The sequence below is a fragment of the Pseudomonas fluorescens genome (assembly GCF_000802965.1).
GTDB lineage: Bacteria > Pseudomonadota > Gammaproteobacteria > Pseudomonadales > Pseudomonadaceae > Aquipseudomonas > Aquipseudomonas fluorescens_A.
Genome location: NZ_JSAK01000018.1, coordinates 1 through 57671, shown reverse-complemented (window position 1 = coordinate 57671; position 57671 = coordinate 1). Strand labels below are relative to the sequence as shown.

General features: G+C 59.1%; 52 protein-coding genes (1 of these 52 running past the window's edge). 32 read left to right on the top strand and 20 right to left on the bottom strand.

All coding sequences use genetic code 11. The features are described from left to right. Both yejK and NL64_RS15715 read left to right on the top strand, forming a co-directional pair. On the top strand, positions 1–442 hold the end of the coding sequence (yejK, locus tag NL64_RS15720; RefSeq protein ID WP_034148994.1) for a nucleoid-associated protein YejK. 563 nt of this gene lie to the left of the window's left edge; 442 of the gene's 1005 nt are visible here — the last part of the coding sequence; its start codon lies beyond the left edge, outside the window; its stop codon occupies positions 440–442. Further along, positions 442–792, top strand: a complete 351-nt coding sequence (locus NL64_RS15715; protein ID WP_034148993.1) for a glutaredoxin family protein — start codon at positions 442–444, stop codon at positions 790–792. Before yejK ends, NL64_RS15715 begins: the two co-directional genes overlap by 1 nt. A gap of 123 nt (positions 793–915) precedes the next feature. Here NL64_RS15715 and NL64_RS15710 read toward each other — a convergent pair whose 3' ends face one another. The 4 genes from NL64_RS15710 to NL64_RS15695 form a co-directional block, all read right to left on the bottom strand. After that, a complete protein-coding gene (locus NL64_RS15710; RefSeq protein ID WP_034148992.1) occupies positions 916–1854 on the bottom strand; it encodes a glutathione S-transferase family protein in 939 nt (312 codons plus the stop codon). An 88-nt stretch (positions 1855–1942) separates the two neighbouring features. Then, a complete protein-coding gene (locus NL64_RS15705; protein WP_034148991.1) occupies positions 1943–2236 on the bottom strand; it encodes a GIY-YIG nuclease family protein in 294 nt (97 codons plus the stop codon). A 40-nt stretch (positions 2237–2276) separates the two neighbouring features. Further along, positions 2277–2747: a nuclear transport factor 2 family protein gene (locus NL64_RS15700; protein ID WP_034148990.1), complete on the bottom strand. Its 471-nt coding sequence runs from the start codon at positions 2745–2747 to the stop codon at positions 2277–2279. Positions 2748–2867: 120 nt separating this feature from the next. Further along, complete coding sequence (locus tag NL64_RS15695; RefSeq protein ID WP_034148989.1) at positions 2868–3494, bottom strand: response regulator transcription factor; 627 nt, start codon at positions 3492–3494, stop codon at positions 2868–2870. A 340-nt stretch (positions 3495–3834) separates the two neighbouring features. On the opposite strand from NL64_RS15695, the gene NL64_RS15690 reads away from it, so the two are divergent. The 7 genes from NL64_RS15690 to NL64_RS15660 all read left to right on the top strand — a co-directional run bounded on the left by NL64_RS15690 (position 3835) and on the right by NL64_RS15660 (position 11235). Continuing rightward, positions 3835–4551 carry a fimbria/pilus chaperone family protein gene (locus NL64_RS15690; RefSeq protein WP_034148988.1) on the top strand — a complete coding sequence of 239 codons (717 nt, stop codon included), beginning with the start codon at positions 3835–3837 and terminating at the stop codon, positions 4549–4551. Between the two features lie 139 nt (positions 4552–4690). Next, positions 4691–7174 (top strand): fimbria/pilus outer membrane usher protein, encoded by a 2484-nt coding sequence (locus NL64_RS15685; RefSeq protein WP_034148987.1) that lies wholly within the window; start codon positions 4691–4693, stop codon positions 7172–7174. 10 nt (positions 7175–7184) lie between these two features. Next, positions 7185–8327 (top strand): DUF1120 domain-containing protein, encoded by a 1143-nt coding sequence (locus tag NL64_RS15680; protein ID WP_034148986.1) that lies wholly within the window; start codon positions 7185–7187, stop codon positions 8325–8327. An 80-nt stretch (positions 8328–8407) separates the two neighbouring features. Then, positions 8408–9025: a DUF1120 domain-containing protein gene (locus tag NL64_RS15675; RefSeq protein WP_034148985.1), complete on the top strand. Its 618-nt coding sequence runs from the start codon at positions 8408–8410 to the stop codon at positions 9023–9025. Positions 9026–9135: 110 nt separating this feature from the next. Continuing rightward, entirely contained in the window at positions 9136–9759 is a 624-nt protein-coding gene (locus tag NL64_RS15670; RefSeq protein ID WP_034148984.1) for a DUF1120 domain-containing protein, read from the top strand. Between the two features lie 120 nt (positions 9760–9879). Beyond that, the gene (locus tag NL64_RS15665; RefSeq protein WP_034148983.1) at positions 9880–10500 is read left to right on the top strand and encodes a DUF1120 domain-containing protein; all 621 of its coding nucleotides are present in this window, start codon (positions 9880–9882) and stop codon (positions 10498–10500) included. 117 nt (positions 10501–10617) lie between these two features. After that, the gene (locus NL64_RS15660) at positions 10618–11235 is read left to right on the top strand and encodes a DUF1120 domain-containing protein (RefSeq protein ID WP_034148982.1); all 618 of its coding nucleotides are present in this window, start codon (positions 10618–10620) and stop codon (positions 11233–11235) included. A gap of 136 nt (positions 11236–11371) precedes the next feature. Here NL64_RS15660 and NL64_RS15655 read toward each other — a convergent pair whose 3' ends face one another. From NL64_RS15655 to NL64_RS15630, 6 genes are all read right to left on the bottom strand, one after another. Beyond that, positions 11372–12679 carry a CynX/NimT family MFS transporter gene (locus tag NL64_RS15655; protein WP_034148981.1) on the bottom strand — a complete coding sequence of 436 codons (1308 nt, stop codon included), beginning with the start codon at positions 12677–12679 and terminating at the stop codon, positions 11372–11374. After that, complete coding sequence (locus NL64_RS15650; RefSeq protein ID WP_034148980.1) at positions 12669–13328, bottom strand: FadR/GntR family transcriptional regulator; 660 nt, start codon at positions 13326–13328, stop codon at positions 12669–12671. Before NL64_RS15650 ends, NL64_RS15655 begins: the two co-directional genes overlap by 11 nt. Positions 13329–13583: 255 nt before the next feature. Then, positions 13584–14348: an amino acid ABC transporter ATP-binding protein gene (locus NL64_RS15645; protein WP_003171943.1), complete on the bottom strand. Its 765-nt coding sequence runs from the start codon at positions 14346–14348 to the stop codon at positions 13584–13586. Between the two features lie 10 nt (positions 14349–14358). After that, on the bottom strand, positions 14359–15456 hold the full coding sequence (locus tag NL64_RS15640; RefSeq protein ID WP_034148979.1) for an amino acid ABC transporter permease: 1098 nt from the start codon (positions 15454–15456) through the stop codon (positions 14359–14361). Between the two features lie 10 nt (positions 15457–15466). Continuing rightward, complete coding sequence (locus tag NL64_RS15635) at positions 15467–16648, bottom strand: amino acid ABC transporter permease (protein ID WP_034148978.1); 1182 nt, start codon at positions 16646–16648, stop codon at positions 15467–15469. A gap of 65 nt (positions 16649–16713) precedes the next feature. Next, positions 16714–17745, bottom strand: a complete 1032-nt coding sequence (locus tag NL64_RS15630; RefSeq protein ID WP_034148977.1) for an amino acid ABC transporter substrate-binding protein — start codon at positions 17743–17745, stop codon at positions 16714–16716. Between the two features lie 467 nt (positions 17746–18212). Between NL64_RS15630 and NL64_RS15625 the strand changes: the two genes are divergently transcribed. The 5 genes from NL64_RS15625 to NL64_RS15605 all read left to right on the top strand — a co-directional run bounded on the left by NL64_RS15625 (position 18213) and on the right by NL64_RS15605 (position 23537). After that, the gene (locus NL64_RS15625; RefSeq protein WP_034148976.1) at positions 18213–18869 is read left to right on the top strand and encodes an alpha/beta hydrolase; all 657 of its coding nucleotides are present in this window, start codon (positions 18213–18215) and stop codon (positions 18867–18869) included. 110 nt (positions 18870–18979) lie between these two features. Continuing rightward, positions 18980–20467 (top strand): ATP-dependent RNA helicase RhlB, encoded by a 1488-nt coding sequence (rhlB, locus tag NL64_RS15620; protein WP_034148975.1) that lies wholly within the window; start codon positions 18980–18982, stop codon positions 20465–20467. A gap of 125 nt (positions 20468–20592) precedes the next feature. After that, a complete protein-coding gene (locus tag NL64_RS15615; protein ID WP_034148974.1) occupies positions 20593–21540 on the top strand; it encodes an ornithine cyclodeaminase family protein in 948 nt (315 codons plus the stop codon). A gap of 120 nt (positions 21541–21660) precedes the next feature. Beyond that, entirely contained in the window at positions 21661–22788 is a 1128-nt protein-coding gene (locus tag NL64_RS15610) for an NAD(P)/FAD-dependent oxidoreductase (protein WP_034148973.1), read from the top strand. 107 nt (positions 22789–22895) lie between these two features. Next, positions 22896–23537 (top strand): helix-turn-helix transcriptional regulator, encoded by a 642-nt coding sequence (locus tag NL64_RS15605; RefSeq protein WP_034148972.1) that lies wholly within the window; start codon positions 22896–22898, stop codon positions 23535–23537. 92 nt (positions 23538–23629) lie between these two features. Here NL64_RS15605 and NL64_RS15600 read toward each other — a convergent pair whose 3' ends face one another. From NL64_RS15600 to NL64_RS15570, 6 genes are all read right to left on the bottom strand, one after another. Further along, complete coding sequence (locus NL64_RS15600; RefSeq protein WP_034148971.1) at positions 23630–24406, bottom strand: ABC transporter substrate-binding protein; 777 nt, start codon at positions 24404–24406, stop codon at positions 23630–23632. Positions 24407–24712: 306 nt separating this feature from the next. Further along, entirely contained in the window at positions 24713–25165 is a 453-nt protein-coding gene (gene moaE / locus NL64_RS15590) for a molybdopterin synthase catalytic subunit MoaE (RefSeq protein ID WP_034148969.1), read from the bottom strand. Between the two features lie 3 nt (positions 25166–25168). Next, a complete protein-coding gene (locus tag NL64_RS15585; protein WP_034148968.1) occupies positions 25169–25411 on the bottom strand; it encodes a MoaD/ThiS family protein in 243 nt (80 codons plus the stop codon). Then, the gene (gene moaC, locus NL64_RS15580) at positions 25408–25881 is read right to left on the bottom strand and encodes a cyclic pyranopterin monophosphate synthase MoaC (protein WP_034148967.1); all 474 of its coding nucleotides are present in this window, start codon (positions 25879–25881) and stop codon (positions 25408–25410) included. The genes NL64_RS15585 and moaC overlap by 4 nt, the downstream gene beginning before the upstream one ends. Before the next feature lie 223 nt (positions 25882–26104). Beyond that, positions 26105–27499 (bottom strand): PhoH family protein, encoded by a 1395-nt coding sequence (locus NL64_RS15575; RefSeq protein ID WP_034148966.1) that lies wholly within the window; start codon positions 27497–27499, stop codon positions 26105–26107. Positions 27500–27859: 360 nt separating this feature from the next. Beyond that, a complete protein-coding gene (locus NL64_RS15570; protein WP_034148965.1) occupies positions 27860–28984 on the bottom strand; it encodes a polysaccharide deacetylase family protein in 1125 nt (374 codons plus the stop codon). A gap of 310 nt (positions 28985–29294) precedes the next feature. Here NL64_RS15570 and yaaA point away from each other — a divergent pair, with 310 nt between their 5' ends. The 17 genes from yaaA to NL64_RS30150 all read left to right on the top strand — a co-directional run bounded on the left by yaaA (position 29295) and on the right by NL64_RS30150 (position 51131). Further along, the gene (gene yaaA / locus NL64_RS15565) at positions 29295–30074 is read left to right on the top strand and encodes a peroxide stress protein YaaA (RefSeq protein ID WP_034148964.1); all 780 of its coding nucleotides are present in this window, start codon (positions 29295–29297) and stop codon (positions 30072–30074) included. Positions 30075–30884: 810 nt separating this feature from the next. Further along, complete coding sequence (locus tag NL64_RS15560; RefSeq protein WP_034148963.1) at positions 30885–32201, top strand: nucleotide sugar dehydrogenase; 1317 nt, start codon at positions 30885–30887, stop codon at positions 32199–32201. 229 nt (positions 32202–32430) lie between these two features. After that, complete coding sequence (gene alg8, locus NL64_RS15555) at positions 32431–33912, top strand: mannuronan synthase (protein WP_056854499.1); 1482 nt, start codon at positions 32431–32433, stop codon at positions 33910–33912. A 36-nt stretch (positions 33913–33948) separates the two neighbouring features. Beyond that, positions 33949–35118 (top strand): alginate biosynthesis protein Alg44, encoded by a 1170-nt coding sequence (locus NL64_RS15550; protein ID WP_034148961.1) that lies wholly within the window; start codon positions 33949–33951, stop codon positions 35116–35118. Positions 35119–35127: 9 nt separating this feature from the next. Beyond that, positions 35128–36639 carry an alginate biosynthesis TPR repeat lipoprotein AlgK gene (gene algK / locus NL64_RS15545; RefSeq protein ID WP_172668676.1) on the top strand — a complete coding sequence of 504 codons (1512 nt, stop codon included), beginning with the start codon at positions 35128–35130 and terminating at the stop codon, positions 36637–36639. Beyond that, complete coding sequence (locus NL64_RS15540) at positions 36636–38126, top strand: alginate export family protein (protein WP_034148959.1); 1491 nt, start codon at positions 36636–36638, stop codon at positions 38124–38126. The genes algK and NL64_RS15540 overlap by 4 nt, the downstream gene beginning before the upstream one ends. Positions 38127–38152: 26 nt before the next feature. Continuing rightward, the gene (algG, locus tag NL64_RS15535; protein ID WP_034148958.1) at positions 38153–39739 is read left to right on the top strand and encodes a mannuronan 5-epimerase AlgG; all 1587 of its coding nucleotides are present in this window, start codon (positions 38153–38155) and stop codon (positions 39737–39739) included. A gap of 10 nt (positions 39740–39749) precedes the next feature. After that, entirely contained in the window at positions 39750–41201 is a 1452-nt protein-coding gene (locus tag NL64_RS15530) for an alginate O-acetyltransferase (RefSeq protein ID WP_034148957.1), read from the top strand. A gap of 8 nt (positions 41202–41209) precedes the next feature. Then, on the top strand, positions 41210–42322 hold the full coding sequence (locus NL64_RS15525; protein WP_034148956.1) for a mannuronate-specific alginate lyase: 1113 nt from the start codon (positions 41210–41212) through the stop codon (positions 42320–42322). A 207-nt stretch (positions 42323–42529) separates the two neighbouring features. Further along, entirely contained in the window at positions 42530–44095 is a 1566-nt protein-coding gene (locus tag NL64_RS15520) for an MBOAT family O-acyltransferase (RefSeq protein WP_034148955.1), read from the top strand. A gap of 11 nt (positions 44096–44106) precedes the next feature. After that, complete coding sequence (locus tag NL64_RS15515; protein ID WP_034148954.1) at positions 44107–45282, top strand: alginate O-acetyltransferase; 1176 nt, start codon at positions 44107–44109, stop codon at positions 45280–45282. 17 nt (positions 45283–45299) lie between these two features. Further along, positions 45300–45956, top strand: coding sequence for an alginate O-acetyltransferase AlgF (locus NL64_RS15510; protein WP_034148953.1), 657 nt, complete (start codon positions 45300–45302; stop codon positions 45954–45956). A 208-nt stretch (positions 45957–46164) separates the two neighbouring features. Then, positions 46165–47616, top strand: coding sequence for a mannose-1-phosphate guanylyltransferase/mannose-6-phosphate isomerase (locus NL64_RS15505; protein ID WP_034148952.1), 1452 nt, complete (start codon positions 46165–46167; stop codon positions 47614–47616). A gap of 285 nt (positions 47617–47901) precedes the next feature. After that, positions 47902–48366, top strand: coding sequence for a hypothetical protein (locus NL64_RS15500; RefSeq protein WP_034148951.1), 465 nt, complete (start codon positions 47902–47904; stop codon positions 48364–48366). A gap of 33 nt (positions 48367–48399) precedes the next feature. Next, complete coding sequence (locus NL64_RS15495) at positions 48400–49224, top strand: SDR family oxidoreductase (RefSeq protein WP_034148950.1); 825 nt, start codon at positions 48400–48402, stop codon at positions 49222–49224. Between the two features lie 119 nt (positions 49225–49343). After that, positions 49344–49733, top strand: a complete 390-nt coding sequence (locus tag NL64_RS15490) for a DUF4440 domain-containing protein (RefSeq protein WP_034148949.1) — start codon at positions 49344–49346, stop codon at positions 49731–49733. Positions 49734–50192: 459 nt separating this feature from the next. Further along, complete coding sequence (locus tag NL64_RS30150) at positions 50193–51131, top strand: sel1 repeat family protein (RefSeq protein ID WP_155292761.1); 939 nt, start codon at positions 50193–50195, stop codon at positions 51129–51131. A 201-nt stretch (positions 51132–51332) separates the two neighbouring features. Here the strand turns inward: NL64_RS30150 and NL64_RS15480 are convergent, their stop codons facing one another. From NL64_RS15480 to NL64_RS15465, 4 genes are all read right to left on the bottom strand, one after another. Then, positions 51333–52196, bottom strand: a complete 864-nt coding sequence (locus NL64_RS15480) for an efflux RND transporter periplasmic adaptor subunit (RefSeq protein ID WP_034148948.1) — start codon at positions 52194–52196, stop codon at positions 51333–51335. A 10-nt stretch (positions 52197–52206) separates the two neighbouring features. Continuing rightward, positions 52207–52407: a DUF1656 domain-containing protein gene (locus NL64_RS15475; RefSeq protein ID WP_007896379.1), complete on the bottom strand. Its 201-nt coding sequence runs from the start codon at positions 52405–52407 to the stop codon at positions 52207–52209. Beyond that, a complete protein-coding gene (locus NL64_RS15470) occupies positions 52397–54589 on the bottom strand; it encodes an FUSC family protein (RefSeq protein WP_034149228.1) in 2193 nt (730 codons plus the stop codon). The genes NL64_RS15475 and NL64_RS15470 overlap by 11 nt, the downstream gene beginning before the upstream one ends. A gap of 178 nt (positions 54590–54767) precedes the next feature. Further along, a complete protein-coding gene (locus NL64_RS15465; protein ID WP_034148947.1) occupies positions 54768–56267 on the bottom strand; it encodes an efflux transporter outer membrane subunit in 1500 nt (499 codons plus the stop codon). Between the two features lie 268 nt (positions 56268–56535). On the opposite strand from NL64_RS15465, the gene NL64_RS15460 reads away from it, so the two are divergent. Further along, on the top strand, positions 56536–57504 hold the full coding sequence (locus NL64_RS15460) for a LysR family transcriptional regulator (protein WP_034148946.1): 969 nt from the start codon (positions 56536–56538) through the stop codon (positions 57502–57504). The last annotated feature ends 167 nt before the right edge of the window (positions 57505–57671 follow it).

Below are 57671 nucleotides of genomic sequence, written 5' to 3'. Positions count from 1 at the left end.
CATCGGCTGCCAGGAAGGGGTCGACGGGCCGGGCGAAACCCGCACCTTGCTCAAGGCTTTCAGTGATTTCGTCGAAAGCGAAGACCTGCCGGAAGACTCCGCCCGCGAGAAGACCAAGACCCTGGTGGATTACGCCAGCAGCCAGGCCAAGCTCGGCGAACCCATGGGCCTGGAAGAACTGTCGGAACTGATCGACGAAGAACGCCCGAAAGCTTTCTACGATCATATCCGCAACAAGGACTACGGCCTGTCGCCGGAAATTCCGGCCGATAAACGTACCTTGAACCAGTTCCGCCGCTTCACCGGTCGCGCTGAAGGTTTGTCGATCAGTTTTGAAGCACACCTGCTGGGCTCGAAGATCGAATACGACGAAGAGGCCGGTACGCTGGTCATCAAGGGCCTGCCAACCTCGCTCACCGATCAGCTCAAGCGACGCAACTGATGCTCGGCAGCGCATTGAAGAAATTCCTGCTGATCCTGCTGGTGGTTGTGGCCTACCAGAACTGGGGCAAGATCGAGCGGGTGTTTAATCCTTCACAAGTGGTGTCGGAGCAGACCCAGGCCGAAGCCAACGTTGTGCTTTACGTCACCGAATGGTGTGGCTACTGCAAGCTGACCCGGCGTTTTCTCGACCAGAAAGGCATTCCGTATCAGGAGTTTGATATCGAAAAAGATGCGCAGGCGCGCAAGGCCTATCAGGCGTTGGGCGGAGGCGGGATTCCGATCATCGATGTGAACGGAACGCTGATTCGCGGGTATGACCCGGATGCGATTCTGGCGGCGTTGAAGTAATTCAATTCACACCATCCATGTGGCGAGGGAGCTTGCTCCCGCTGGGTCGCGAAGCGGCCCCAAAAAGAGGGACTGCTACGCAGTCCAGCGGGAGCAAGCTCCCTCGCCACAACTTGCTTTGTATCAGCAAGCTTCGATACGGAATCCGAAGCGTGGAAAGTGCACATGCACCACACCGCCTCGCTCGTCCTCGCGGCGCACAATCAATTCCTCGCGCCCCGCAAACAACAACTCCCCCGCCACCGGATCGACGCCATAATCGGTCGCCGCAATGATCACCTGCTGACCCGCCTTGAACCCATTCGGGTCTTCAAACACTTCATCGGGCAACGCCGCCGGCGTGGCGTTGTGTGCAACCTCCAGCGCTTCTTCGGAAGTCATCTCGCTCGGCGCACCGTGGCCGAAACCCAATACCCGCGCCAACCAGGCCGAGACCGCCGGGTAGTTATCCACAAGCGGCGAGGTTACCGGCGTTGCCTTGAGGAACCACATGGGGTGTGCCAGCGCGAAGTCGGCAATAGACGGCTCGCCGAACAGATAATCCCCCACCTCCTCGCGCTGCAACTGCTGCTCAAGACGCGCCATGATCGTCGGCCATTGATGCTTGGCCTGCTCGGCAGAAAGGCGTGTAGCGCTGCCACCGCTGAACAAGCCGGCGCGGTCAGCGATGAACGCCTTGATCGCTTCTGGCGGCAAACTAGCGAAGCGTACCGCGACCGATTCCGGTTGAAACACCAGGCTGACCGCATGCTGAAACACCACCGAGTCAGCCCACGCCGCGAAGGACGCGGCGATCATTTCCTGACCTTCGGGGAAGAACGCTGGCAGGGCTTTTTCTTGCTCAAGACGACGGGCAATCAAGGCTGTGTCGCAATAAATATCGGCGCCAATCTGCAACACCGGCGTCTTGCGATAGCCACCGGTCAGCGCCGTCAAATCGGGTTTGGGCATCACCGGCGAGATCTTCACCGAGCGCCAGGACAACCCTTTGAAGCCCAACAGCAGACGGGCCTTTTCGGCGAAGGGGGACGTCGGGTAATGATGAAGAATCAACTCGGACATGCTCGGCTCCGCCGCACAAATTAGGAACCCGCAGCTTAGCGCGCTATCGGCAAGCAGCCTACCGATCTGCCTGATGGGAACTTATCAGTCAGGTTGATAAGCCCGCAGCGGCGCTGGCCACCAGGCATTCCTTGGCGCTTTTCTTGAGCTTTTTGATCAGCCGTTCCTGTCGCAACGCTTCGCTTTTATCGCGGCAGACTTCTGTGTAGACCAGCGCCATGGCCGGGCTGGAAAGAAAGAAGCGAGCGCCTTTGCCGCTTTGATGCTTGGCGAAACGACGCACGGGATCGTCGCTGATCCCGCAGTAGAGCGAGCCGTTGGCCGCGCGAACGAGGTAGACGAACCAGGGCTTGCTGACGGGAGACTCGCTTGGGGTGGTCACGTAACGATCAGGGCATGAAAGGAAACAAGCCGCGATCTTATCAGCGACTGGCCTGGAATGCCTTCAGCCCCTTCAACGCCTGAGCGCGAACTGCGTTTCTCACTAGCGGCGTCCAGCCCAGCAACAATCCTTTGAATCCCAGCGCCTGGCGGGACCAGGCCCACAGATCGAAACGGTCGTGATGCTCGCAAATCTTGCCGTCACGGAAGACGAAACGCGCCTGGATGTCGTTGACCACGGTGTTGCCGGTCTGGGAAAACAGATAAGTCGCGACCCAATGGGCGCCACCCGTGCGCTCGTCAGCGCGGACGTTATCGAAAGTCAGGGAGAAATCCTTGGCGCGAGTGGTGAGCATCCGCCACATGTCCCCCGCATCACGGCCACGCAGCTCGCCGAACGCCGGGTCACTGAACACCACATCATCGGTATAGCAGGCGCTCATGGCCTCGGCATCCAGCCGCTGGAAGGCTTGGTAGAACTGGGTGATCAATGCGCTGTTGGCGTCACTCATGTGCAGATTCCCTGATTATGCAAATGGCTTGAAACGATTGCCAGCACGATAGTCTGCAAATGCGCCGGGCACTATCGGCATTCGCCACGAAAATATCGCCACTGTCTACAAGGCACCTATCTAGAACGACATTCCGCTGTCGCGGGCGTAGGAAAAAAGATCGACATCCGTGGAGATGCCCAAGCGTTGCATGGCCATGGTTTTTTGTTTACTGACCGTCGACACACTGCGATTGAAGTGACTGGCAATTTCGCTGACGGTCATGCCGCTGGCCAGCATTCGGACCACCTCGTGCTCTTTGGATGACAACGGCGATTCATTTGTCTGACTGCCTGCGTTGGCCATCATCGTGCGCAAAGATTCACTGATATAGCCTCGACCTTCTCCCACCGCATGAATTGCCAAAGGCAGTTCGGTTTCCGACGCGGTCTTGGCAACGATGGCTTTCACCCCTTGGGCCAGAGCCGCCCTCGCCGTCACGACGTTGGTAAACATCGTCAGCAGAATCACCGGCAAGGCCGGATGGTCACGCCGGATCGTACTCAACATCTTCAACCCATCGGCTTGCTGCCCTCCCGGCATGGCGAAATCGGTGATCAACAGATCGCACGGTGTGCTTGCAAGGACGCTCATGAGGCTGTCGGTGCCCTCTGCCTGACCGACGATCACTGATCGCCTGCTGGCATTGATGAGTATCCGCAACCCGATGCGAACGACGCTATGGTCATCAGCAATTACGACACGCATTGTGGGAGTTCTCCTACTGGTGACTGGAAGGCGCGGAAAATAACGCCGTTTTCTGCCCCCTTACAACGCCTGCCCCAAAAGCCGAAATCGAATTTCTCAATGTATTCAAGGGGCTAATCTTTTGCCCATAGAACACTCAGATTTATCCCACAACTCACCACGCGCAAACCTACAGCAGCGGACTATCCACCAACGGAACATTCGCCACCGCTTAACACATCTATTCATACACAGCTCGGCCGCTTTTCGTAGTTGTTGCATTCAAGTCGCTGACAACACCCGCTTAAATTGCTCCCCAATCGGTGAACCCCATTTATCGAAACAAGAAACGAGACACCTCATGACGATGTTTTTCACCTTCGCGCGGCCTCTGATCCAAACCGGCATCGGCGCGCTCGCTCTGTTGTTGGCCTCCCATGCGCAAGCTGACGGTATGGTCCCGAATACCTCGGTGGTGATCGTCAATGAGGCCGACGGCGAGGCCTCGGTTTCCGTGACCAACACCGACGCCAACCTGGCGTTGCTGCACATCACCATTGAAGACATCCCGCAGGACAGCGAATCCCTGGTGTTCGTGACCCCGCCACTGTCCCGGGTCGAGGCCTCGAAAACCCAATTGGTGCGGTTCATTCTGCAATCGGAAAAGCCCTTGCTCACTCAACGGTTGAAGCGAGTGATCTTCGAAGGCATCCCTCAGGGCAAACCCGCCGCCGAAGCCGGACATGCCCGCGTGGGTGTGACCGTGCGCCAGAACCTTCCGCTGATTCTGCACCCCAAGGGTCTGGCGCCCAACCGTACCCCGTGGACTGACCTGAAATGGTCCCTGCAGGACGGCCAACTCACCGTACGCAACGACACGCCTTACGTCGTGCGCCTGGCGCAAGAGCTGAAATTGCTGCCTTCCATGAGCGGTGCACTCTTGCCACGAACTTATGTGCTGCCCGGTGAAAGCCTCAGCGTTCCGGCAACCGTCAAAACGGCCACGCAGGTGCGCTTCCAACCGGCCACCGTCTACGGATTTGCGGTGCCGCACTACGAGGCACCCGTCGAATCCTGAAACCTGCATCACCCACAGTGCCCCAAGGGATCCGCGGGCGTTGATGAGACAGAGGCGACGCCGCTTTAACCGTCGCCGCACGCGTGTCTGAGACCAAGGCGTATCGGCCAGCACGCCGACATAACTCCAAGTGAACCCCATGAACACAGTATCGATTTACCGTGACGGCGAAGCCGTGCCCGCGTTTCGGGGCGCGAACGCTCGCCATCAGCTATCCCGCCCCTGGGCCAAGGTGGCCTTGGGATTGGCCAATGCACTGGTGCTGACGGAAGCCTGCGCCGAGGTGCTAGCCAAGAAGCCTATGCCGACTTCCTTTGACGAGAAAACCCTGCAGCAACGAGGCATCGACCCGGCGCTGGCGACGCTGCTGCTGGGGGCGCCCCGCTTCACCGTGGGTCGGCATCCGGTCACGCTTACGGTCAATGGTCAGCGCCGTGGACGGGTGGACGCTGCGTTCAGTGGCGAGGGTGTTTTGTGTTTTGACCAGACCCTGCTCGATACAGCAAACCTGAATGCTCCTGCCGATAAGCTGGGGGTGCAGTCTTGCCACGACTTCCTTGGCGCCTGGCCGCAAACATTGATCGAACCGGACCCTGCGAACCTGGGACTGTCATTGATCGTGCCCACCGACGCGATCCGGCCGACGACCCGCGACTTCAGCGGTTATCAAACCGGTGGTTTCGCCGGTTTGCTCAACTACGACGTCAACAGCCTGTTTAGCCAATACGGTAATGATTCGAGCCGTTATATGTCGGCCAACACCGAGCTGGGTTTCAATGCCGGCGACTGGATCGTGCGCAGTCGTCAGGTGCAGACCTGGCAAGATGACGTGTCCCGCACCAGCCATCTGGCGGCCTACGCGCAACGCACGTTCGCCAGTCAGCAGGCCGTGTTGCAAGCCGGACAGATCAATCTCTACAACCCGGTCCTCGCCGGTGCGCAGATTACCGGCGTGCAAGTCCTGACCGAGGAGGCGCTACAGGTTGAAGGGCAAAGCGCGGTGATCGAAGGCATTGCGCACAGCCAGGCGCAAGTGGAAGTTCGCCAAAACGGTTCGCTGATTCATTCCACAGTGGTGCCCGCTGGCCCGTTTTCCCTGAATGACGTACGTCGCCTGAACAATCGCTCCGACGTCGCAGTCACGGTCAAAGAAGCGGATGGCAGTGAACGCAGCTTTATCGTACCGGCCGCCATGCTCGGCATCGGCCTGCCCGCGCCCGGCTTTTCCCTGGCGGCCGGCCAGGTGCGCAGTAACGGTGATGCTCAGCAAGGCAATCCATGGGTGATCAGTGGGGGCTGGAGCGGCGCACTCCATCCGCAGTTGCTGTTCAGTACCGGCATGACCGGGGCCGCGGACTACCGTGCGACCGGACTGAGCCTGGGCGCCTTGCCATCGACCGAGACACAGATCCAGGCCAGCGTTGTGGCCGCGGATGCTGGTGGTCGTGCGCCCTCCCGCGGACTTCAGGGCGACCTGAGCGCGTCCCATCGTTTCAATGATCAATGGTCGATCAACGCGGGCAGTTCCTATCGGACCTTCGGCTATCGCGAACTCGAAGACGCCGTGTTCGACACCCGCTCAGACAGCACCAAGTCCCGCTACCGCGACCAGCAAAGCGCGGCGCTCGCCTGGTCACACCCTGGTTTGGGCGCCTTCAGCGGAGGCATCAGTCGCACGGCTTCATTCGATGGCCAGAGCAGCAGCCGCGCGCTGGCGTCATGGGGTACCAACATTGCCGGGGTGTCCGTTTCGGCCTCCGCCGAATGGCAGCTCAGTGGCGCGAACCGTCGCGATGACAGTGTGTATTTGAACTTCAGCATTCCATTGGGCGAGAGCCGCCGCGCACGCACTTGGGTGCGCAGCTCCGGCGGTGAATACCGCAGCGGCGTGGGGCTCAATGAGCGGGTCAATGATCAATTCGGCTACCGGGTCGGCGTCGAACACAACACCCGTGACAAACAAGTGCAGTCCACCGCCGGCGTTTCCCTGCTGCCGCGCTTCAGCCAGCTGGACTTGAGTTACACCCGTTCAGATGCCGAACGTTCCAGCTATCAGGCGGCTGCGCGCGGCGGTGCGGTGCTGCATGACGGCGGTTTGACGCTGTCGCCTTACGCCGTGCGAGACACCTTCGCCCTGGTGTCGGTGGGGGAGATGGACGCGATCAAAGTCACCACACCCAGCGGCCCGGTCTGGACCGACGGTCGAGGGCAGGCGGTAGTCCCGCAGCTCGCGGCGTATGGCCGCAGTGCGGTTGAAATCGATACGCGCTCATTGCCGCGCAACGTCGATATCAACAACGGATTGGCGGTGATTTCGGCCGGACGCGGTGCGGTCGACCGCGTCGAATTCGGGGTCACGATGACCCGCCGGGCATTGCTCAAGGTCACCACCGGTGACGGCAAAGCGCTGCCCCGTGGCGCGACGGTGAACACCGAGGACGGCGAGTTCGTGACGCTGGTTCAGGACGCCGGGCAGGTGTTTTTGCCCAATGTCCTCGATACGCGCCCGCTGTGGATAAGTGCACCGGGGCTTGAGCGCTGCCGACTCGACTTCGAACTGCCAGCAAAAGCCGACACCGAGGCCTACTTCGAAACCGCCGCCGCCCGGTGCCGGGCCCTCTGAGGATAAATTGATGAACCTGTCCCGCTATTGGCTGCTGGCCCTTGCCCCTTTGACGCTGAGCGGATTCACCCCGCTGGCCTGGGCGCTGTCGGACGACTGCCAGCTTAACCTCAACCAGCCCGTGCTCGATTACGGCCTGATGAACCGGGCGATACGCCTCGATACAACACCCGTTCGTTCGCTGGGCGAGCGACGCTTGAACTTGAACCTGAATTGCTCGCAACCCACGGACATGAGCGTGTTCTACCGGGCCCTGGCCGCGACTGTCGAGCGCTACCACTTCGCGGAACACGGCAGCTACGAAATGCGCGTCAGTGGCGGCGTACTCGATGGGCAATCGGTCGATCTGGGATTGATTGCCAATGCCGGACAAACGCCCACTGAAACCGCCTCGAACCTGACCTGGCGACCGGAGCACGGCGTGGTGCCGGTCCGCGCGGGCGCTCCGGTACAGGGTCGGCATTTCTCCGCGCAAGTGGAGGTGACGGCATGGGTTCAGGAACAAGCGCTGCAAGTGCGTGACGCGGCAACCTGGGAAACCACCGGCGTTTTCGACGCAATCGCGACGGGCCGCTCCCGGGAAACCACCCTGCGCGCCAGCTTCGCACCGGCGGCCTGCGAGCCGGTGTTGTCGAATGCCGGCCTGGTCGATTTCGGCACCCTGCGCAAAAACGACCTGAACCCCGACAAGGGCACCCGCCTGCCACCCAAGTCCCTGACGCTGCGGGTCGGCTGCGATGCACCGACCCACTACGCCCTGGTGATGCACGACAACCGCGCAGGCTCGGCGACGGTCAACAGCGAGATTTACTACGGCCTGTCATTCGACAACCGCAGCAACAAGATCGGCCTGTATTCGCTGAACGTCGACCCCGCCGATGCCAGCGCCGACGGATTCGGGCGCCTGTATCGAACCGACTCGACCACCAACGGCTCGGCGTGGAGTACGGCCAGCTCGAACCCGATCCCCATCGGTCAGAAAAGCTATCTGGGCTTTACCGACAGCGCCGGCAGCACCGCAGGCCCCGTCGCCATCCAGAACCTCAGCACCATTGTGACCGTCGAGGCGGTCATCGCGCCGACCTCCAGCCTGGACTTGAGCAGCGCCGTGCAGCTCGATGGCTCGGGGACGATCGAGATTATTTACCTGTAACACCCAACCCACCTTGTTGAATCGGGCGCAGTGAAGCGCCTGGTCAGTCAAGGAACAACCCGTAAAAAGGAATAACAAAAATGAAAAAGTACTTCATAGCGTTGTCGACTGTCGCACTGGTCAATGTCACACCTTATGCCCTTGCATCGTCGACGGACTTGACGATTACAGGCCTCATCACCCCCGCCGCCTGTATGCCCAGTCTGTCCAATGGCGGTGTCGTGGATAACGGCAAATTTCCGGCCAAGGACCTCAACCCCACCAGGGGCACTGTGGTCGGGACAGAAACGCTGAAGCTGACCGTGGCGTGTGATTCACCGACCCAGTTCGCCCTGAACCCGATCGATAACAGAGCCGGCACGGCATCACTAAGCAGTTGGTTCGGCCTGGGGCTCACCGATGCCGGCGAAAAACTGGGTTGGGTTCGAGTCGATGTCAAAAATGCCTTGGCGGACGGAGTGGCGGCCCACGCGATCGATTCCGAAGACGGCGGCGAAAACTGGAAGCAAACCTGGGTGTCAAGCCCCGGCTACCTATTGTCAGTAGCCTCCCTTGCCGACTTCAGCACTCCATTGATGGTGCAAGACCTGTCGATGGACTTCGAAGTCCAAACCAACATTGCCCGCGCCGACAGCCTGACCCTGACCAATGAAGTGGTCATGGACGGTGCCGTGACATTTGAAATGAAGTACCTGTAAGGCCCCGCGCTGAACCATTCGCAGCGTCAGGGTGAGTGGTTCGGTGCCAAAATCAATTCCCGATACCACCCGGTCCGGGATGAAAAAATCACTGTGATCAAGAAAATCAAATGAAAAAATATCTGGCAGCACTTTCCAGCGCCGCGTTGATCAGCATGGCGCCGTATGCCCTCGCTTCGTCGACGGACCTGACCGTTACTGGCCTCATCACGCCAGGTGCTTGTACACCGAGCCTGTCCAATAACGGTGGAGTCGACCTCGGCAAGATCCCGGCACATACCCTCAACCAAACCGGGAACACCTACCTCGGCAGCTATCCTCTGCAGTTGACCGTGGCCTGTGAAAATCCGCGTTTCATTGCATTTGAATCCGTCGATAACAGGGCTGGCACCGCGACAGAAGACGAAAATTTTTTTTACGGTCTGGGGCTGACGGATGAAGGTGAAAAGCTGGGCTATTTCTATACCAGTATCAATGAGGTGGTTGTGGATGGCCGTTACTCGGATTCGATCGAATCGGTTGACGGAGGGAATAGCTGGAATTACTCACCATCGATAAGACCAGGCGCCCTCCTTTCCGTCAGTTCGCAATCCGACTACACCACCCCGATTGCAGTAAAAGACCTGATCATGGATCTGCAGATCAGGCCTGCCATCACCCGGGCAGACAGCCTGACGTTGACCAACGAAGTGAAGATCGACGGCTCCGGGACACTTCAACTGACTTACCTGTAACCGCCTGGCGCTGAGCCATTCGCAGCGTCCGGGCGAGTGATTCAGTGCCGATTTCCGTTCCCGAAACACGTTGGTGCGAAGGGGACAAAAACAAATCCTGAAATAAATCGGAATACCTGAATGAAAAAATACTTTGCTGCACTCTCGGCCGCCGCGCTGCTCGGCAGCGCATCGTTTGCCGTCGCCGCATCAAGCACCGACCTGACCGTCACCGGGCTCATCACTCCGGAAGCTTGCGTTCCGAGTTTGTCTAGTGGAGGCATCATCGATGTAGGCAAAAAGTTAGCAAAAGACCTTCATCCCACCAACCACACTCGCCTTGGCATTTACCCGATCCAGCTCACTGTGGCCTGCGATGGTCCGATGACGCTGGTCGTAACGGGCGTCGATAACCGCCCTGGCACGGGTTCATCCGGAACCTGGTACGGCTTGGGGCTAACCAACGCCGGTGAACGGCTGGGCACGGTTAATGTGAAAGCTAAAACCGCAGTGGCAGACGGTGAGACCGTGCGACTGATCGAATCCGTCAATGACGGCGCGACCTGGCGCGCAGCGAACTGGCTGTATCCGTCGTATCAGCTGTCCGTCAGCTCGCCCACTGACCTCACCACTCCGATTGCCGTGAAAGACCTCGCCGCGGAGCTGGACATCTACGTCAACATCGCGCCCGCCAACGGTCTGACCTTGACGGATGATGTCCAGATCGACGGTCACGCGACGTTTGAGTTGACCTACATCTAAGCCCCTGACACTGAACCATTCGCAGTGTCAGGGCGAGTGGTTCGGTTTATTCCTCCATTCCCGGAGCTTAATTGGCAGGGAATGGAAGACAACCAATGAAAAAGAGCAATAACCCTCATGAAAAAGTATCTCGCCGCACTCACCGCAACCGCACTGATCGGCGTTGCGCCGCTTGCCCTCGCAGCATCGAGCACTGATCTGACCGTCACTGGTCTTATAACGCCGTCCGCTTGTACACCCAATCTGTCGAGCGGCGGTAAGGTGGACAATGGCAAGATTCCAATCAAAGACCTTAATCTAACCAAAGACACTCAACTCGCGACTAAAACGCTGCAACTGTCGATTGCCTGTAATGCCCCGATGTTGTTTGCCCTGGACTCAACCGACAACAAAGCAGGTACAGGAAGCTCTGACTGGTTTGGCTTGGGGTTGACCGACGCTGGTGAAAAAATCGGCTTTGTATACCTGGCAGGCCAGAACCCCGTTGCGGACGGCGCCGATGTGCGCATGATTGAATCGGAGGACGACGGGGTAAGTTGGTCGCCTAAAACCTGGTTGAGGCACGACTCTCTGAGCGCATTCGCTGCTTCCACCGGCACCATCGAACCCATTTTTATTAAGGATTTGGCGATGGACCTGGAAGTTACTACGTTCATCGCCCGCGCTGACAGCCTGACCTTGACCGATGACGTCATTTTGGACGGTTCGGCGACCATCGAAGTGAAGTACCTATAAGCGCATGCCACTGAACCGTTCGCTGTTTCAATACAAGCGAACGGATCTGCGCCTCAACGCGCTACCTGAGTAGCTGACGCCTCATTCGATGGCTCGGCGACGCTGAAAATGCCCTATCTGTAAACGCCCGTTACCTTCAGACTTTTTCGCTGACCACCTGCACGTACAGCGAACGTCCGGCGCCGAGGCCGGCGAGGATTGCGCCAAGGCCTATCACGCCGAAGATCCAGCCCACGGCCGTCCAGCCGCCGGTCCAGTCATGCACGATTCCCACCGCGAAAGGCCCCATGGACGCCAGGGTGTAGCCGAAGCCTTGGGCCATGCTCGACAGGTTCGCCGCCACATGGGAGTCCCGCGAACGCAGCACGATCAGCGTCAACGCCAGGCTGAACGTGGCGCCCTGCCCCAGCCCCAACACAATTGCCCACCCCCACAAACCTTCGATCGGCGCGTACAGGCAACCAAACAGACCGCCAAGGGTCAGCGCCATGACGATCACGATGGCCAGCCGCTGATCCTTGCCGCGCGTGGCCAGCCACGGTGCGGCGAGAGAGCTGACCAGTTGCACGATCACTGAACCCGAGAGCACCAGACCGGCCTGGGTCGGGGTCAGGCCACGGCCGATCAGGATCGACGGCAACCAGCCGAACACGATGTAGGCCAGTGAAGATTGCAGGCCCATGTACAAGGTCACTTGCCAGGCCAGCGGATCACGCAGCAATCCGCGAACACGGTAAGCAACGTGATGCGAACCGTGTTTCTGCCCGACCTGCGGCAACCAGAAAACCGCTGCGGCCAGCGCCGGAATCACCCAGAAACCGAGGCCCAATGCCCAGCTCTTGTCGAAGTGTTCGCTCAATGGCACGGTTGCGCCCGCCGCCATGGCTGCGCCCAGGCACAGGGCCATGGTGTAGACACCGGTCATGGTCCCGGCCTGTTTCGGGAAGTCGCGTTTGACGATGCCCGGCAGCAAGACGCCGATCACGCCGATGCTGGCGCCTGCCAGAACACTGCCGGCGAACAGGCCGATCTCGCCAAAGGAGCTGCGCAGGATGATTCCGCCCGCGAGGGTCAGCAAAATGCCGAGCACCACCCGCTCGGCACCGAAACGACGCGCCAGCACCGGCGCCAAGGGTGCGAACAGGCCGAGGCAAAGTACCGGCAGCGTAGTCAGCAATCCGGCCTGGGAGGCCGACAGCCCGAGGGACTTCGATACTTCGCTGAGCATCGGCGCCATGCTCGACAACGCCGGGCGCAGGTTCAGCGCCACCAGAATCAACCCCAGCAGCAACAACCATGGTCGCCGCAGGACTGGATGAGTTTGCTGGACCTGCGCGTCGTCGGCTTCGGCATCGATCAGCAGTTCTTCCAGCTCTGCCGTGCGCTTGGTATCAGCGATATTGCTGCGATTGCTGGACATGGTTTTCTCGGTTTCAAGGTTCATTGATCAACTGCCTCGACAGGGCTTTGGCCCGCTCCGGGTCGCGTTGTTCGACGGCATCGAGCAGTTCGACATGCAGGTCGAAGACTTCCTGGCGGCGCGGGGTGATGTTCAGGCAATGGCGAAGCTGAGCGCCGACGACACTGGAGAAATAGCGATACAACTCGCTGAGTGTCGGGTTATGCGCGGCGTCCACCAGACGACGGTGGAACACCAGATCGCAGGCGATGTAGGTGTCGAGATCACCGTGATAATGGCTGCCGCTGACGCCCAGTGCTTCGCGCAATGCCACCAAATCCTCATCGGTACGGCGCAATGCGGCCAAGCCAATGGCCTCGACCTCAAGGATGTGCCGGGTCTCGCGGGCCTGCTCCCGCGAACAACTGGATAACGCTTTCAGGGTGTCCAGCGGATCAACCACCGCCCGCAGATAACTGCCGTCGCCCTGGCGGATTTCAATCAATCCGGAAAATGCCAACACGCGCATGGCTTCACGCACGGTGTTGCGGCTGATGCCCAGCTCTGCCGACAGTTCGGGTTCGGTGGGCAAGCGTTGGCCGACCGTCCAGACACCTTGGGTGATGCGCAGACGTAATTGATCCAGGGCCTGATCGACCAGGGATCGTTTAACTAATGGAGAAATTTCAGACATAAGACTCGCCCTTTCATCCAATCATAGGATGAATTTTCTGACATGGTAGTCAGCATCTCCTCTTGGGGCAACCGGGTTTTCACCACCCTTTGGGAGCCGGCTTGCTGGCAATGAGGATGTATCAGTCGACGTAGATTTCAATGAGAGACAGCCATCGCCAGCAAGCCGGCTCCTACGGGATTGTGGACGGCGATAAATTGCAGGCAAAAATAAACCCGGAACTCAGTCCGGGTTTATTTCAACGCTCGAATCAGATCAATGCAGGATCTGGCTCAGGAACAGCTTGGTGCGATCATTTTGCGGGTTGTCGAAGAAGTCGTTCGGTGCCGCCTGTTCGACGATTTCACCCTTGTCCATGAAGATCACGCGGTTGGCCACGGTGCGGGCGAAGCCCATTTCGTGGGTTACGCAAAGCATGGTCATGCCGTCTTCGGCCAGGCCGATCATGGTGTCCAGAACCTCTTTCACCATCTCCGGGTCGAGTGCCGAAGTCGGTTCGTCGAACAGCATGATTTTCGGTTTCATGCACAGCGCACGGGCAATCGCCACACGCTGTTGCTGACCGCCGGACAGTTGCCCCGGGAATTTATGCGCCTGCTCCGGAATGCGTACGCGTTCTAGGTAATGCATGGCGATTTCCTCGGCCTTGCGCTTGGGCATCTTGCGTACCCACATCGGCGCCAGGGTGCAGTTCTGCAGGATGGTCAGGTGCGGGAACAGGTTGAAGTGCTGGAACACCATGCCGACTTCACGGCGGATCGCTTCGATCTGCTTGAGGTCGTTGGTCAGTTCCACGCCATCGACCACGATGCGGCCCTGCTGGTGTTCTTCCAGACGGTTCAGGCAACGGATGGTGGTGGACTTGCCGGAACCCGACGGGCCGCAGAGGACGATACGCTCGCCCTGCTTGACGTTGAGGTTGATGTCTTTCAGTACGTGAAACTGGCCGTACCACTTGTTCACGCCCTGCATCTGAATAATGCCTTCAGGGCTCACAGGCTGTTTGATCGCTTCGCTCATCACTTAACTCCTAACGCTTGTGGCCTGTGTCGAGCTTACGTTCCAAATGCATGGAGTAGCGCGACATACCAAAACAGAAAATCCAGAACACCAGGGCTGCGAACACATAGCCTTCAGTGGCCATGCCCAGCCATTTCGGGTCAGCGGCGGCTTGCTTGACGCTGTTGAGCAAGTCGAACAGGCCGATGATGATCACCAGGCTGGTGTCCTTGAACAGGGCAATGAAGGTGTTGACGATGCCGGGGATCACCATCTTCAGGGCTTGCGGCAGAATCACCAGGCCCATGCTGCGCCAGTAACCGAGGCCCATCGCCGCAGCCGCTTCGTACTGACCTTTAGGGATCGCTTGCAGGCCACCGCGCACCACTTCCGCCACGTAGGCCGACTGGAACAGGATCACGCCGATCAGCGCCCGCAGCAGTTTGTCGAAGTTCATGCCTTCAGGCAGGAACAGCGGCAGCATCACCGAGGACATGAAAAGCACCGTGATCAACGGCACACCGCGCCAGAATTCGATGAAGGTCACGCAGACCACACGAATCGCTGGCATGTTCGAACGACGGCCCAGCGCCAGGACAATCCCCAGCGGCAAGGCACCGGCAATGCCGACAGTGGCGATCACCAGGGTCAGCATCAGGCCGCCCCATTGGCTGGTCGCCACTTGGGTAAGGCCGAAAACGCCGCCATGCAGCAGGCACCAGGCAATGATCGGGTACAGCACCAGGAAGCTCAGGCCATACACCGCTTTACGGTGGAAGCGCGAGATGAACAACGGTGCCACGCCGATGACCGCCAGCCACACGGTCAGGTCCACGCGCCAGCGCAGTTCCGGCGGATAGTAGCCGTACATGAACTGGCCGATGCGCTGCTGGATGAACACCCAGCAGGCGCCCTCCTTGGTGCAGTCGGCGCGAGTGGTGCCGACCCAGTTGGCGTCGATGATCGCCCACTGCAGGATCGGCGGAACCACCAGGTAGATCAGGTAGAACGCGAACAGGGTCAGCAGGGTGTTGAGCCAGCTGGAGAACATGTTCGCGCGCATCCACGCCACCACGCCGATGCTGCTGCTCGGTGGTGGCATGTCGGGTTTGAAAGTATGAGTACTCATGCGCTTTTCCTTACCGCTCGATCAGCGCAATGCGCTTGTTGTACCAGTTCATCAGCAGGGAAATGCTGATACTGATCGCCAGGTACACGCTCATGGTGATCGCAATCACCTCGATCGCCTGCCCGGTCTGGTTCAGCACGGTCCCTGCGAACAACGACACCATTTCCGGGTAACCGATACCGGCCGCCAGCGAGGAGTTCTTCGCCAGGTTCAGGTATTGGCTGGTCAGCGGTGGAATGATCACGCGCAGGGCTTGCGGGATGATCACCTTGCGCAGGGTCGGACCGTTGCGCAGGCCAAGCGAATGCGCCGCTTCGGTCTGGCCGTGGCTGACCGACTTGATGCCCGAGCGCACGATCTCGGCGATGAACGCCGCGGTGTACACCGTCAGGGCCAGGGTCAAGGCCAGCAGTTCCGGGATCAACACCCAGCCGCCGACGAAGTTGAAGCCTTGCAGCTTCGGCATTTCCCAATGCAGGGGTGCGCCGAAGATCAGCGCGCACAGCGCCGGGATCACCAGGAGAATCGCCAGGCCGGTCCAGAATTTGTGGAAGGGCACGCCGGTCGCTTCGAAGCGCTTGTTGGCCCAGCGGCACATCAGCACGATCGCGACGATGGCCACGACGACACTGATCGCAAACGCCCAGAAACCGTCGGCCATCAACGCGGCGGGCATGTTCAGGCCACGGCTGCTGACGAAGAAGGTGTCGCCGAAGTTGTGGCTGTTGCGCGGCCCCGGCATGGTCAGGAATACCGCGAAGTACCAGAACAGGATCTGCAGCAGTGGCGGAATGTTACGGAAGACTTCCACATACACCGTCGCCACTTTGGCGATGATCCAGTTCTTCGACAGCCGCGCCACACCGACGATGAAGCCGAGGATGGTGGCCAGGATCACGCCGATGAAGGTGACCAGCAAGGTGTTAAGGAGGCCGATGACAAACACCCGGGCATAGCTGTCCGCTTCGGTGTAGTCGATCAGGTGCTGAGCGATGCCGAAACCGGCACTGCGCTCAAGAAAGTCGAAACCGGAGGTAATGCCCCGGTGCTGAAGGTTGGTTTGCGTGTTGTCGAACAGAAACCAGCCTAACGAGACCACACCGACAATGGTGATGATCTGGAATACCCACGCACGCACTCGTGGATCGCTGAGGCTGAGCCTCTGCTTTGGTGCGCCGATTGAATTTTGCATGAAGTGCCCCGGAAATAATGGAACAGAACATCACCCGGTGGTTGGCCCACCGGGTGATAGAACCATCAGCGCACTGGTGGTGCGTATTGAATGCCGCCAGCGTTCCACAAGGCGTTCAGCCCGCGGTCGATTTCCAGCGGAGTGTTCTTGCCGAGGTTTTTCTCGAACACTTCACCGTAGTTGCCGACTTGCTTGACGATCTGTACGACCCAGTCTTTCTTCACTTTCAGGTCTTTGCCGTATTCACCGTCGGTACCCAGCAGACGGGCTACGTCCGGGTTCTTGGTGCCTTTGGCTTCAGCTTCGACGTTCTTCGAAGTGATGCCGGCTTCTTCAGCGTTGAGCATGGCATAGCCAGTCCAGCGCACGATGGCCAGCCACTCGTCGTCGCCGTTACGCACGACCGGGCCCAGAGGCTCTTTGGAAATGGTTTCTGGCAGAACCACGTAGTCTTTCGGCGAGGCCAGCTTGCTGCGCTGGGCAAACAGCTGGGACTTGTCGGAAGTCAGTACGTCGCAACGACCGGATTCCAGCGACTTGGCGCTCTCGTCGGAGGTGTCGAAAGTGATCGGGGTGTATTTCAGACCGTTGCCACGGAAGTAGTCGGAAACGTTCAGTTCGGTAGTGGTACCGGCCTGGATGCAGATGGTTGCACCGTCCAGTTCCTTGGCACTCTTAACGCCCAGCTTGTTGTTAACCAGGAAGCCGATGCCGTCGTAGTAAGTGATGAAGCCCGGGAATTTCAGACCCATGCCCGCGTCACGGGAGCTGGTCATGGTGGTGTTGCGCGACAGGATGTCGATTTCGCCCGATTGCAGCGCGGTGAAGCGCTCCTTGGCGTTCAACTGGCTGAACTTGACCTTGGTTGCGTCGCCGAAGACGGCAGCCGCTACAGCACGGCAGTAGTCAGCATCGATACCCACGATCTTGCCGGTGGAGTCTGGCACCGAGAAACCCGGCAGACCGTCACTCACACCGCACTGTACGAAACCTTTTTTCTGCACTGCATCCAGGGTCGCGCCCGCCTGAGCGAACCCACTGACGCCAAGCACTGCGGCTGCAGTCACGACGGCCAGGGTGGATTTCAACATCTTCATTCAAACCTCCAGTTTTGCTCTTGTTGTGTCGGAGCGTGAGTCCAGTCGCACCCTTTTGAGGCGTTGTTGACCCGTGTTGGCTTTTTTTAGGGTCAACCGACGTAGGACCGTAGCTATGAGTCTAGTAGGAGAAAATCCACAGAAAGGACAACTCACTTCTCACCAATCGGCCGAACGGGCTGTAGCCCTTTCACGTTCGCGAAGCCCGTAGCGGCCTTTGGCGAACATCCATCACCGGATTTTTTGCTATCCCGCCTCCAGCAGTACACTGATAGTGTTACCGCCAGTCGCGAGATGGGTTGCACCGCTTCCCCATAGCAAACGCCATACCACACCAGCTGCTAAAGCGGTTAAGCGACAGGTCAATAGCAAAACTTGTAACCTTGCGACATCTTCGTAACTGATCAACCAGACACGCCCTCAGACCTCGCACTCAATGAGAGCGCACGCACAAAATTGGAGCAGCCATGACCGAGCCCTTGATTCTTCAGCCCGTAAAGACCGCAGACGCCTGCGTGATCTGGCTGCACGGCCTGGGCGCCGACCGCTATGACTTCCTCCCGGTGGCTGAAGCCCTGCAGGAAAGTCTGTTGAGCACCCGCTTCGTTCTACCCCAGGCACCGACTTGCGCCGTGACCATCAACGGTGGTTACGAAATGCCGAGCTGGTACGACATATTGGCCATGACCCCAGCACGCGCGATCAATCGCGAGCAGCTGGAAGACTCGGCGGACAGGGTCATTAAATTGATCGAACAGGAGCGCGCCAGCGGAATAGACGCCTCGCGGATTTTTCTCGCCGGTTTTTCCCAGGGCGGCGCCGTGGTTCTACACACCGCGTTTCTGAAATGGCAGGGACCGCTGGGTGGCGTACTTGCCCTCTCTACTTATGCACCGACCTTCAGCGACGAGCTGCAATTGTCTGCCAGTCAGCAGCGTATTCCGGTGTTGTCGATGCATGGTCAGTACGATGACGTGGTGCAGAACTCGATGGGACGTAGCGCCTACGAGCATTTGAAGCAGCGTGGTGTCACCGTGACATGGCAGGAATACCCAATGGGCCACGAAGTGTTACCCGAAGAGATTCGCGACATCGGTGACTGGCTCGGCGAACGTTTGCGGTAACCGTTTTCCGGGTCTTTTTTGTTTAAAAACGCCCTTTGATCCATCCCACTACGCCGCGCCCGATTCTTGCATTACACTGGCCGGCGTACATTCCTTAACCAATTGATGAGATGACCGTGCTCAAAGCACTCAAGAAAATGTTCGGTAAAAGCGAGACTGAGCAACTCGCGCCAGTCCCCAGCGCTCCGTCTCACTCCCCCAGCCACCGCACCGACGGTCATCAGTCTGGTCGGACCGCCCCCGTAGCGGCACCGAAACACGAACCCCAGAGCGCACCGGCCGCCGAGCCTGCGGAGCCATCCGCCGCCGAGCAACCGCGCAGCGAAACGCCGAAACCGTCCAAACCGCGCCGCGAACCGAAGCCAAAAGCCCCGGTCATTCCCTGGAAACTCGAAGACTTCGTCGTCGAACCCCAGGAAGGCAAAACCCGCTTCCACGATTTCAAACTCGCCCCCGAACTGATGCACGCCATCCAGGACCTGGGCTTCCCGTATTGCACGCCGATCCAGGCGCAAGTGCTGGGCTTTACCCTCGCCGGCAAAGACGCCATCGGCCGTGCCCAGACCGGCACCGGCAAAACCGCCGCGTTCCTGATTTCGATCATCACCCAACTGCTGCAAACCCCGCCGCCGAAAGAGCGCTACATGGGTGAGCCGCGGGCGCTGATCATTGCCCCGACGCGCGAACTGGTGGTGCAAATCGCCAAGGACGCGGCGGACCTGACCAAATACACCGGCCTCAACGTCATGACTTTCGTGGGCGGCATGGACTTCGACAAGCAACTCAAGCACCTCGAAGCCCGTCACTGCGACATCCTCGTGGCTACGCCGGGCCGCTTGCTGGACTTCAACCAGCGCGGTGACGTGCATCTGGACATGGTCGAAGTCATGGTGCTGGACGAAGCCGACCGCATGCTCGACATGGGTTTCATCCCGCAAGTGCGCTCCATCATTCGCCAGACTCCACCGAAGAACGAGCGCCAGACGCTGCTGTTCTCCGCGACCTTCACCGAAGACGTGATGAACCTGGCCAAGCAATGGACCACCGACCCTGCCATCGTCGAAATCGAAGTCACCAACGTGGCCAGCGAAAACGTCGAGCAGCACATCTATGCGGTGGCCGGTGCCGACAAGTACAAACTGCTCTACAACCTGGTCACCGATAACGGCTGGGAGCGCGTGATCGTTTTCGCCAACCGCAAGGACGAAGTGCGGCGCATCGAAGAACGCCTGGTGCGCGATGGCGTCAACGCCGCGCAGTTGTCCGGTGATGTGCCGCAACACAAGCGCATCAAGACCCTGGAAGGTTTCCGCGAAGGCAAGATCCGCGTGCTGGTTGCCACCGACGTGGCCGGGCGCGGCATCCACATCGACGGTATCAGCCACGTGATCAACTTCACCCTGCCGGAAGTCCCGGACGACTACGTGCACCGTATCGGTCGTACCGGTCGCGCCGGCGCCGATGGTGTGTCCATCAGTTTCGCCGGTGAAGACGACTCGTACCAGTTGCCGTCCATCGAAGAAAAGCTGGGTCGCAAGATCAGCTGCGAAACACCACCGACGCATCTGCTGCGTGCGGTTGAGCGCAAGCGTCCGTAACGGACGACAGGTAGAAAAAGGCGCAGCCGGAAACGGACTGCGCTTTTTTTCGTCTGGATATTGTTCGAGACAACTAAAAGTCCATAATAGACAAATAAGTTTAGTTTTCGCTTCCGGAGCCGAACATGTCCAGCACCCCTTACGTGATCTCCCAACCTCAAGCCCGCGAGTTGCTGGCGCAGGTGGATGTGCCGCAGATCCTGCGCAAACTGTTCCGCGATCTGGCCGCCGGGCAAGCGGTGCAACCGGCGCAGCAACTGGTGGAGTTTCCACAGGGTGCCGGCGACTTCATCAACTACTTGGGCGTGCTGGCCGAAGACGGGGTTTACGGGGTCAAGACTTCGCCGTACATCGTGCGCGAACAAGGGCCGCTGGTGACCGCGTGGACCTTGCTGATGTCGATGCAAACCGGCCAGCCGCTGCTGCTGTGCGATGCCGGTGAACTGACCACGGCGCGCACGGCGGCGACCACCGCAGTGGCCATCGATGCCCTCGCGCCGTTGAATGCAACGCGCCTGGCGATCATCGGCAGCGGCAAAGTGGCCCAGGCGCACGTGCATTACGTGAAGAACCTGCGCGAGTGGCAGAGCATCAGCCTGTACTCGCCGAGCCTGAGCACGAGTAGCCCTGATGAATTGGACCAACTGCGAAACCTCGACCCGCGCCTGACTATTGCCGACAGTCGCGAAGCGGCCGTGCAAGACGCCGACGTGATCATGCTCTGCACTTCGTCCGCCGGCCCGGTGATCGATCCGTCAAACCTGAGCAAACCGGCGCTGATCACCTCCATCAGCACCAACGCGCCACGCGCCCACGAAGTGCCGCCGCAGAGCCTCAACGACATGCAGGTGTTCTGTGACTATCGTCTGACCACCCCGGGCTCGGCGGGAGAAATGCTGATTGCCGCCGAGCGGCATGGCTGGGATAACAAGGCGATTGTCGGCGACCTGCCCGACCTGCTCAGTGAGAAAGTGCAACGTCCCGGCTACGATCGTCACGTGTTCTTCCGCTCGATCGGCCTGGGCCTGGAAGACATTGCGCTGGCCAATGCCCTTTACCAATTACAGCGCTAACAGCCCTTGTAGGAGCCGGCTTGCTGGCGATCGCATCACCACGGTTTTCCCGACAAACCGCGGCGCCTGCATCGCCAGCAAGCCGGCTCCTACAGTGTCTACGCATTTCAGGAGACGTTCATGAGCCAGGCAGATTTCATCATCATCGGCGGCGGTATCGCCGGCGCTTCCACCGGTTTCTGGCTGTCGCAGCACGGGCGTGTGATCGTGCTCGAACGCGAATCCCATCCGGCCTATCACTCCACCGGACGCTCGGCGGCCCTGTTCACCGCCGCCTACGGCACTCCGCAAGTCCGCGCCCTGACCCAAGCCAGCCGCGACTTTTTCGACGCGCCACCCAGCGGCTTCTGCGAACACCCGCTGCTGACCCCGCGCGGCGAAATGACCGTGGACTTCAGCGGTGATCCGACTGAACTGAACAACCAATACTTGAGTGCAAAAGCCACGGTGCCGGAGATGCAATTGCTCAGCGCCGACGAAGCCTGCGCCCGGGTGCCGATCCTGCGCCGGGAAAAAGTCCACGGTGCGATCTACGACCCGACCGCCAGCGACATCGACACCGACGCACTGCATCAAGGCTACCTGCGCGGTATCCGCCGCAATAAAAGCGAAGTCCATACCGATTGCGAAGTGCTGAGCCTCAGCCGTGACGCCGAAGGTGTATGGCACGTGCAGACCAACACAGGGACCTTCAGCGCCCCGATCATCATCAACGCCGCCGGCGCCTGGGCGGACAAGATCGGTGAGCTGGCCGGCGCCCAACCGCTCGGCTTGCAACCCAAGCGTCGCGCGGCGTTCATCTTCGCCGGCCCCGAAGGCGTGGACATTCACGATTGGCCGATGCTGGTCAGCCTCGACGAATCCTTCTACATGAAACCCGACGCCGGGATGTTCCTCGGCTCGCCGGCCAACGCCGACCCGGTGGAGCCCCACGACGTGCAGCCCGAAGAGCTGGACATCGCCATGGGCATTTACCAGATCGAAGAAGCCACGACCCTGACCATTCGCCGCCCGACCCGAACCTGGGCCGGCCTGCGCAGTTTCGTCAGCGACGGCGACTTGCTGTCCGGTTTCGATCCACAGGTGCCAGGGCTGTTCTGGGTCGCGGCACAGGGCGGCTACGGCATCCAGACCTCGCCGGCCATGGGTCAGGCCAGCGCGGCGCTGGTACGCGGTGAAGTGCTGCCTGAGCAACTCACCCGCTTCGGCCTGAGCGCCAACATGCTCTCCCCTGCCCGCCTGGGCTGATCTTCGTCCTCAGGTGACGCGCCGACACGATTGCGGCACACTTTCAGGGCCCCGTTTTCGGGGCGCTGATGCTGCCCGACGTTCTATTTTATAAAGAGCCCCAACGCATGAACGCCCCCGAAATAGATCCGACCCTGAGCGACACATCCCTGGATAACTTCCGGGCAATCGCCGATGCCATCGCCACGTTGTTCTTTCCTCACGCCGAGGTGGTGCTGCACGACTTGCGCACGCAAAAGGTCGATTACATCGCCAACAACCTGTCGAAACGGGAAATCGGCGACGACTCGGCGTTGGAGGACATGCTCAGCGACGACGTCAGCGAAAGAAACATCGGGCCGTATGAAAAGCTCAACTGGGATGGTCAGAAAATTCGCAGCCTGAGCACTGTGCTACGGGACAGCGAAAGTCATCCGCTGGCGGTGCTGTGCATCAATCTGAATATTTCGCTGTTCGAGAATGCCAAAGCGGCGCTGGATCTGTTTCTGTCACCGAGCAAGCTGATTCCGCAACCGGACTCGTTGTTTCGCGATGACTGGCAGGAGCGAATCAACACCTTCCTGCACAACTGGCTACGCGAACGGCAACTGAGCCTGAACACGCTGACTCGCGATCACAAACGGGAGTTGGTATTGGCGCTGCACGCCGAAGGCGCGTTCAAGGGTAAAAGCGCATCGAACTATGTGGCCAATGTGCTGAACATGGGACGGGCGACGGTTTACAAGCATTTGAAGGAATTGAAGGGCTGAAGATCAAAAGATCGCAGCCTGCGGCAGCCCCTACAAAGAACGCGATCCCCTGTAGGAGCTGACGAGTGAAACGAGGCTGCGATCTTTACCGATCAATCGCCATAGATATCCGACTTGAAATACTTGTCCGAGATCTTCTGATATTCACCATTGGCGCGAATACCGTCGATGGCCGTGTTCAACTGGCTGACCAGTTCGGCATTACCCTTACGCACCGCAATCCCCGCACCCTCGCCCACGTACTTCGGATCCTTCAACTCCGGCCCGACAAACGCATAGCCTTTGCCGCGCGGCATCGACAGGAAGTCATTGAGCGGAATGGTGTCGGCAAAAATCGCATCGAGACGACCGGACGCCAGGTCCATGTAGATCTCTTCGTTATTGCTGTAGCGCTTGACGTTAACGCCCTTGGGTTCGAACACCTCGGTGGCATAACGGTCGGTGGTGGTCGCACGCTGCACGCCGATCGTCTTGCCCTTGAGGCTGGCGTACTGGTCATCCACCACTGCGCCTTCCTTCATCACCAGACGCGAGGAAGTGAAGTAGTACTTGTGGGTGAAATCCACCGATTTCTTGCGGTCTTCGTTGATGGTCATGGACGACAGCGCCATGTCGATTTTCTTCACCTTCAGGGAAGGAATCAGACCGTCGAACTCACCCTCGACCCACACACACTTGACCTTCATCTGCTCGCACAGGGCATTGCCGATGTCGTAGTCGAAACCGACGATTTCGCCTTTATCGGTTTTCGAGGCGAACGGCGGGTAAGCCGCTTCGATACCGATGCGCAGGGTTTTCTCGGCGGCAAACAGGCTACTGCACGCCAACAGACTCAGGGCCAGACCGGTGATGAGGGGAAACTTCTTCATGTTCGTTCTCTCGCGGGTTGTTGTTGGTTTGGCAAGACAGAAGAAAGAGCTGAAACAGGGGAAAACCTTTTTTGTACTTATAATTCCATACTGGACTTTTACGTATAAATCGTCAATCAGGCAAATGCTGCCCGTGTCGGCCGATGGTCGGGTGGTGAATCAAGAGGTTCTTGGGTGAAGCGGATGGCCTCTTCGCGGGCAAGCCCGCTCCCACAGTAGATCTGGCTGAACACAAATTTTGTGTACGACACAGCCCCTGTGGGAGTGGGCTTGCCCGCGATGACTGACTGGAGAACGCAACAGGAATTACTGCTTCCAGCGATCCGCCGCCGCATGATCACTGTCACGCCCTTCAACCCAACGTGGGCCGTCGCTGGTGTTTTCTTTCTTCCAGAACGGCGCGCGGGTTTTCAGGTAATCCATGACAAAGGCGCAGGCGTCGAACGCCGCCTGGCGATGGGCGCTGGCGGCGCCGACGAAGACGATCGGTTCACCCGGTTCCAGGGCGCCAATGCGATGCAGCACTTGCAGCTTGAGCAACGGCCAGCGCTGCTCAGCCTCGGTGGCGATCTTGCCAAGGGCTTTTTCGGTCATGCCCGGATAGTGCTCGAGGAACATTCCGGCCACATCGAGCCCGTCATTGAAGTCACGTACGTAACCGACAAAACTCACCACCGCCCCGACGCCAACATTGGCGGCGTGCATGGCATTGACTTCAGCCCCCGGATCGAATGCCGTGGCTTGCACGCGAATGGCCATCGATCAGCCCCCGGTCACGGTCGGAAAGAACGCCACTTCGTCGCCATCGCTGACCGGCTCGTCGAGTTGGCAAAGGTCTTCGTTGCGCGCGCACATCAGGTTCTGCTCGGCCAGGACATCGGCGCCGTCACGCAGAGCCAGCAGCGCACGCACGTCGTCGACGGTGGCGAAGCTGCCTTCGACCTTCACCGAATCCACGCCCAATGCTTCGCGATAACGGGCGAAAAACTTCACTGTGATGTTCATGGTTGATCCGCCTGGAAATGACCGCTCTTGCCGCCAACCTTTTCCAGCAGGCGCACGCTTTCGATGGTCATGCCGCGATCAACCGCTTTGCACATGTCGTAGATGGTCAGCGCCGCGACACTGGCGGCGGTCAGGGCTTCCATCTCGACGCCCGTCTGCCCGGACAACTTGCAGCGCGCCACGATGCGCACGCTGTCGTCACCTTCGGCACTGAGTTCGACTTTCACACCGGTCAGCATCAACGGATGGCAGAGAGGAATCAGGTCGCTGGTTTTCTTCGCCGCCTGAATACCGGCGATGCGCGCCACGGCGAATACATCACCCTTGGGGTGACCGCCGCTGACGATCATTTGCAGGGTTTCAGGCAGCATGCGCACCAGCGCTTGGGCCGTCGCCTCACGGAACGTCACGGCTTTTTCAGTGACGTCGACCATGTTGGCGCGACCTTGGGAATCGAGATGAGTCAGCACGGGATTACTCCTGATCAGGAGCGTCGATTGTAAACCTGCGGGTCAATTTTCCGCACGCACGAATATGCGATTACCGTAGGAGCCGGCTTGCTGGCGATCGCGGTGTGTCGGTCAACAAATTGGTCGGCTGGTAAACCCAATCGCCAGCAAGCCGGCTCCTACGAGGGTATGTAGCGACAAAAAAACCGGGCGGCTTTGGGCCGCCCGGTTCTGGTGTGAAAGATTACAAATGCGATTCGGCGTATTCGGCCAGAATCGAACGTGGCACCCCTTGCAGCGTAATGTGCACGCCGTTCGGGAAATCCTTGAAGCGTTCAGTGAGGTACGTCAGCCCGGAACTGGTCGCGGACAGGTATGGGGTGTCGATCTGTGCCAGGTTACCCAGGCACACCACTTTGGAACCGGCGCCGGCACGGGTGATGATGGTTTTCATCTGGTGCGGCGTGAGGTTCTGACATTCGTCGATCAGGATCAAACTCTGCTGGAAGCTGCGGCCCCGGATGTAGTTGAGGGATTTGAACTGCAACGGCACTTTGCTGAGGATGTAGTCGACGCTGCCATGGGTACTTTCGTCATCCATGTGCAAGGCTTCGAGGTTGTCGGTGATGGCGCCGAGCCAAGGCTCCATTTTTTCCGCTTCGGTACCGGGCAGGAAGCCGATCTCCTGGTCAAGACCCTGCACGCTACGGGTGGCAATGATGCGGCGATAACGTTTGCTGACCATGGTCTGCTCAATCGCAGCCGCCAGCGCCAGGATGGTTTTACCAGAGCCGGCGGCACCGGACAGGTTGACCAGATGGATGTCCGGATCGAGCAAAGCGTACAGCGCCAGGCTCTGATAGATGTCACGCGGTTTCAGGCCCCAGGCTTCCTGGTGCAGCAGAGGTTCCTGGTGCAGATCCAGAATCAGCAACTTGTCTTCGTCGATCTCCTTGATCCAGCCGACAAACCCCTGTTCATCAATGATGAACTCATTGATATGCACCGCCGGCAGGTTGTCGATCAGTTGCACCTGATGCCAGGTGCGGCCGTGGTCCTGACGGGTTTCGACCTTGCTCACGCGGTCCCAGAAGGAGCCAGTCATGTTGTGGTACCCGTTGGGCAGCAGCGACACGTCGTCGACCAGTTGGTCAGTGCTGTAGTCCTCGGCCGCGATCCCACAAGCTCGGGCCTTGAGGCGCATGTTGATGTCTTTGGTGACCAGCACCACAGGCAATTTCGGATCGCGCGCGTGCAAGTCGATCAACTGGTTGATGATGATGTTGTCGTTCAGGTGCTCGGGCAGAATGATGTTCGGCTCGGCACGCTTGCTCATCAGAATTGACAGCAAGCCCTTCGGTCCACTCTTGCCCCGCTGGATCGGCACGCCCTGTTCAACGTCCTCGGGAGAGGCATCGCCCAGAGTCTTGTCGATCAGCCGGATGGCCTGACGGCATTCGGCAGCAACGCTGTGATGCCCGCTTTTGAGCTTGTCTAGCTCTTCCAGCACGGTCATCGGGATCGCGACGTGGTGTTCTTCGAAGTTAAGCAGCGCGTTTGGATCGTGAATCAATACGTTGGTATCGAGTACATAAAGGATTGGCTGGTTGGAAGAAGAGCTACGTCCGTGATCATCCATACTCGGTCACCTTTGTGGGAGCCATTCGACGCAATACCTTGACGGTGCTGCGCCTCGAAGTGACTGCCGAATCTCACCTGCGGGGACTCAAGTGAACTGCATACAAAGCTGGGTCTTGGAAGACGCCACCTGTGTTGCAGGTTTCGGCGGTCTGTCTTCGTAATACTCCAAAACACATGACAGAAAAAAGCACTTTGACGTTTTTTTGAAGTTTATTTTTCAGAATGACCAATAGCACTTGGCGGACTGCCATCACCCGTTTACAGTCGGAAGTCCGCCTGTATCGAAATACCTCCAAAAATCGCCCCCCGCCCAATGTTTATGGGCTTTGCGTGTTTTCAGAAAAAGCCGTCAGGCCTTTCATTGGAACCCGCTCTGACAGTCCTCCCAGCCGATCCCGCTTTGCGCCGTTTGTGTAATCAACCAGGGCAATGCCGTTTTTACCCCATCCTGTTTCACATTGAAGTTGATCACGCCATGGCGCCACAGCAGCATCAGGGTCAGCACCCGTTGCGCGCTCTGGTTGGCTTTCAGCTTGCCGGCACCGTCCTGGGCATCGATGTCCCACAGCGCCACCTGCAAGCCCTGGGACTTGAAGAAGCCTTCGGCGTCGGACCGGCGCTGGCCATCAGGCGGACGGAACAGCGGCACATAGTTTTCCGGCAGTTTGCTTTTCACCAACTCGGCGCTGCGTCGTACCGAATCCTGCCAATCCTGCCAGTGACTGTGGGATCGAAACTCCCAGCCCTGCATGCCGACACACTGCGTTGAGTAGGTCGATTGCAGGCTGACCACCGACCGCTCGACCAATCGCGCCTGGATGTCCTTGCCAAGGACGAAGAACGTGCCGCTCATGTTGGACTTGCGCAGGTAGTCCGTGACCCAGGTCGTGTTGTCCGGTACGGCATTCGCGGCACTGTCGAACGTTAACAAAAACAGCCGGTCATGCATCCCGTCGCCGCTGCGCTCATAGTCGCCAAAATGATCGACTTCACTGCTGGTCTGCGGGAACAGCGCAGCCTTGCGTAATTGCTCGTCCAGGTACTGGGTGTGAAACACCCTGCTCGGCTCGGCCCACTTTATGTAGTAGCTGTCCTCGCTGATCTGAAACTTGGTGGCTTGTTCGCGCAGGGTCGGCATGTCTTCGACCAGAAAACAGAACGAGGCGTCCTGATCGCAGCTTTGCTGAGCGAAGTTGTAGTTGCTCAGCAGGCGTTGCCACAGGCGCTGGCGAACACGGTTGATCGATTCCATGTTGATGCTGCGCAAGCTCAAACGCTGCGCCAGCGCCGGTTCGTCCAAGGCTTCGCTGGCCAGCAGCACGTGGGCGAACATGAGAATTTCGGCGCGCGAGGCGACGTCGAACAGCGTCGGGTTGTTGAGCTGTTCAGGCCAGGTGCTGCGATCAAGCGTCGCTACATCCCCGGGAGCCGCCATGGCGCCGAAGCTCAGGAGCCAGGCCGATATTAGAAAAGCAATGCGCAATGGGATGTCTCCATAACAAAACCCGCGCGGCACTATATCCGATCCGCACTCAACTCCCGCAGCCCCAGCGACCTCATTGTGGCGAGGGAGCTTGCTCCCGCTGGGCTGCGAAGCAGACCCAAACCAGCGAATTCATTCCTTCAGGAAAACCGGCGCACCCATCTTGCGACCGCTTCGCGCTCGAGCGGGAGCAAGCTCCGTCGCCACAAAAGCCCATTCAGGCACACCACCGATCACCTATTACCCCGATAGCTGGAGTCAACGATGACAACCCCCTAGAATCGCCCCCACGATTAAAGGAGACGACTTCATGCTGATGGTGATTTCACCCGCCAAGACCCTCGATTACGAAACACCGCCGGCGACCCAGCGCTTCACCCAGCCGCAATACCTCGACCATTCCCAGGAACTGATCCTGCAGTTGCGCGACCTCACGCCGGCGCAGATCAGCGAGTTGATGCACGTCTCCGACAAGATCGGCGGGCTCAACGCCGCGCGTTTCGGCAGCTGGACCCCGGCGTTTACGCCAGAGAATGCCAAGCAAGCGTTGCTGGCATTCAAGGGCGACGTGTACACCGGCCTGAACGCGCAAACTTTCAGCGAAGCCGATTTCGATTACGCCCAGCAACATTTGCGCATGCTCTCCGGCCTGTACGGCCTGCTGCGGCCGCTGGACTTGATGCAGCCGTATCGACTGGAAATGGGCACCAAACTGGCCAACACCCGTGGCAAGGACTTGTATGCCTTCTGGGGCACGCGGATCAGCGAATGGCTGAACGAAGCCCTGGCCGATCAAGGCGATGACGTACTGCTGAACCTGGCTTCCAACGAGTACTTCTCGGCGGTCAAGCGCAATGCCCTGAACGCACGCATCATCAATACCGAGTTCAAGGACCTGAAGAACGGTCAGTACAAGATCATCAGTTTCTACGCGAAAAAAGCCCGCGGCTTGATGAGTCGCTTCGTCATTGAGGAGCGCATCAACGACCCGGCAGCCCTCAAGCAGTTCGACGTCCAAGGCTATCGCTACAGCGCCGAGCAGTCGAAACCGGACAATCTGGTGTTCCTGCGCGATCACGCACCAGAGTGATGCACCCGGTCGGCGCACGACCTCAAACACTGTCGTGCGCCACCCATTGATTGCCCCTTCTTCTCCCGCCTTTTTCGCCATTTTTATGGCGCCAAAAACCCATCAGTCATTTTTCTAACTTTAGTTTCACTCGACTTCGATCTTTTTTTTCAGTAGTGGCACTGAAAATTTTTATCGGTAGTGGCAAAAAACTATCCCCTCCAATAATCCGCCTATATATAAAGGGCGAAACGGTAAGTGCTATCAATTTGAGAGCAGTGCCATCTTTCTCAATATTTCAAGAAATTTCAGATTTCATGATGAGCGGATCGGAACTATGTCCGAATGCACCGCTCATACCACCGGTAACGATTCTCACAGAGTTTGTAGGAGAAGACTTACGCAGAACAGAGATTCGTATAGCAAAGTTGTCACATTAACTTTGATTGAATAATCCCTGATTTGGACAACACAGAATGGACAGGAGATAACGCTCGATGACTATCCCCTACAAGGCCATGGCAGCGCCCCTATAAACGTGCTCGCCTGAGCACCCAACCGCTTGATTTATGGGCCTTTGGCCTGGCATTGAGCGCGCAAGACCATTGCACAAGCGTCTTCAGAGCAGAGGATCGGCTGCATAACAGGGCAAGTCATAATAATAAGGCTTAGTTGCGCACACCTTGAGTGCACTTATTTAGACACTCGTAACTTATATGCCAGCACACGGCATTGTTGCGCCTGTATGCAGCACTTGCGAGTGCACTATAAACGCTGAACACCATTAACTCCGGCCATCTAATTGGCTTGATCTATACAGAGGTAATTGCGATGCGCATCAGCATATTTGGTTTGGGTTACGTTGGCGCAGTATGTGCCGGTTGCCTGTCTGCACGGGGCCATGACGTCGTTGGCGTCGATGTTGCCAAAGACAAGATCGATATGATCAACGCCGGCAAATCGCCGATCGTTGAACCGGGCCTGGGCGAACTTCTGGCGCAAGGTATCCAGACTGGCCGTCTGCGCGGCACCACCAACTTCGCCGAGGCGATTCGCGACACCGACCTGTCGATGATCTGCGTCGGTACGCCGAGCAAGAAGAACGGCGACCTGGAACTGAACTACATCGAGGCCGTGTGCCGCGAAATCGGTTTTGTCCTGCGTGACAAATCCACCCGCCACACCATCGTGGTGCGCAGCACCGTGCTGCCGGGCACCGTCGCCAACGTGGTCATCCCGATTCTCGAAGACTGCTCCGGCAAGAAGGCCGGTGTCGATTTCGGCGTTGCCGTAAACCCTGAGTTCCTGCGCGAAAGCACCGCCATCGCCGACTACGACCTGCCGCCGATGACCGTCATCGGTGAGTTCGACAAGGCTTCGGGCGACGTACTGCAATCGCTGTACGAAGAACTCGACGCGCCGATCATCCGCAAGGACATCGCCGTCGCCGAGATGATCAAGTACACCTGCAACGTGTGGCACGCCACCAAGGTGACCTTCGCCAACGAAATCGGCAACATCGCCAAGGCTGTCGGCGTCGACGGTCGTGAAGTGATGGACGTGGTTTGCCAGGACAAGACCCTGAACCTGTCCCAGTACTACATGCGCCCAGGCTTCGCTTTCGGTGGTTCCTGCCTGCCGAAGGACGTGCGTGCCCTGACCTACCGCGCCGGTTCCCTGGACGTGGAAGCCCCGCTGCTCAACTCGCTGATGCGCAGCAACGAGTCCCAGGTGCAGAACGCCTTCGACATCGTCGAAAGCCACGACAAACGCAAAGTCGCCCTGCTCGGCCTGAGTTTCAAGGCCGGTACCGATGACCTGCGCGAAAGCCCGCTGGTTGATCTGGCAGAAATGCTGATCGGTAAAGGTTTCGATCTGAGCATCTACGACAGCAACGTCGAGTACGCCCGTGTCCACGGCGCGAACAAGGACTACATCGAGTCGAAGATCCCGCACGTTTCGTCGCTGCTCAACGCTGACTTCGACGATGTGATCAACAACTCCGACGTGATCATCCTCGGCAACCGTGACGAAAAATTCCGCTCCCTGGTGCAGAACGTTCCTCACGGCAAGCAAGTGATCGACCTGGTCGGCTTCATGTCCAAGGCCACCAGCGTCAGCGGTCGCACCGAAGGCATCTGCTGGTAAGCGCAAGGCATCTCTGCGGCGCCGCGCATCAACTGTGCGAACCCGTTGTAGGAGCTGACGAGTGAAACGAGGCTGCGATCTTTTCAGGGCCACTTGGATCCCGAGCGAACCCTGAAAGATCACGATCAAAAGATCGCAGCCTTCGGCAGCTCCTACAGAACCCTGCAAGTTTTTGTAAGCCTGCCTTAACCCAATCGGGCCTCGCCCGAGATCGAGACGGATGCAGATTATGCACAGGCTAAAGCACGGCCTACTCCAGGCCGCCGGTTGGCTGTTTTACTTGAGTTTATTGATGGGCATCGCCATGGCGCTGCCTGTATCCACGTTCGACTCCGAGTCGAAGGACTTCATTTTCCTGATCGGTATCGTCGGCATCTGGCGCTACTCGATGGGTGCCACGCACTTTCTGCGCGGCATGCTGTTTCTGTACGTGGTCTACCCGCACCTGCGGCGCAAAGTGCGCAAGCTGGGTAAAGCGGCGGACCCGTCCCATGTCTTCTTGATGGTCACCAGTTTCCGTATCGACGCCCTGACCACCGCGCAGGTCTACAGCTCGGTGATCCGCGAAGCGATCGACTGCGGCCTGCCGACCACCATGGTCTGCTCCATCGTAGAAATGTCCGATGAGTTGCTGGTGAAGAGCCTGTGGAAGCGGATGAACCCGCCACCGCACGTCAAGCTCGACTTCGTGCGCATTCCCGGCACCGGCAAACGCGACGGCCTGGCCTACGGCTTCCGCGCCATCTCCCGTCACTTGCCGGATGACCGCGCCGTGGTGGCCGTGATCGATGGCGACACCGTGCTCGGCGAAGGCGTCGTGCGCAAGACCGTTCCGTGGTTCCAGTTGTTCGGCAACGTTGGCGGCCTGACCACCAACGAATTCTGCGAAGTGCGCGGCGGCTACATCATGAGCGAATGGCACAAGCTGCGTTTCGCCCAGCGTCACATCAACATGTGCTCGATGGCCCTGTCCAAGCGCGTGCTGACCATGACCGGGCGCATGTCGGTGTTCCGCGCCACCGTGGTCACCAACCCGGAATTCATCGCCGACGTGGAAAGCGACTCGCTGCAACACTGGCGCCTGGGTCGCTTCAAGTTCCTGACCGGTGACGACAAGTCGAGCTGGTTCAGCCTGATGCGCCTGGGCTACGACACCTTCTACGTGCCTGATGCCGCGATCAACACCGTCGAGCACCCGCCTGAGAAGAGCTTCATCAAGGCCAGTCGCAAGCTGATGTTCCGCTGGTACGGCAACAACCTGCGGCAGAACTCCCGCGCCCTGGGCCTGGGGATCAAACGCCTCGGTGCGTTCACTTCGGTAGTGCTGTTCGATCAGCGCGTGTCGATGTGGACCTCGCTGCTGGGCCTGACCGTGGCGATCATCGCCAGCTTCAAGTACGGCACCGCGTTCATCCTGGTGTACCTGCTGTGGATCGGCATTACCCGCCTGATCCTGACCCTGTTGCTGTCCTGCTCCGGTCACCGGATCGGCCCGGCTTACCCGGCGATTCTCTATTACAACCAGATCGTCGGTGCGCTGGTGAAGATCTACGTGTTCTTCCGCCTCGACCAACAATCCTGGACTCGCCAGCCCACATCCCTGACCCGTGATCTCGCCAGCTTTCAACGTTGGTTCAACACCTGGTCGTCTCGGACCATGACCTTCTCCGCCGGCAGCATTTTTGTCGCCGTGCTGCTGATGATGGTCTGACCGCCCCCTTATTGAATTAACAAGGAAACCGCCCCTATGAATACCGCCGTCAACGCCAACGTAGTGCACGAATCCGAAGCCCAGCGCCAACACGCCCGAGTGAAAATTCCGGCCAAGCTGCGTTTCTTCGGCCCTGACCGTACGCCGGTCGAAGCACGAGTGATCGATCTGTCCGCTGGTGGCCTGGCTTTCAACGCCGGTCAGCTGCCATTGAAGGTCGGCGACAAGTACAAGGCTCGCCTGCAATTCGTCATCGACAACCTTGGCCTGGCCATGGACGTCGAGTTGCAGGTGCGTTCCTACGATCGCGAAACCGGTCGTACCGGTTGCATGTTCCAGAACCTGGAACCGCAAGACATCTCGACCCTGCGTCACCTGATCACTTCACACCTGGCCGGCGACATCGTCACCATCGGTGAAGTGCTGGCGACCCTGCAGCGCGACAACTTCACCAAGGCGCGCAAGATCAAGGACGGCGGCCACGGCATGAGCGCGTTCGGTCGCATGAAAGCCGTGACCTTCAGCCTGGGGATTTTCGTGGTTGGCCTGGCCGCGTTCGGCTTCATCTTCAAGTCGGTGTACGGCATGTACTTCGTCAGCCACGCTCAGGCCGGTCTGGTCAGCGTGCCCGGCGTGAACATCACCATGCCGCGCGACGGCACCGTGCAGAGCCTGGTGAAATCCGATGGCGTCGCGGCCAAAGGCGCACCGCTGGCGACCTTCAGCACCAGCATGCTCGACGTGCTCAAGGGTCATCTGGAAGACGATCAACTGGCCCCGGCCAAGGTTGAAGAACTGTTCGGCAAGCAAATGACCGGCACCCTGACCTCGCCATGCGATTGCACCGTGGCCCAGCAAATGGTCGCCAACGGTCAGTACGCCAGCAAGGGTGACGTGATCTTCCAACTGGTGCCGCGTAATACCGAAGCCAATGTCGAAGCGCGCTTCTCCTATCGCCAGTTCGGCGACGTGCTGCCAGGTGCCCCGGTGCGCTTCCAGATCGCCGGTGAAGACAAGACCCGCACCGGCAAGATCGTCAGCAGCACCAGCCTGAAAAGCGCCGACCTGTCGTCCGACATCCGCGTACTGATCCAGCCTGACGAAGCACTCGACAGCGCCCTCGCCGGTCGCCCGGTGGAAGTGAGCAGCGACCGTGGCCCGAACCTGAACTGGCTGATCGACAAAGCCATGGCTGCTGGTCTGTAACCGGAGGACATGCCCGTGACGATCATTAGTCTCCTGAGAACGCCGCGATCCCTGTGGGAGCTGGCTTGCCAGCGATTGGATCAACCTGGTTTACCTGATGCACCGCAGCGCCTGAATCGCTGGCAAGCCAGCTCCCACAGGGGGCCTATGGTGTGCTCGCTGGCGCTGGCAGTGTCTCTGGCCGGTTGTGCCGGCCTGCCCGATCAACGCCTGGCCAACGAAGCCCTCAAGCGTGGCGATACCGCTACCGCGGCGGCGAACTATCAGCAACTGGCAGACCTGGGCTACAGCGAAGCCCAGGTTGGCCTGGCCGACATTCAGGTCGACAGCCGTGACCCGGCGCAGATGAAGCAGGCCGAGGCGACTTACCGCGCTGCCGCCAGTGTTTCACCGCGTGCCCAGGCGCGTCTCGGTCGTCTGCTGGTGGCCAAACCGGGGTCCACCGAAGCCGAGCAACATGAAGCCGAAGGCCTGTTGAAGAAAGCCTCGGCCGCCGGCGAAGGCAACACCCTGATCCCGCTGGCGATGCTGTACCTGCAATACCCGCACAGTTTTCCCAACGTGAATGCGCAACAGCAAATCAGCCAATGGCGCGCCGAAGGCAAACCGGAAGCGGGTCTGGCGCAAGTGCTGCTCTATCGCACTCAAGGCACCTACGACCAGCACCTCGACGAAGTCGAAACCATCTGCAAAGCGGCGCTGAATACCACCGACATCTGCTACGTCGAATTGGCCACGGTCTACCAGAAACAAGGTAAAGCTGAGCAACAAGCCGAGTTGATCAAGCAGATGCAAGCGGCGCACAGTCGCGGCGCCGTCACCGCTCAGCGGGTAGACAGTGTGGCTCGCGTGCTGGGCGATGCGAGCCTGGGCAAGACCGACGAAAAAACCGCGCAGTCGCTGCTCGAAGACATCGCTCCCGGCTACCCCGCTTCCTGGGTCAGCCTGGCGCAACTGCTCTACGACTTCCCGGAACTCGGCGATGTCGACCAGATGATGAAGTACCTGGACAACGGCCGTGCCGCCGACCAGCCGCGCGCCGAACTGTTGCTGGGCAAGCTCTACTACGAAGGCAAGATGGTTCCGGCCGACGCCAAGGTCGCCGAGGAACACTTCCAGAAAGCCGTCGGCCGCGAAGTCGCCGCCGATTACTACCTCGGCCAGATCTATCGCCGTGGCTACCTGGGCAAGGTCTATCCGCAGAAGGCGCTGGATCACTTGTTGACCGCCGCGCGCAACGGCCAGAACAGCGCCGACTTCGCCATCGCACAACTGTTTTCCCAAGGCAAAGGCACCAAGCCTGACCCGCTCAATGCGTACGTCTTCAGCCAATTGGCCAAGGCCCAGAACACCCCGCAAGCCACCGAGCTTGCGCAAACACTCGAAGCCCAACTGCCGCCTGCGCAGCTCGCCGAGGCCCAGCGCCTGTTGAAACAAGAACAGGCGACTCGTGGTGCCTTGAGCCAGAACACGCTGCAACTGCACGCCCTGCAAGAAGAAGGCGGTGAGGAATCCCTATGAAGTTGAATCCATTCATGAAGGCCGGTATCGGCCTGACGTTCGCATTGATCTGGTCGTGCCCGACACTGGCCGCGATGACGGAAGAAACCAAGAACTTCGGCCTGGACGTGAAAATCACCGGCCAGTCCGAAGACGACCGTGACCTCGGCACCCAGAGTGGCGGCGACGTCAACGGCGTCGGCCTCGACCTGCGTCCGTGGGTCTATGGCGAAAGCGGCGCGTGGAGCGGTTATGCGATGGGTCAGGCGGTGACGTCCACCGACATCATCGAGACCGACACCCTGCAGCAATCCGGCAGCGACGGCACGCAAAACACTGAAAACGATGACCGCAAAACCAAGAAGAATTATCTGGCGATGCGCGAGTTCTGGGTCGGCTACAGCGGCTTCACGCCCTACCCTGGCGAGATCCTGAAATTCGGTCGTCAGCGTCTGCACAATGACGACGGTCAATGGCGCGACACCAACATCGAAGCCCTGAACTGGACCTTCGACACCACACTGTTGCGCGCCAATGCCGGTATCGCCGAACGCTTCAGCGAATACCGCACCGACCTGAAAGAACTGGCACCCGAAGACAAGGATCGCCTGCACGCTTTCGCTGATGCCGAGTACCAATGGACCCCGGGTCACTGGGCCGGTATTCGCGGTCATCACACCCACGATGACGGCAAGCTCGACTACGCCGAACCGGGTGTTCCCGCCGATTCGCTGGACAAGAAACAGAACGGCGACATCAGTTGGCTGGGCCTGCAGGCCAACAGCGACGCCTACAACTGGCGCAACACCAACACGGTCAATTACTGGGGCAGCATCACCGGCATGAGCGGCGACCGCGACACGGTCAACCCGCTGAACGCCGATGGCACTGCGCCCGCACAACCGAAGAGCAGCGGCGATGTCGACGGCTGGGCCACTGACCTCGGTGTGCGTCTGCGCCTCGATCCGCAATGGCAAGTCGGTGCGGCCTACGCCCGCGCCAGCGAGGATTACGAACAGAACGGCCTGGAAAGCAACCGCTCGAACTACACCGGTACCCGTTCGCGCGTGCACCGTTTCGGCGAGGCCTTCCGTGGCGAAATGAACAACATGCAATCGGCCACGCTGTTCGGTTCGTGGATGCTCAACGACGAATACGACGCCAGCCTGATCTACCACAAATTCTGGCGTGTCGACGGCAACAAGCCGGTCGGCAGCAACGGCATCGACGCCGTGCAGAACAACACCGACGACGTCACCGGCGCGATCCTTTCCAGCACGTCCCTGCCTCTGAACGATGGTGAAAAAGACCTCGGCCAGGAAATGGATCTGGTGGTCACCAAGTACTTCAAGCAAGGCCTGTTGCCAGCCGCATTGAGCCAGAAAATCGATGAACCTTCGGCCCTGGTTCGCTTCCGTGGCGGCGTGTTCAAGCCCGGCGATGCCTACGGCAAAGAAGTCGATTCGTACATGCACCGCGCGTTCATCGACGTGGTCTGGCGCTTCTGATGCACATTGCGAAGGGAGTCCCCGACATGAACAGTGCCAAGAAAGGTACTTTGACCTTGCTGGCCGGCGCGATGCTGCTGGCGAGTGCGGCTGCCTTCGCCAATGTGGAGCCGGCGGTGCCTCAACCAGGCAAGCCGGCAACAGTGGCCAAGGAACTGCAACAAGCCAAGACCTACACCGTCAGCAGCGCACCGACCGCGCCGCTGGAACTGGCTACGCCGAAGCTGCCGGACGTTTCCGGCTACACCGCCGAAGCCATCGCCGCAAAAGTCGTGCGCAGCAAGGCTGGCAAAATCAGCGTGCGCCGGATGATGCAGGAAGACGCCCTGAAGGACTTCATCGGCGGCGACAACAAGATGGCCGAATGGGTGGTGCGTCAGCACGGCATCCCGCAGGCGATCTTTGTCGACGACGGCTACATGAACCTCAAGGACCTGGCGAAAAAGCTGCCCAAGCAGTACTTCAACGAAACCTCGCCGGGTGTGTTCCTGGCCAAGCTGCCGATCGTGGTCGGTCGTCACGGCATCCTCGAAATCGACAAGCAGACCGAAGAATTGCGCCTGTCCCAAGAGGCCGGTTCGTTCCTGGTCAACGATGGCCAGCTGTTCGTACGTGATACCAAGATCACTGGCTGGAGCGAGAAAGCAAACGGCCCGGCGGCCTTCAAGTCGCCGAAAGAGTTTCGTCCGTTCCTGCTGTCCTGGGGCGGCACCGAGACCTACATCGCCAACAGCAAGATCGCCAGTTTCGGCTACGCCAACAGTAAGTCCTACGGCGTGAGTATTTCCCAGTACACGCCGAACATGGCCAAGGTGCTCAAGCGTCCTGAACCGACCGGCTGGATCGTCGGTTCCGAATTCTCGGACATGTGGTACGGCTTCTACTGCTACGAAACCCGCGACTTCGTGGTCAAGGGCAACACCTACAAAGACAACATCGTCTACGGCATCGACCCCCACGACCGTTCCCACGGTCTGATCATTGCCGACAACACGGTGTACGGGACCAAGAAGAAGCACGGGATCATTATTTCCCGTGAGGTCAACGACAGCTTCATCTTCAACAACCGCAGCTACGACAACAAACTGTCGGGCCTGGTGATCGACCGTAACAGCGTCAACAACCTGATCGCTCACAACGAGATCTACCAGAACCACACCGACGGCATCACCCTCTACGAGAGTGCTGACAATCTGCTGTGGGGCAACAAGGTGATCAGCAACCGTCGTCACGGCATCCGTATTCGTAACAGCGTGAATATTCGCCTCTACGAAAACGTTGCCATGGCCAACGGCCTGACTGGCGTCTATGGCCACATCAAGGACCTGAGCAACACCGACCGTGACATCAAGCTCGACCCGTTCGACGCCCAGGTCTCGCTGATTGTGGTCGGCGGTGAATTGGCGGCCAACGGCAGCGGCCCGCTGTCCATCGACTCGCCGCTGAGCGTCGAGTTGTATCGCGTGTCCATGCTCGCCCCGACCAAATCCAGTGGCATCAGCTTCTCGGGGATTCTCGGCGAGCGCCAGGATGAAATTCTCGACCTGCTGGTACGCCAGCAGAAAGCCGTGCTGATCGACCCTGTCGAACGCCAGACCGAAATGCGGGACTGAGGATAATTTTATGCACCCACACTTGATCAAATTACTCAGCCTGTCGGCCCTGACCGCCGGCATCCTCGCCGCCAGCACTGGCGCGCGTGCGGATGAAGTCCAGGCGCCCAAGTTCTCTGCCGAACCGTGCTGCAGCCTGTGCCCGGCCGCCCACGACGCGAAGAATTACACCACCCGTTATCAGCAGAACTTCACCACGCTGGTGCAGGCCCAGGGCGACTGGCTGTTCCGTACGCAAGAAGACTTGCGCACCGAATTCGACACCACCCCCGCCGGCTACAAACGCATGAAGCAACTGCACGATGCGTTCAAGAGCAAAGGCGTGGAGCTGGTGGTTGTTTACCAGCCAACCCGTGGTCTGGTGAACCGCAACAAGTTGAACCCGGCGGAAAAAGCCAGCTTCGATTTCGACAAGGCACTGAAGAACTACAAGACCATGCTCGGCCGTTTCGCGCAGATGGGTTACGTGGTGCCGGACCTGTCGCCGCTGACCAACGAGTCGCTGCCCGACACCCTGCCCGCCCACGACTTCTACTTCCGTGGCGACCAGCACTGGACGCCATACGGCGCCCAGCGCACGGCAAAAATCGTGGCGGAAAAGGTCAAGCAGATCCCGGCCTTCGCCGACATTCCCAAGCGTGAATTCGAGACCCATAAGTCGGGTCGCATGGGCAAGACCGGAACATTGCACAACATGGCCGGTCAACTCTGTGGCACCAGCTACGCGATCCAGTACATGGATCAATTCACCACCGAGCCGAAAGGCGAAGCAGGCGATGGCGATCTGTTCGGCGATTCCGGCAATCCGGAAATCACCCTGGTCGGCACCAGTCACAGTGGCAAGAACTACAACTTCGCCGGTTTCCTCGAAGAGGCCATCGGCGCCGACATTCTGAACGTGGCATTCCCCGGCGGTGGCCTGGAAGGTTCGATGCTGCAGTACCTGGGCAGCGACGAGTTCCAGAAGAACCCACCGAAGATTCTCATCTGGGAATTCTCGCCGCTCTATCGCCTCGACCAAGAAATCATCTACCGCCAAATGATGGCGCTGCTGGACAACGGTTGCGAAGGCAAGGATGCACAGATGTCCGGCAGCACCACATTGAAACCGGGCAAGAACGAACTGATGGTCAACAGCAAAAACCTGAACCTGCAAAACGCCAGTCACCAGGTCGACATCCGCTTCGCCGATACCTCGGTGAAAACCTTGCAAGCCACCCTCTGGTACATGAACGGGCGCCACGAGGACATCAAGATCGACAAACCGGAAACCTCCGACACTGACGGACGTTTCGCGTTCGAGTTGCGCACGGACGAAGACTGGGCCTCGCAGAATCTGCTGGCCGTCGAAATCCAGGGCCCGGAAAAAACCGACGCCGCGCCACAGAAAGTCGAAGCGAAAATCTGCAAACGCAACGTATTCCCGAGCGCGGAGCAACGTACCGCTTCGACCGGGCAATGAGGTCTGCTATGCGAAATCCGAAACTTGCAACACTGACGCTTTTGAGCCTGGCGATGTTCGCCGGTGCGACCCAGGCCGCGGCGCCATTGCGCCCGCCGCAGGGTTACTTTGCGCCGATCGAGAAAGTCAAAACCGGCGACAAGAGCGAAGGCTGCGATGCCATGCCGACGCCCTACACCGGCTCGCTGCAATTTCGCAGCAAGTACGAAGGTTCGGACAAGGCGCGTTCGACCCTGAACGTGCAGTCGGAAAAAGCCTTCCGTGACAGCACCGCCGACATCACCAAGATCGAGCGCGGCACCAGCAAGCGCGTCATGCAGTTCATGCGTGACGGTCGCCCGGAACAACTGGAATGCACACTCAACTGGCTGACGGCGTGGGCGAAGGCCGATGCATTGATGTCCAAGGACTTCAACCACACCGGCAAGTCGATGCGCAAATGGGCGCTGGGCAGCATGGCGTCCTCGTACATTCGCCTGAAATTCTCCGACTCCCATCCGCTGGCCAACCATCAGCAAGAGTCGCAGCTGATCGAAGCCTGGTTCAGCAAAATGGCCGATCAGGTGGTCAGCGACTGGGACAACTTGCCGCTGGAAAAAACCAACAACCATTCGTACTGGGCCGCCTGGTCGGTGATGGCAACGTCCGTCGCCACCAACCGTCGCGACCTGTTCGATTGGGCCGTGAAGGAATACAAGGTCGGCGCCAATCAGGTCGATGCGGACGGCTATCTGCCGAACGAGCTCAAGCGCCAGCAACGCGCCCTGGCCTATCACAACTACGCCCTGCCGCCGCTGGCGATGATCGCCAGTTTCGCCCAGGTCAACGGTGTGGATTTGCGTCAGGAAAACAACGGCGCGCTGAAGCGCCTGGGTGATCGAGTACTGGCCGGGGTGAAAGACCCGGACGAATTCGAGGAAAAGAACGGCAAGAAACAGGACATGACCGACCTGAAAGTCGACTCGAAATTCGCCTGGCTCGAACCGTTCTGCACCCTCTACACCTGCGCGCCGGATGTGCTGGAGAAGAAGCACGACATGCAACCGTTCAAGACCTTCCGCCTCGGCGGCGACCTGACCAAGGTCTACGACCCGGCCAACGAGAAAGGCAAAGGTTCCTAGAACAACACATTCCCCCTGTAGGAGCTGGCTTGCCAGCGATGCGGTGTGTCAGTCGACATCAATGGTGGATGTCAGACCGAATCGCTGGCAAGCCAGCTCCTACAGGGATCGCGGTGGTTTTTGAATGCAATGTACCCCCCGGTTTTTCGTGGGGGGTTTGGGGGGGCCGTTGGCCCTTGACTGTTGGTTAAACATGGAGAGATCGGGATGGTATTTTCATCCAACGTGTTCCTGTTTCTGTTCTTGCCGATCTTTCTCGGCTTGTACTACTTGAGCGGGCAACGCTATCGCAACTTGCTGCTGCTGATCGCCAGCTACGTGTTCTACGCCTGGTGGCGTGTGGACTTCCTCGCACTGTTCGCAGCGGTCACGCTGTGGAACTACTGGATCGGCCTCAAAGTCGGCGCTGCCGGCGTGCGGACCAAACCGGCCCAGCGCTGGCTGCTGCTCGGCGTCGCCGTCGACCTGTGCATTCTCGGCTACTTCAAGTACGCCAACTTCGGCGTCGACAGCATCAACGCAATGATGACGTCGGTCGGCCTTGAGCCGTTCATCCTGACCCACGTGCTGTTGCCGATCGGTATCTCGTTCTACATTTTCGAGTCCATCAGCTACATCATCGACGTCTACCGTGGCGATACTCCGGCGACCCGCAACCTGATCGACTTCGCGGCGTTCGTGGCGATTTTCCCGCACTTGATTGCCGGCCCGGTGTTGCGCTTCCGCGACCTCGCCGACCAGTTCAACAACCGCACCCACACCCTCGACAAATTCTCCGAGGGCTGCACGCGGTTCATGCAGGGTTTCATCAAAAAGGTCTTCATCGCTGACACCCTCGCGGTGGTAGCCGACCATTGCTTTGCCCTGCAAAACCCGACCACGGGCGATGCCTGGCTGGGCGCACTGGCCTACACCGCGCAGCTGTACTTCGACTTCTCCGGCTACAGCGACATGGCCATCGGCCTGGGCTTGATGATGGGTTTCCGCTTCATGGAAAACTTCAAGCAGCCGTACATCAGCCAGTCGATCACCGAGTTCTGGCGCCGCTGGCACATCAGCCTGTCGACCTGGCTGCGTGACTATCTGTACATCACCCTCGGCGGTAACCGCAAAGGCACGCTGATGACCTATCGCAACCTGTTCCTGACCATGCTGCTCGGTGGTCTGTGGCACGGCGCGAACATCACCTACATCGTCTGGGGTGCGTGGCACGGCATGTGGCTGGCGATTGAAAAGGCCCTGGGCCTGAACACTTCGCCGCGCAGCATCAACCCGATTCGCTGGGCACTGACCTTCTTGCTGGTGGTGATGGGCTGGGTGATCTTCCGTGCGGAAAACCTGCACGTTGCCGGTCGCATGTACGGCGCGATGTTCAGCTTCGGTGACTGGTCGCTGTCGGAACTCAATCAGGCCAGCCTCACCGGTCTGCAAATCGCTACGTTGGTGGTGGCCTACGTGACCCTCGCGTTCTTCGGCCTGCGCGACTTCTACACCAATCAGCCGCCAGAGAAGACCAAGCCTGCCGTGAACGTCGACAGCGACGGCCCGGCCGCCAGCGAACCAGGCCTGATCAAAGCCGCGCCTGGGGATAACCCGGCGAGCATCCATCAGCCCGGCTACACCGTCGGCGTTGAAGCCCAGGTGCAACCGGCTTACTGGACCGCTGACTGGTCGCGCTATGCAATGCGTGCGCTGGTGCTGCTGCTGTTCATCGCCTCGATTCTCAAACTCTCGGCGCAAAGCTTCTCGCCGTTCCTTTACTTCCAGTTCTGAGGGATCTGACCATGACCCGCTCATTACGCATCTTCTACATCGCCCTGTTCCTGGTGACCCTGCTGGCCTTGGGCCTGTGGTCGGTTCGCAGCTTCCTCGGCTTCAGCACCAACGCTGATGCGACGGTGCTGAACGGTCGCTGGACCAAGGCTGTGGAGACGCATTACGACGAAGAGTTTCCGATCAAGCGCCTGGGCACCAATCTCTGGGCGGCGCTGGACTTCAAACTGTTCAACGAAGGTCGTCCGGGCGTCGTGCTCGGTCGCGACCAGTGGCTGTACAGCGATGAAGAATTCCACCCGATCGTCAACGAAGAGCTGAACCTGCAAGGCAACTACGCGCTCGTTGAAGGCGTGCGCCAGACCCTGAAAGAGAAAGGCGTGCAACTGGTGATGGCGGTGGTTCCGGCCAAGGTACGCCTGTACCCGGAACACCTCGGCGAGGTAAAACCGGCCAGCATCCACGCCAACCTCTATCAGGATTTCCACAAGCGCCTGGCGGCCGACCGCATCCCTGCGCCTGATTTGCTCGGCCCACTGCAAGCCGCCAAGAACAACGGCCAGCAAGTGTTCCTGCGCACCGACACCCACTGGACCCCGGAAGGTGCCGAGATTGCTGCCAACCGCCTGGCCAAGACCATTGCCGACAAATTCCCGCTGAGCGGCGACCCGCAGAACTTCGTCACCGAGCCTGCGGAGAAAGTCACGCACAAGGGCGACCTGCGTCTGTTCCTGCCGCTGGACCCGCTGTTTGAAAACCTGATGCCGGCGCAAGAACCTTTGCAGAAGCGCAACACCATTGCCGCTGAAGACCAGCCAGCCGGTGACGACGCGCTGTTCGCCAACACCGAAGTGCCCGTCGCGCTGATCGGCACCAGCTACAGCGCCAACCCCAACTGGAACTTCGTCGGTGCGCTCAAGCAAGCCCTGCGTAGCGACGTGGTCAATTACGCCGAAGACGGCCACGGCCCGATTCTGCCGATGCTCAGCTACCTGAAAAGTGATGCTTTCAAGAACAGCCCGCCACAGGTGCTGATCTGGGAGTTTCCTGAACGATATCTGCCTGTGAATAACGAAATCGGCGACGCCGACCCGCAGTGGGTCGCAGAGCTTAAACAAGCCGGCGCCCGCCAACAAAACGTAGCTGCAAACACTAAATCCGAGACGCCCGATCGGGCGCAAAACTGAAAGAGAGAGGTACTACCATGACTTTCACGACTACTCCTCGTCGTCTCGCCAAACGCTTTGCACTGGTCGCTGGCCTCAGCGTGCTGTCGGTACAAGCTTTCGCCGGTGGCGATGCCGCGCTGTACGGCCCGACTGCACCAAAAGGCTCGACCTTCGTGCGTATCTATAACGCCGGCAACTCCGAAGTCAGCGCCACCGTTGGCAGCACCAACCTGGCCGACGTCGCGCCGCTGTCCAGCAGTGACTTCAGCTTCATGCCGGGCGGCGACTACAGCGCCAAGGTCGGCAGCCAGACCCTGCCAGTGAAACTGGCCGGTGACCACTATTACACCCTGGTCAACAACGCCAGCGGCGCGCCGCAACTGATCGAAGAGCCGCCGTTCAAGAACAAGCAGAAATCCCTGGTACGCGTGCAGAACCTCAGCGACAAGCCGCTGACCCTGAAAACCGCTGACGGCAAGACCGACGTGGTGCCGAACGTGGCCGCCAAGGGCCGTGGCGAACGTGAAATCAACCCGGTGAAAGTCAGCCTGGCGCTGTACGAGGGCGACAAGAAAGTCGGCGACGTTAAACCTGTCGCCCTGGAACGCGGTGAAGCCGCTGTGCTGTACGTCACCGGCAACGGCAGCAGCCTGTCGCCAGTCTGGGTGAAACGCCCGGTATCGACGCGCTAATCAATTATTCCGGTTGACCCATTTTCCTGTGGGGGCGGGCTTGCCCGCGATGCAGACGACTCGGTGAAACAGATACACCGAGTTGATGCCATCGCTGGCAAGCCAGCTCCCACAGGGACCGAGATGTCAGCCGGGCACGGAACAAAAACAAGAGTGAAACGACACAGCGTTCGTAGCTCTAACCAAACGATTTTCAAGGAGAAACAAAATGATTCCAGTGATCTTGTCCGGTGGTAGTGGCTCACGTCTTTGGCCGCTTTCCCGTAAGCAGTTTCCTAAACAGTTCCTGGCCCTGACCGGCGAACACACCCTGTTCCAGCAAACCCTGGAACGCCTGGTGTTCGAAGGCATGGACACGCCGATCGTGGTCTGCAACAAGGACCACCGCTTCATCGTCAACGAGCAACTGGCCGCGCGCAAACTGGAAACCCAACGCATCCTGATGGAACCGTTTGGCCGTAACACCGCACCGGCCGTGGCCCTGACCGCGATGATGCTGGTCAATGAAGGTCGCGACGAGTTGATGCTGGTACTACCAGCCGACCACGTACTGGAAGACCAGAAAGCCCTGCAACGTGCCCTGGCCCTGGCCACCGTCGCCGCCGAAAACGGCGAAATGGTGCTGTTCGGCGTACCGGCCACCAAACCGGAAACCGGTTATGGCTACATCAAGTCGACCAACGACTCGCTGCTGCCCGAAGGCGTCAGCCGTGTCTCGCACTTTGTGGAAAAACCGGACGTCAAACGCGCCACCGAGTATGTCCAGTCCGGCGGTTACTTCTGGAACAGCGGCATGTTCCTGTTCCGCGCCAGCCGCTTCCTGGAAGAGCTGAAAAAACACGATCCGGACATCTACGACACCTGCCTGCTGACCCTGGAACGCAGCCAGCAAGATGCTGACAGCATCACCTTTGACGAAGCTACCTTCGCCTGCTGCCCGGACAACTCCATCGACTACTCGGTGATGGAAAAAACCCAGCGCGCCTGCGTGGTTCCGCTGACCGCTGGCTGGAGCGATGTCGGTTGCTGGTCGTCGTTGTGGGAAGTGAATGAAAAAGACGTCAATGGCAACGTCACCAAAGGCGACGTAGTCATCCAGGACAGCCGCAACTGCATGATCCACGGCAACGGCAAACTGGTGTCGGTGATCGGCCTGGAAAACATCGTCGTGGTGGAAACCAAGGACGCCATGATGATCGCCCACAAGGACAAGGTCCAAGGCGTGAAACAGATGGTCAACACCCTCAACGAACAGGGCCGCAGCGAAACCCAGAACCACTGCGAAGTCTATCGTCCGTGGGGCTCGTATGACTCGGTGGACATGGGCGGGCGCTTCCAGGTCAAGCACATCTCGGTCAAGCCGGGCGCGTGCCTGTCGCTGCAAATGCACCACCACCGTGCCGAGCACTGGATCGTCGTCAGCGGTACAGCTGAAGTGACCTGCGATGAGAATGTGTTCCTGCTGACTGAAAACCAGTCGACCTACATTCCGATTGCTTCGGTGCATCGCCTGCGCAACCCGGGCAAGATCCCACTGGAAATCATCGAAGTGCAGTCGGGTAGCTATCTGGGCGAAGACGATATCGAGCGCTTTGAAGATATCTACGGTCGTTCGACCCCGATCGAGCGCGGCGTGTCGGTGAAAACCATCGCGCAGTAAGCGATCGCTGTCACTAAAAGCCCCCGTCCAGTCCGCTGCGTTCCCTATCCGCAGCGGACTGGGCGGGGGCTTTTTTTGTCCGGGTTTTGTGTTGCCCGCGCTGAACCTCATCGCGAGCAGGCTCGCTCCTACAGTTGACCGGGTTTTTCCTGGAGAAACGCAATCGAATGTAGGAGTGAGCCTGCTCGCGATGAGGCCGGCACATTCACCGCTTAATCTCGCCCATCGCCAACCTGCCCTGCGCTTAGGTAGGATGCTCTTCTCTGCCCCCGAGGTTTACGCGTCATGTTCATCGGCGTCCTGCTGGTCATCACCTGGCTGATCCTGCTCCTGCGCTATCCGGCCAAGGCCCTGCCCGTGTCCATGGCCGCCGCCGTAGGGCTGGGCATCGTCGCCACGTGGGTAATCTGGCTGGACCACCGCGAACTCAAGCAACTGCAACGCCTGGAGTTGCGCATCAGCTACGCGCCGCAACACTGCCCTGCCGATCGGCCGCTGCAATTGACCATGAACAACGGCAACGACGTGCCGCTGACTGAGCTGCGCTGGCGTGTCGCGGCTTATGCGCCGGGCGACACGGTCAACCTCGCCGACAATCAATACACCGCCCCGCGCTATCGCGGCCCCGGCGAATTGCAAGCCGGTGGTAATTGGGAAGATTGCCTGCCGCTGCCGCCGCTACGCCCCGGCTACCGCCCGGAAACCCTGGAGTTTCGCGCCGAGCGTTTGCAGGGTAGTTTCTCCGACTGATCATCCCCCACTCATTTGCACAAGGACCGCGCCATGCCCGTAGCGTTGATTACCGGTTGTTCCAGCGGCATCGGCCGCGCCCTCGCCGATGTATTCAAATCTGCCGGCTATACCGTCTGGGCCAGTGCCCGCAAGGCTGAAGACGTGGCAGTCCTCACTGCTGCCGGTTTCACCGCTGTGCAGCTGGACGTCAATGATGGCCAGGCATTGGAAGCATTGAGCGAGCAAATCAACCAGCAACACGGCGGCCTCGATGTACTGATCAACAACGCCGGATATGGCGCCATGGGGCCGCTGCTCGATGGCGGTGTTCCGGCCATGCAACGCCAGTTTGAAACCAACGTGTTCGCCATCGTTGGCGTGACTCGCGCGATGTTTCCGGTGCTGCGCCGAACCAAAGGGCTGGTGGTCAACATCGGCAGTGTATCCGGTGTGTTGGTCACGCCGTTCGCCGGTGCTTACTGCGCCTCGAAAGCCGCTGTGCATGCCTTGAGCGATGCCTTGCGCATGGAACTGGCGCCATTTGGCGTGCGAGTGATGGAGGTTCAGCCGGGGGCCATCGCGTCCAGTTTCGCCAAGAATGCCGGACACGAAGCCGAGCAGTTGATCAGCGAGCAATCGCCGTGGTTTCCGCTGCGCGAAGGCATTCGTGCACGAGCGAAGGCGTCCCAGGATAATCCGACGCCGGCCAGTGAGTTTGCCGCCGGATTGCTCAAGGCGGTGCAACAGAGCAAGCCGCCACGGCTGATCCGCCTGGGCAATGGCAGCCGCGCGTTGCCGTTGCTTGCCGGATTGTTGCCCAAGGGGTTGCTGGAATCGGGATTGATGAAGCGGTTCGGGTTGCGTGGGCAACTCTGAGACCGAGTGGACGCCTTCGCGGGCAAGCCCGCTCCCACATTTGAAATGCGATCCCCTGTGGGAGTGAGCTTGCCCGCGAAGGCGCCAGAACAGACTCCACAGAACTCAAGGAATCAAACATGACCGACTACACCGAATACTTCGACGAAGTGATCCAGGCCCACGTCGCCATCGAACAATGGCTGGCCGAGGAACGCGACGCGGCTGAACTCGAACAACTGCTGACGCGTTTCTCCCCACAGTTTTCCATGGTCTCGCCCTTGGGCCGAGTGCTGGATTTTGCGGCGCTGAGCGAACTGTTCCTGCTGGCGGGCGGCAAGAAGATTGGCTTTCGCATCGAGCTCAGCGAGTTGCGTGGCATTGCGCTGTACGACGGTGGCGCAGTCGTGAGTTATCGCGAGCAGCAGACCGACGCCACCGGACTGCATTCGGATCGGCGCTCGAGCGTGGTGTTCGAGAAAGTGGATGGAAAGATCCTGTGGCGGTATTTACAGGAGACCTTTTGCTGACAACAACGCCGCTCAACTGTAAGAGCGAGCCTACTCCGGGCGGCGTTCCGGCGATGGACATCAACGATAACGCGGGCATTCAGACAAGCCCGGGGCGCTCTCCAGTTTTTCGCGAGCCCGCTCCCACAGTTGGAAATGTGAGAGCGGGCTGCTCGTTAAGAAGGCCACCCGGTCTTCCGGTTATGTACCAAATGCGGATACATCTGCAACAAATAGAATATCTACGCAAGAAAAAACAGAATCCCCGCCGCTAAAATCCAGCTTTGAAAAATACAGTAACAAAACCCTTCAAACACTGTAAGAAAATTCGACAACGACGTAGCGAATTATCCTATTCGCAGTTATAGCGTTGCCAAACCCTACTCCCCAACTAAAATCCACCACCTTGGTTAAATGCCTTATACCAGATATAACGCATCAACCTAGAATTATTTGGACATAACCTACTGAGATACCACTTTGAAAGTCCGCCACCCACACTCACTCTCAATAATATTTTTACTCTCCACCCTCACCTTAAACATTACCCTCGCCGACGATACCAACCCAAGCAAACCCACATTAGAACTTGACCTGAAAAAACTACGTCCAACACCTAAACCTAACAACTATTGCAACCCCAATTTAGACAGCGACATTTTATTCGGAATAGGATACGAATTATTCTCACAAGACAATTACCCCGAGGCAAAAAGCTGCTTTACCATGGCAGCACCCAATTACGACAGAGCATTCTGCTATCTTGCAATAATCGCTCAACATGATGATGAGCCGGATGAAATCAAACGAAATACCGAAGCTCTCAATTACACTAGATATGCCGCATCAAAAAATGATTGGTGTGCAGAATACAGAATGTATGAAAACTACAAATATGGAGTGAACGGTCTAAACCCAGACAAGGGGTTTGCCCTTTACTGGCTGAAGCGCTCAGCGATGCATGGGTATCCCGAAGCACAACAATTGTTGAAAATCTATCACTTCAAACAAGGCGAACTCACCCTAAGTTACGCCTGGTCTAAAATCATTGGCCAACAGGCTGACGACCCCATTGAAAGAGCCTTCAAAAACATGACAAATGATCAGATTATTGAAGGAAAAAAACATCTCGAAAAATTAAGTAAATCCGTCACATCAAAGCAAACACTAAAAGACGAAGCATTAAAAGAAAACATTGCCTTTCTCTCAGCGGGCATCCATTTAGACTACCCTGAGACCTTCAAGGATGCCACTTACGAAGAACGCTACGAGTACATCAAAAAAACAGTGAATGAAGTCGCAAAAAAATCAAAACTCAAATCAAAAAGCGATATATTCAGCTTTATTGTTATCGCAAGACACGCGCAAAAAACACAAAAAAAAGAAGACATCCTAAACAATAAAACAATAAAACAATAATGAACATATTAGAAAATCGTGAATTCACCACCTCAGAAAAAATCGAAAAGTCTCTTAGCATCTTAAACAAACCGCAACACCAACAAACCAGCAGTTAAGTACACAAACCATTTATTGAGCACAGGTGTATTTTCCGCTTCTACGACTACATTTTTTAACCCAGCCGTAGAAGCACACTATCTTAAACAACAAACGTAGAAATTATTCCATACGGCTCTGATTGACCACCACCGTACAAGTAATCCCCGCCGCCAACAGCACCCCTTCCGGCACTTCATCAATGTGTATCCGCACCGGCACCCGCTGCGCCAGACGCACCCAGTTGAACGTCGGGTTCACATCCGCGATCAGTTCACGGCTTTCCGGGTTATCGCGGTCGTAGATGCCGCGAGAAATACTTTCCACGTGCCCCTTGAGCACTTCGCCGCTCATCAGTTGCATGTCGGCCTTATCACCTACGCGCACGTGGGGCAGTTTGGTTTCTTCGAAGAAGCCGTAGACCCAGAACGAGTTCATGTCGACCACGGCCATTTTCGCTTCACCGATGCGCGCGTAGTCGCCGCGATGCACATTCAGGTTGGTGACGTAACCGTCCACGGCGGCCCGGACTTCGGTGCGTTTGAGGTTGAGTTCGGCGGCCTCCAGTTGCGCTTGCGCATGCTGGTAATCGGCGAGGGCCGAGTCGGCGAGGTTGCTCGCGTCGTCGCGGTTTTCCCGGGAGATCACCAGGTTGTCCATGTCGGCGCGGCGATGGGCGTTGACCTTGCGCATCTCCCACGTCGCCTTGCGCGAGGCCACCAGCGACTGCGCCTGCTTGACCGCGAGGCGGTAGTGCTCGGGGTCGATGCGCATCAGCAGGTCGCCCTTTTTCACCAATTGGTTGTCACGCACCGGCACGTCCACCACTTCGCCGGTGACGTCGGCGGCGACGTTGATGATGTCGGCGCGCACCCGGCCATCGCGTGTCCACGGGGTCTCCATGTAGTGCACCCAGAGTGTGCGACCGATCCATATCGCCAGGGCCAAAACCAACAGGGTCGCGAGCAGGCTGAACAGCTTTTTCATCAGGTCGTTCTCAACGGTAAACAGTCAGCGCCAATGCGCCGAACAGACAGGTAAACAGACTCAGGCGCAGCAGCGCCGGGTGCCAGAAGAAGCGGTACAGGTCGAACCCTGACAGGAAGCGATCCAGCGCCCAGGCCAACGCCGCCGCAATGAAAAACATCAGGGTCATGGTCGGCATGTACACGCCGTGGAAGGCGATTTCACGAGGCATCTTCAAGTCCTTGGGGCTTGGCAATGGTGTAGGCGGCGAGCGGCGATTGCGGGTCCAGCAGCGAAGTGCGGATGAAGTGCAGGTAGCTCTTCACCCGGCGCAGCGCCGAGGTGTCGAAGTGCGGGGCGAAGGGTTCGTCGGTGGCTTGCACGCGGCTGATCGCGTGGTCGACGGCGATCAATGCGCGCTCCAGATTGCTTTGCCCCGGTTGCAGGAACAGCCGCACCAGCGCACGGCCCATCACACGAATAGATTGGCGCCACGGCTGGGATTCGGCATACGCCGGATGCACCGGCAGGATCGCCTGTTCCTTGCGTAACTCGATGATCGCGTGACCGACTTCCAGCACCACGAACATCCAGCGCAACAGATCCCGCTGCACTTGCGGCTGTCCCGCTGCGAAGCCGTAGGCCTGATGCACAAGGTCACGGGTTCGACTTTCGAAACTCGACGCCAGGCCCTTGAGTTTGCCGCTGATGGCGTACACCACCTGACCACGCAGATCCTGCTCCAGCCGACGCCACAACCAGCGACTGTTGGGGGGCAAAATGATCGCCCCCGCCGCCGCGCACACCAGCATGCCCAGCACCATGGCGATGTAGTCGTTGATGAAGGTGTACGGGTTGTAGACCGTGAGGTTGTCCGGCACCGAACCGGTACTGAAAAAGATCAGCAGCCCCAGACCGACCCCGGCGTATTGCGGTCGCGAGGTCAGGAACGAGCCGAGCACGATCACCGGCGCGAGCATCACGCACAGCAACGGAAAACCATCGATCCACGGGAAGATGAAAAACATCTCGACGAAGCCGATCAGCGCCCCGAGGAAGGTGCCGCAGGCCATCTGGAACGCCATGCGTTTCGGGTTGGGTGTCGCGGCGGACAGGCCAACCGTGGCAGCGGCGATCAGGGTCATGGTCGCCCCGCTCGGCCACGCCGTGGCCACCCAATAGCTACCCAAAACCACCAGAATGAATGCCGCACGAATCCCCGAAGCCGCCGACGCCAGCCAGTTGGTTTGCGGGGTGAACGGTTCGTCCCAGCGCTCCCGTTCATGGCTGTGATCGGCGAGGGACGCGTGGGTCTGTGCATAACTGTGCAGGTCGTCGACGAAGCGATAGAGCAGTTCGTACGCGGTGTGGAAATCCAGTTGCTCGGCGTCGCTCGGGTCGGTCTCCTGGAAGATCGCCCGCAGGCTGCGCACCCGCGCCGGCAAGCCTTCCTTGTAAGCCGTCAACGCCGTGACCAGACGCGCCGCATCGGCGCTGGTCAGCGCACGACCGCTGAAGCCGTCGAGCAATTCGGCGAGGTCTTGCAACCCCGGTTTGATCGCTGCCACTGCAGGGTCAGTGCCGCTGTCGCGCAGGCGCTCCAGCAACTGATGCAAGGCGTTGAAGCGTGTAGTGATGCCCATGAACTCACTGTTCAAGCGGCTGAGACGACCATTACGCCGGCGCATGTGCGGGTCTTCGAACACGGTCACGCTGCGCAGCCCTTCCAGGCCCACCGCCTCGGCAATGAAGCGCACGTTGCTGGCCTCGAACGCCTCGCGCCGACTGCGGCCGCGCAAGCCGTCGGTGACGAACAACGCGAACACGCCGAAGCGCTGGTACAAGGCGTTGCGCATGGCGGCGCTGGCGGTTTGCGGGAGGATCGCGGCGCTGACCAGGGTCGAGCAGAGAATCCCCAGGGAGATTTCCAGCACCCGCCAGACCGCGGCCATGAACGCGCCTTCCGGATGCGCCAGCGCCGGCAAGCCGACCATCGCTGCGGTGTAACCGGCAAGCACGAAACCGTATGCGCGAAAATTGCGGCAACGCGCTGCGCCGGCCGAGCAGATGCCCACCCAGATCGCCAGCGAGCCGAGGAACAGTTCGGTGTTCTGCGCGAACAAGGCAATCAGCGCCACCATCACCGCCGACCCGGTCAAGGTGCCGAGGAAGCGATAAAAACTCTTGGCGAACACCTGCCCGCTTTGTGGCTGCATGACGATGAACACGGTGATCATCGCCGTGCGCGGTTGTGGCAATTCCAGGCGCATGGCCAGCCAAAGCGTCAGGAACGCCGCGATCAACACCTTGAAAATGTACACCCAGGTCACGCCGTCGCTGCGTGCCCAGTCGAAGAAACCCCGGCGCCATTCAAGGGAGTACAGCCAGCGCAAAGGTGCGGGCAAGGGAGTCATTAAATCCTGCTCAGTGAGGAAAATCTGGAAACAACCGCAACCCTGTGGCGAGCGAGCTTGCTCGCGCTGGGCTGCGAAGCGGCCCCCGGAACTCTGGTCGCCCATGAAGATTTTGTGAGTGCTGCGCACTCAAGCGGGAGCAAGCTCCCTCGCCACAAGTGAAACCTTGCCTGAATGGTCATTTCAAAAGGCTCGGGGTTTTCGGTGCCTGGGTCTGGCTGTCTTTCGGCACATCATTGCCCGCCCCCAGACCGCCGCCCAACGCAGTCACCAACTCGGCATGCGCACTCAAACGCGCCGCCTGCACTTGCTGCTGCACTTGCTGCTGCTTGAACAACAAGGTCTGCGCGTTGAGCACATTGAGGTAATCGGTAAGCCCGCGTTGATACGCAATCATCGCGATGTCGTAAGTCTTCTGCGCAGTCGCCACCGACTCGGCGGCGAAGGTTTGCTGCTTGTCCATGGACTCGCGGCGGATCAACTGGTCGGAGATGTTTTTCAGCGCGTTGACCAGGGTCTGGTTGTACTTGGCCACGGCCATGTCATAACCGGCCGAGGCTTCACCCAACTCCGAACGCAACCGCCCACCATCGAAGATCGGCAGGGAAATCGCCGGGCCGACGCTGTAGTTGAGCTTCTTGCCGGTCAAGAACTCCAGCGCCCCGCCGCCGGTGGCCATGTAGCCGAGGCTGCCGACCAGATCGACGTTGGGGTAGAAACCGGCGTGGGCCACATCGATGCCACGCGCTTGCGCCGCCACTTGCCAGCGGCTGGCGACCACGTCCGGGCGTTGGCCGAGCAATTGCGCCGGCAGCGAAGACGGCAGTTTCAGCGGCGCACCCAGTGACAGCGTTGGCCGCTGCAACTGCGCGCCCTCGCCCGGGCCTTTGCCTGCGAGTGCGGCCAGTTGATTGCGGCTCAGGGCGATTTCTTCGTCCAGTGCGTCGATCTGGCGATGGGTTTCCGGCAGCGGCGTTTCGGCCTGACTGACTTCGAAATGGGTGCCGATGCCGCCGTTCAGGCGCTTCTGTGCCAGTTCGAGGATTTGCTGTTGCTGCTGCAGGGTCGCCTCGACGATGTCCCGATTCGCGTAATGCAGCGACAGTTCGATGTAGACGCGCACAATGTTGTTCTGCAATTCGAGCTGGGCCTGGCGCGCTTCGGCGACGGTCATGTGGGCCATGTCCACGGCGCGCTCGGTGGCATTACTTTCACGGCCCCAGAGGTCGAGGGCATAGCTGAAACCCAGCGCCGCGTTGTTGTCCCAGGTGGTGCTGTTGGCCAGATCACCGGGGCCGTAGAACTGATCGGTGGGCCAGTTGTGACGCTTGAGGGTGGACTCGCCATTGATCTGCAACGACTCGGCTGCCTCGGCAACGCCCGCCATGGATTTGGCCTGACGCACCCGGGCCGCCGCCATGGCCATGGTCGGGCTGCCTTGCACGGCGAGGTCGATCCAGCGATTCAGTTGTGGGTCGCCATAGGCCTGCCACCATTGGCTAGCGGGCCAGTGGGCATCTTGAGCAGCGCTTTGAATCGCTTCATCGGTGGTCAGTGAATTGGCCTCCAGCGCCTTGCCTTGTGGGGCAATACCTCCGGTTCCGATGCAGCCGCTGATTGCCAGGGTTAAAGCCAAGATACTGAGCGGCTGAAGCGCTCTGTTGATGCGACGCGGCACTGCTGAAAATTCCTGAGGTGGGGAGATGGCCCCTGTAGGAGCTGCCGCAGGCTGCGATCTTTTGATCTTGCTCTTAAAAACCAAAATCAAAAGATCGCAGCCTTCGGCAGCTCCTACAGGGGTGATCGCAATTCTATGGATGAGCATTGATGGCGATAAGCTGGGATTCTTGTGAATCTTTGTTACCGTTAGCGCGATAATCCCTTGGTCGGGGTCTCAGTCCCTGAAACTTCGTGTCACAATTTGCCATCGAACCCGAGAGCACCCCATGGACACATTGCAAAACATGCGCGCCTTCAGTTACGTGGCCGAGGCCGGCAGCTTCACCGCCGCCGCCGTGCAACTGGACACCACCACGGCCAACGTCTCGCGCGCGGTCTCCAACCTGGAAGCCCACCTGCAAACCCGTCTGCTCAACCGAACGACCCGACGCATCGCCCTGACCGAAGCCGGCAAGCGCTACCTGCTGCGCTGCGAACAAATCCTGGCCTACGTTGAAGAAGCCGAAGCCGAGGCCAGTGACGCCCATGCGCGCCCGGCCGGACAACTGAAAGTGCACACCATGACCGGCATCGGCCAGCACTTCGTGATCGACGCCATCGCCCGCTATCGCAAAACCCACCCGGACGTAACCTTCGACCTGACCCTGGCCAACCGCGTGCCGGACCTGCTGGACGAGGGCTATGACGTGTCCATCGTGCTCGCCAGCGAACTGCCGGACTCGGGCTTCGTCTCCCAGCGCCTGGGCATCACCTACAGCATCGTTTGCGCCTCCCCGGCCTACGTCAAAGCCAACGGCTGCGCACAGAAACCCAGCGACCTGCTCAACCACGCCTGTCTGCGTCTGGTGAGCCCGGTCATCCCCCTGGAAAAATGGGCGTTCGACGGCCCTGATGGGCAGGAAATGGTCACCATCAACAGCTCGCCATTCCTGGTGAATTCCGCCGACGCGATGAAAACCGCGATCACCAGCGGCATGGGCGTTGGTGTGCTGCCGGTGTATGCGGCGATTGAAGGATTGCGCAACGGCACGCTGGTGCGAGTGATGCCCAAATATCGCTCGCAGGAACTGAACCTGTACGCGATCTACCCGTCACGGCAGTACCTGGATGCGAAGATCAAGACCTGGGTCGAGTACCTGCGCGGATCGTTGCCGGAGATTCTGGCGGCGCATCAGGCGGAACTGGCGGCTTATGAACTGAGCGGCAGCCTGGCGGGCGCGCGGGTGGCGAACTGAGCCGTCTGGTGGTACCCAACCTGTAGGAGCTGCCGCAGGCTCGGGCCGCGTTCGGACGATCTTTTGACGTTGATTTTTAAAGATCAAGATCAAAAGATCGCAGCCTGCGGCAGCTCCTACAGGGGATTTTTACATCCGCCAAAAGTTGGTCGGCTGTCAGGCCGCCA

Excerpts from the sequence above, each read along its gene's own strand:
- NL64_RS15715 (WP_034148993.1), top strand. The coding sequence starts at position 442 with ATGCTCGGCAGCGCATTGAAGAAATTCCTGCTGATCCTGCTGGTGGTT.
- NL64_RS15710 (WP_034148992.1), bottom strand. The coding sequence starts at position 1,854 with ATGTCCGAGTTGATTCTTCATCATTACCCGACGTCCCCCTTCGCCGAA.
- NL64_RS15700 (WP_034148990.1), bottom strand. The coding sequence starts at position 2,747 with ATGAGTGACGCCAACAGCGCATTGATCACCCAGTTCTACCAAGCCTTC.
- NL64_RS15695 (WP_034148989.1), bottom strand. The coding sequence starts at position 3,494 with ATGCGTGTCGTAATTGCTGATGACCATAGCGTCGTTCGCATCGGGTTG.
- NL64_RS15690 (WP_034148988.1), top strand. The coding sequence starts at position 3,835 with ATGACGATGTTTTTCACCTTCGCGCGGCCTCTGATCCAAACCGGCATC.
- NL64_RS15685 (WP_034148987.1), top strand. The coding sequence starts at position 4,691 with ATGAACACAGTATCGATTTACCGTGACGGCGAAGCCGTGCCCGCGTTT.
- NL64_RS15680 (WP_034148986.1), top strand. The coding sequence starts at position 7,185 with ATGAACCTGTCCCGCTATTGGCTGCTGGCCCTTGCCCCTTTGACGCTG.
- NL64_RS15675 (WP_034148985.1), top strand. The coding sequence starts at position 8,408 with ATGAAAAAGTACTTCATAGCGTTGTCGACTGTCGCACTGGTCAATGTC.
- NL64_RS15670 (WP_034148984.1), top strand. The coding sequence starts at position 9,136 with ATGAAAAAATATCTGGCAGCACTTTCCAGCGCCGCGTTGATCAGCATG.
- NL64_RS15665 (WP_034148983.1), top strand. The coding sequence starts at position 9,880 with ATGAAAAAATACTTTGCTGCACTCTCGGCCGCCGCGCTGCTCGGCAGC.
- NL64_RS15660 (WP_034148982.1), top strand. The coding sequence starts at position 10,618 with ATGAAAAAGTATCTCGCCGCACTCACCGCAACCGCACTGATCGGCGTT.
- NL64_RS15655 (WP_034148981.1), bottom strand. The coding sequence starts at position 12,679 with ATGAACCTTGAAACCGAGAAAACCATGTCCAGCAATCGCAGCAATATC.
- NL64_RS15650 (WP_034148980.1), bottom strand. The coding sequence starts at position 13,328 with ATGTCTGAAATTTCTCCATTAGTTAAACGATCCCTGGTCGATCAGGCC.
- NL64_RS15645 (WP_003171943.1), bottom strand. The coding sequence starts at position 14,348 with ATGAGCGAAGCGATCAAACAGCCTGTGAGCCCTGAAGGCATTATTCAG.
- NL64_RS15640 (WP_034148979.1), bottom strand. The coding sequence starts at position 15,456 with ATGAGTACTCATACTTTCAAACCCGACATGCCACCACCGAGCAGCAGC.
- NL64_RS15635 (WP_034148978.1), bottom strand. The coding sequence starts at position 16,648 with ATGCAAAATTCAATCGGCGCACCAAAGCAGAGGCTCAGCCTCAGCGAT.
- NL64_RS15630 (WP_034148977.1), bottom strand. The coding sequence starts at position 17,745 with ATGAAGATGTTGAAATCCACCCTGGCCGTCGTGACTGCAGCCGCAGTG.
- NL64_RS15625 (WP_034148976.1), top strand. The coding sequence starts at position 18,213 with ATGACCGAGCCCTTGATTCTTCAGCCCGTAAAGACCGCAGACGCCTGC.
- rhlB (WP_034148975.1), top strand. The coding sequence starts at position 18,980 with ATGACCGTGCTCAAAGCACTCAAGAAAATGTTCGGTAAAAGCGAGACT.
- NL64_RS15615 (WP_034148974.1), top strand. The coding sequence starts at position 20,593 with ATGTCCAGCACCCCTTACGTGATCTCCCAACCTCAAGCCCGCGAGTTG.
- NL64_RS15610 (WP_034148973.1), top strand. The coding sequence starts at position 21,661 with ATGAGCCAGGCAGATTTCATCATCATCGGCGGCGGTATCGCCGGCGCT.
- NL64_RS15605 (WP_034148972.1), top strand. The coding sequence starts at position 22,896 with ATGAACGCCCCCGAAATAGATCCGACCCTGAGCGACACATCCCTGGAT.
- NL64_RS15600 (WP_034148971.1), bottom strand. The coding sequence starts at position 24,406 with ATGAAGAAGTTTCCCCTCATCACCGGTCTGGCCCTGAGTCTGTTGGCG.
- moaE (WP_034148969.1), bottom strand. The coding sequence starts at position 25,165 with ATGGCCATTCGCGTGCAAGCCACGGCATTCGATCCGGGGGCTGAAGTC.
- NL64_RS15585 (WP_034148968.1), bottom strand. The coding sequence starts at position 25,411 with ATGAACATCACAGTGAAGTTTTTCGCCCGTTATCGCGAAGCATTGGGC.
- NL64_RS15575 (WP_034148966.1), bottom strand. The coding sequence starts at position 27,499 with ATGGATGATCACGGACGTAGCTCTTCTTCCAACCAGCCAATCCTTTAT.
- yaaA (WP_034148964.1), top strand. The coding sequence starts at position 29,295 with ATGCTGATGGTGATTTCACCCGCCAAGACCCTCGATTACGAAACACCG.
- NL64_RS15560 (WP_034148963.1), top strand. The coding sequence starts at position 30,885 with ATGCGCATCAGCATATTTGGTTTGGGTTACGTTGGCGCAGTATGTGCC.
- alg8 (WP_056854499.1), top strand. The coding sequence starts at position 32,431 with ATGCACAGGCTAAAGCACGGCCTACTCCAGGCCGCCGGTTGGCTGTTT.
- NL64_RS15550 (WP_034148961.1), top strand. The coding sequence starts at position 33,949 with ATGAATACCGCCGTCAACGCCAACGTAGTGCACGAATCCGAAGCCCAG.
- algK (WP_172668676.1), top strand. The coding sequence starts at position 35,128 with ATGCCCGTGACGATCATTAGTCTCCTGAGAACGCCGCGATCCCTGTGG.
- NL64_RS15540 (WP_034148959.1), top strand. The coding sequence starts at position 36,636 with ATGAAGTTGAATCCATTCATGAAGGCCGGTATCGGCCTGACGTTCGCA.
- algG (WP_034148958.1), top strand. The coding sequence starts at position 38,153 with ATGAACAGTGCCAAGAAAGGTACTTTGACCTTGCTGGCCGGCGCGATG.
- NL64_RS15530 (WP_034148957.1), top strand. The coding sequence starts at position 39,750 with ATGCACCCACACTTGATCAAATTACTCAGCCTGTCGGCCCTGACCGCC.
- NL64_RS15525 (WP_034148956.1), top strand. The coding sequence starts at position 41,210 with ATGCGAAATCCGAAACTTGCAACACTGACGCTTTTGAGCCTGGCGATG.
- NL64_RS15520 (WP_034148955.1), top strand. The coding sequence starts at position 42,530 with ATGGTATTTTCATCCAACGTGTTCCTGTTTCTGTTCTTGCCGATCTTT.
- NL64_RS15515 (WP_034148954.1), top strand. The coding sequence starts at position 44,107 with ATGACCCGCTCATTACGCATCTTCTACATCGCCCTGTTCCTGGTGACC.
- NL64_RS15510 (WP_034148953.1), top strand. The coding sequence starts at position 45,300 with ATGACTTTCACGACTACTCCTCGTCGTCTCGCCAAACGCTTTGCACTG.
- NL64_RS15505 (WP_034148952.1), top strand. The coding sequence starts at position 46,165 with ATGATTCCAGTGATCTTGTCCGGTGGTAGTGGCTCACGTCTTTGGCCG.
- NL64_RS15500 (WP_034148951.1), top strand. The coding sequence starts at position 47,902 with ATGTTCATCGGCGTCCTGCTGGTCATCACCTGGCTGATCCTGCTCCTG.
- NL64_RS15495 (WP_034148950.1), top strand. The coding sequence starts at position 48,400 with ATGCCCGTAGCGTTGATTACCGGTTGTTCCAGCGGCATCGGCCGCGCC.
- NL64_RS15490 (WP_034148949.1), top strand. The coding sequence starts at position 49,344 with ATGACCGACTACACCGAATACTTCGACGAAGTGATCCAGGCCCACGTC.
- NL64_RS15480 (WP_034148948.1), bottom strand. The coding sequence starts at position 52,196 with ATGAAAAAGCTGTTCAGCCTGCTCGCGACCCTGTTGGTTTTGGCCCTG.
- NL64_RS15475 (WP_007896379.1), bottom strand. The coding sequence starts at position 52,407 with ATGCCTCGTGAAATCGCCTTCCACGGCGTGTACATGCCGACCATGACC.
- NL64_RS15470 (WP_034149228.1), bottom strand. The coding sequence starts at position 54,589 with ATGACTCCCTTGCCCGCACCTTTGCGCTGGCTGTACTCCCTTGAATGG.
- NL64_RS15460 (WP_034148946.1), top strand. The coding sequence starts at position 56,536 with ATGGACACATTGCAAAACATGCGCGCCTTCAGTTACGTGGCCGAGGCC.